The organism is Escherichia sp. E4702, from assembly GCF_963883545.1.
GTDB lineage: Bacteria > Pseudomonadota > Gammaproteobacteria > Enterobacterales > Enterobacteriaceae > Escherichia.
The window spans coordinates 1-56,212 of sequence record NZ_CAWORF010000033.1 but is presented as its reverse complement, the minus strand read 5'-3'; the positions used below and the strand labels follow the sequence as shown (position 1 = coordinate 56,212).

At 50.4% G+C, this 56,212-nt stretch carries 47 protein-coding genes and 4 pseudogenes; 26 read left to right on the top strand and 25 right to left on the bottom strand.

All coding sequences use genetic code 11. The annotated features are described in order from the left end of the window. Positions 1-227: pseudogene (locus AACU94_RS19850) on the top strand (IS110 family transposase); the annotation flags it as partial. A 114-nt stretch (positions 228-341) separates the two neighbouring features. Here the strand turns inward: AACU94_RS19850 and trmL are convergent. From trmL to AACU94_RS19810, 7 genes are all read right to left on the bottom strand, one after another. Continuing rightward, complete coding sequence (gene trmL / locus AACU94_RS19845) at positions 342-815, bottom strand: tRNA (uridine(34)/cytosine(34)/5-carboxymethylaminomethyluridine(34)-2'-O)-methyltransferase TrmL (RefSeq protein WP_000932351.1); 474 nt, start codon at positions 813-815, stop codon at positions 342-344. 102 nt (positions 816-917) lie between these two features. Next, positions 918-2,108 (bottom strand): quinone-dependent L-lactate dehydrogenase, encoded by a 1,191-nt coding sequence (gene lldD, locus AACU94_RS19840; protein WP_135488498.1) that lies wholly within the window; start codon positions 2,106-2,108, stop codon positions 918-920. Then, positions 2,105-2,881 carry a transcriptional regulator LldR gene (lldR, locus tag AACU94_RS19835; RefSeq protein ID WP_130261179.1) on the bottom strand — a complete coding sequence of 259 codons (777 nt, stop codon included), beginning with the start codon at positions 2,879-2,881 and terminating at the stop codon, positions 2,105-2,107. Before lldR ends, lldD begins: the two co-directional genes overlap by 4 nt. Continuing rightward, positions 2,881-4,536 (bottom strand): L-lactate permease, encoded by a 1,656-nt coding sequence (gene lldP, locus AACU94_RS19830; RefSeq protein ID WP_130215198.1) that lies wholly within the window; start codon positions 4,534-4,536, stop codon positions 2,881-2,883. The genes lldR and lldP overlap by 1 nt, the downstream gene beginning before the upstream one ends. A gap of 488 nt (positions 4,537-5,024) precedes the next feature. Next, a complete protein-coding gene (locus AACU94_RS19820; protein WP_135488497.1) occupies positions 5,025-9,683 on the bottom strand; it encodes a YadA-like family protein in 4,659 nt (1,552 codons plus the stop codon). A gap of 43 nt (positions 9,684-9,726) precedes the next feature. Continuing rightward, complete coding sequence (locus AACU94_RS19815) at positions 9,727-10,410, bottom strand: DUF3251 domain-containing protein (protein WP_135488496.1); 684 nt, start codon at positions 10,408-10,410, stop codon at positions 9,727-9,729. A gap of 536 nt (positions 10,411-10,946) precedes the next feature. Next, a complete protein-coding gene (locus AACU94_RS19810; protein WP_000665676.1) occupies positions 10,947-11,309 on the bottom strand; it encodes a YibL family ribosome-associated protein in 363 nt (120 codons plus the stop codon). A gap of 268 nt (positions 11,310-11,577) precedes the next feature. On the opposite strand from AACU94_RS19810, the gene yibT reads away from it, so the two are divergent. After that, positions 11,578-11,787 carry a protein YibT gene (gene yibT / locus AACU94_RS19805; RefSeq protein ID WP_130215337.1) on the top strand — a complete coding sequence of 70 codons (210 nt, stop codon included), beginning with the start codon at positions 11,578-11,580 and terminating at the stop codon, positions 11,785-11,787. Positions 11,788-11,791: 4 nt separating this feature from the next. On the opposite strand, the gene mtlR is transcribed toward yibT, so the two are convergent. The 3 genes from mtlR to mtlA form a co-directional block, all read right to left on the bottom strand. Beyond that, positions 11,792-12,379 carry a mannitol operon repressor MtlR gene (mtlR, locus tag AACU94_RS19800; RefSeq protein WP_130206672.1) on the bottom strand — a complete coding sequence of 196 codons (588 nt, stop codon included), beginning with the start codon at positions 12,377-12,379 and terminating at the stop codon, positions 11,792-11,794. Continuing rightward, positions 12,379-13,524, bottom strand: coding sequence for a mannitol-1-phosphate 5-dehydrogenase (mtlD, locus tag AACU94_RS19795; protein WP_130222402.1), 1,146 nt, complete (start codon positions 13,522-13,524; stop codon positions 12,379-12,381). Before mtlD ends, mtlR begins: the two co-directional genes overlap by 1 nt. Positions 13,525-13,750: 226 nt before the next feature. Further along, positions 13,751-15,664, bottom strand: coding sequence for a PTS mannitol transporter subunit IICBA (gene mtlA / locus AACU94_RS19790; RefSeq protein ID WP_135385261.1), 1,914 nt, complete (start codon positions 15,662-15,664; stop codon positions 13,751-13,753). A gap of 535 nt (positions 15,665-16,199) precedes the next feature. Between mtlA and AACU94_RS19785 the strand changes: the two genes are divergently transcribed. The 10 genes and pseudogenes from AACU94_RS19785 (at position 16,200) to AACU94_RS19740 (ending at position 28,122) form a co-directional block, all read left to right on the top strand. Continuing rightward, positions 16,200-16,562: a DUF3302 domain-containing protein gene (locus tag AACU94_RS19785; RefSeq protein ID WP_130215208.1), complete on the top strand. Its 363-nt coding sequence runs from the start codon at positions 16,200-16,202 to the stop codon at positions 16,560-16,562. 2 nt (positions 16,563-16,564) lie between these two features. Further along, a complete protein-coding gene (locus AACU94_RS19780; protein ID WP_000364939.1) occupies positions 16,565-17,701 on the top strand; it encodes an HlyD family secretion protein in 1,137 nt (378 codons plus the stop codon). A 70-nt stretch (positions 17,702-17,771) separates the two neighbouring features. Beyond that, a complete protein-coding gene (locus AACU94_RS19775; protein ID WP_135488495.1) occupies positions 17,772-18,380 on the top strand; it encodes a glutathione S-transferase in 609 nt (202 codons plus the stop codon). Between the two features lie 97 nt (positions 18,381-18,477). Then, positions 18,478-19,869, top strand: coding sequence for an L-seryl-tRNA(Sec) selenium transferase (gene selA / locus AACU94_RS19770; protein WP_135488494.1), 1,392 nt, complete (start codon positions 18,478-18,480; stop codon positions 19,867-19,869). Then, on the top strand, positions 19,866-21,710 hold the full coding sequence (gene selB / locus AACU94_RS19765; protein ID WP_135488493.1) for a selenocysteine-specific translation elongation factor: 1,845 nt from the start codon (positions 19,866-19,868) through the stop codon (positions 21,708-21,710). Before selA ends, selB begins: the two co-directional genes overlap by 4 nt. A gap of 189 nt (positions 21,711-21,899) precedes the next feature. Further along, positions 21,900-23,051 (top strand): annotated as a pseudogene (gene yiaY, locus AACU94_RS19760) (L-threonine dehydrogenase). Positions 23,052-23,170: 119 nt separating this feature from the next. Next, complete coding sequence (locus tag AACU94_RS19755) at positions 23,171-24,466, top strand: Fic family protein (protein WP_130215218.1); 1,296 nt, start codon at positions 23,171-23,173, stop codon at positions 24,464-24,466. Positions 24,467-24,573: 107 nt separating this feature from the next. Continuing rightward, a complete protein-coding gene (gene aldB / locus AACU94_RS19750; protein WP_000183976.1) occupies positions 24,574-26,112 on the top strand; it encodes an aldehyde dehydrogenase AldB in 1,539 nt (512 codons plus the stop codon). Positions 26,113-26,656: 544 nt separating this feature from the next. Next, positions 26,657-26,980 (top strand): DUF3302 domain-containing protein, encoded by a 324-nt coding sequence (locus tag AACU94_RS19745; protein ID WP_130215222.1) that lies wholly within the window; start codon positions 26,657-26,659, stop codon positions 26,978-26,980. 5 nt (positions 26,981-26,985) lie between these two features. Further along, positions 26,986-28,122: pseudogene (locus AACU94_RS19740) on the top strand (HlyD family secretion protein). On the opposite strand, the gene AACU94_RS19735 reads toward AACU94_RS19740, so the two are convergent. Then, positions 28,119-29,093 (bottom strand): LysR family transcriptional regulator, encoded by a 975-nt coding sequence (locus AACU94_RS19735; RefSeq protein WP_130206642.1) that lies wholly within the window; start codon positions 29,091-29,093, stop codon positions 28,119-28,121. The pseudogene AACU94_RS19740 and the gene AACU94_RS19735 sit on opposite strands and share 4 nt — an antisense overlap. A gap of 124 nt (positions 29,094-29,217) precedes the next feature. On the opposite strand from AACU94_RS19735, the gene AACU94_RS19730 reads away from it, so the two are divergent. Then, a complete protein-coding gene (locus AACU94_RS19730; protein ID WP_135488491.1) occupies positions 29,218-29,958 on the top strand; it encodes a MipA/OmpV family protein in 741 nt (246 codons plus the stop codon). A 94-nt stretch (positions 29,959-30,052) separates the two neighbouring features. On the opposite strand, the gene rhaM is transcribed toward AACU94_RS19730, so the two are convergent. The 5 genes from rhaM to rhaB form a co-directional block, all read right to left on the bottom strand. Further along, positions 30,053-30,367, bottom strand: a complete 315-nt coding sequence (gene rhaM, locus AACU94_RS19725; RefSeq protein ID WP_130215228.1) for an L-rhamnose mutarotase — start codon at positions 30,365-30,367, stop codon at positions 30,053-30,055. Beyond that, positions 30,364-31,512 (bottom strand): lactaldehyde reductase, encoded by a 1,149-nt coding sequence (gene fucO / locus AACU94_RS19720; protein ID WP_130215230.1) that lies wholly within the window; start codon positions 31,510-31,512, stop codon positions 30,364-30,366. The genes rhaM and fucO overlap by 4 nt, the downstream gene beginning before the upstream one ends. Positions 31,513-31,583: 71 nt before the next feature. Continuing rightward, complete coding sequence (gene rhaD, locus AACU94_RS19715) at positions 31,584-32,408, bottom strand: rhamnulose-1-phosphate aldolase (RefSeq protein ID WP_130215232.1); 825 nt, start codon at positions 32,406-32,408, stop codon at positions 31,584-31,586. Positions 32,409-32,582: 174 nt separating this feature from the next. Beyond that, on the bottom strand, positions 32,583-33,842 hold the full coding sequence (rhaA, locus tag AACU94_RS19710) for an L-rhamnose isomerase (RefSeq protein ID WP_130215234.1): 1,260 nt from the start codon (positions 33,840-33,842) through the stop codon (positions 32,583-32,585). Further along, positions 33,839-35,308, bottom strand: coding sequence for a rhamnulokinase (rhaB, locus tag AACU94_RS19705; protein WP_130222390.1), 1,470 nt, complete (start codon positions 35,306-35,308; stop codon positions 33,839-33,841). Before rhaB ends, rhaA begins: the two co-directional genes overlap by 4 nt. 287 nt (positions 35,309-35,595) lie before the next feature. Here rhaB and rhaS point away from each other — a divergent pair, with 287 nt between their 5' ends. Both rhaS and rhaR read left to right on the top strand, forming a co-directional pair. Continuing rightward, a complete protein-coding gene (rhaS, locus tag AACU94_RS19700; protein WP_130215240.1) occupies positions 35,596-36,432 on the top strand; it encodes an HTH-type transcriptional activator RhaS in 837 nt (278 codons plus the stop codon). 72 nt (positions 36,433-36,504) lie between these two features. Further along, the gene (rhaR, locus tag AACU94_RS19695) at positions 36,505-37,353 is read left to right on the top strand and encodes an HTH-type transcriptional activator RhaR (protein ID WP_130215242.1); all 849 of its coding nucleotides are present in this window, start codon (positions 36,505-36,507) and stop codon (positions 37,351-37,353) included. Here the strand turns inward: rhaR and rhaT are convergent. Further along, positions 37,350-38,384: an L-rhamnose/proton symporter RhaT gene (gene rhaT / locus AACU94_RS19690; RefSeq protein WP_135488490.1), complete on the bottom strand. Its 1,035-nt coding sequence runs from the start codon at positions 38,382-38,384 to the stop codon at positions 37,350-37,352. The two genes, rhaR and rhaT, sit on opposite strands and share 4 nt — an antisense overlap. 285 nt (positions 38,385-38,669) lie before the next feature. Here rhaT and sodA point away from each other — a divergent pair, with 285 nt between their 5' ends. Both sodA and kdgT read left to right on the top strand, forming a co-directional pair. After that, positions 38,670-39,290, top strand: coding sequence for a superoxide dismutase [Mn] (gene sodA, locus AACU94_RS19685; RefSeq protein ID WP_130215246.1), 621 nt, complete (start codon positions 38,670-38,672; stop codon positions 39,288-39,290). Between the two features lie 259 nt (positions 39,291-39,549). Continuing rightward, positions 39,550-40,533 (top strand): 2-keto-3-deoxygluconate transporter, encoded by a 984-nt coding sequence (gene kdgT, locus AACU94_RS19680; RefSeq protein ID WP_130215248.1) that lies wholly within the window; start codon positions 39,550-39,552, stop codon positions 40,531-40,533. A gap of 55 nt (positions 40,534-40,588) precedes the next feature. Here the strand turns inward: kdgT and AACU94_RS19675 are convergent, their stop codons facing one another. Then, complete coding sequence (locus AACU94_RS19675) at positions 40,589-41,479, bottom strand: dihydrodipicolinate synthase family protein (protein WP_135488489.1); 891 nt, start codon at positions 41,477-41,479, stop codon at positions 40,589-40,591. Positions 41,480-41,631: 152 nt separating this feature from the next. Here AACU94_RS19675 and yiiM point away from each other — a divergent pair, with 152 nt between their 5' ends. Then, positions 41,632-42,306, top strand: coding sequence for a 6-hydroxyaminopurine reductase (gene yiiM, locus AACU94_RS19670; RefSeq protein WP_135488488.1), 675 nt, complete (start codon positions 41,632-41,634; stop codon positions 42,304-42,306). Between the two features lie 213 nt (positions 42,307-42,519). Here yiiM and cpxA read toward each other — a convergent pair whose 3' ends face one another. Further along, complete coding sequence (gene cpxA, locus AACU94_RS19665; RefSeq protein WP_000580416.1) at positions 42,520-43,893, bottom strand: envelope stress sensor histidine kinase CpxA; 1,374 nt, start codon at positions 43,891-43,893, stop codon at positions 42,520-42,522. Continuing rightward, positions 43,890-44,588, bottom strand: a complete 699-nt coding sequence (gene cpxR, locus AACU94_RS19660; RefSeq protein ID WP_135488487.1) for an envelope stress response regulator transcription factor CpxR — start codon at positions 44,586-44,588, stop codon at positions 43,890-43,892. The genes cpxA and cpxR overlap by 4 nt, the downstream gene beginning before the upstream one ends. Positions 44,589-44,736: 148 nt before the next feature. Between cpxR and cpxP the strand changes: the two genes are divergently transcribed. Next, on the top strand, positions 44,737-45,237 hold the full coding sequence (gene cpxP, locus AACU94_RS19655) for a cell-envelope stress modulator CpxP (protein WP_130206850.1): 501 nt from the start codon (positions 44,737-44,739) through the stop codon (positions 45,235-45,237). Positions 45,238-45,423: 186 nt separating this feature from the next. Here the strand turns inward: cpxP and AACU94_RS19650 are convergent, their stop codons facing one another. Further along, complete coding sequence (locus AACU94_RS19650) at positions 45,424-46,404, bottom strand: phage integrase (protein ID WP_000985246.1); 981 nt, start codon at positions 46,402-46,404, stop codon at positions 45,424-45,426. A 69-nt stretch (positions 46,405-46,473) separates the two neighbouring features. Beyond that, positions 46,474-46,767 carry a helix-turn-helix domain-containing protein gene (locus tag AACU94_RS19645; protein ID WP_000777029.1) on the bottom strand — a complete coding sequence of 98 codons (294 nt, stop codon included), beginning with the start codon at positions 46,765-46,767 and terminating at the stop codon, positions 46,474-46,476. Positions 46,768-46,903: 136 nt separating this feature from the next. Here AACU94_RS19645 and AACU94_RS19640 point away from each other — a divergent pair, with 136 nt between their 5' ends. The 7 genes from AACU94_RS19640 to AACU94_RS19610 all read left to right on the top strand — a co-directional run bounded on the left by AACU94_RS19640 (position 46,904) and on the right by AACU94_RS19610 (position 51,210). Continuing rightward, positions 46,904-47,176, top strand: a complete 273-nt coding sequence (locus AACU94_RS19640) for a Cox family DNA-binding protein (RefSeq protein WP_135488486.1) — start codon at positions 46,904-46,906, stop codon at positions 47,174-47,176. A gap of 169 nt (positions 47,177-47,345) precedes the next feature. Then, a complete protein-coding gene (locus AACU94_RS19635) occupies positions 47,346-47,846 on the top strand; it encodes a hypothetical protein (protein ID WP_000217670.1) in 501 nt (166 codons plus the stop codon). 63 nt (positions 47,847-47,909) lie between these two features. Beyond that, complete coding sequence (locus tag AACU94_RS19630; RefSeq protein WP_000557703.1) at positions 47,910-48,134, top strand: DUF2732 family protein; 225 nt, start codon at positions 47,910-47,912, stop codon at positions 48,132-48,134. Continuing rightward, positions 48,134-48,433 carry a DUF5405 family protein gene (locus AACU94_RS19625; RefSeq protein ID WP_001277891.1) on the top strand — a complete coding sequence of 100 codons (300 nt, stop codon included), beginning with the start codon at positions 48,134-48,136 and terminating at the stop codon, positions 48,431-48,433. The genes AACU94_RS19630 and AACU94_RS19625 overlap by 1 nt, the downstream gene beginning before the upstream one ends. A 2-nt stretch (positions 48,434-48,435) precedes the next feature. Further along, the gene (locus AACU94_RS19620) at positions 48,436-48,660 is read left to right on the top strand and encodes a TraR/DksA C4-type zinc finger protein (protein WP_001113264.1); all 225 of its coding nucleotides are present in this window, start codon (positions 48,436-48,438) and stop codon (positions 48,658-48,660) included. Next, positions 48,657-48,932: a DUF5405 family protein gene (locus AACU94_RS19615; protein ID WP_135488485.1), complete on the top strand. Its 276-nt coding sequence runs from the start codon at positions 48,657-48,659 to the stop codon at positions 48,930-48,932. The genes AACU94_RS19620 and AACU94_RS19615 overlap by 4 nt, the downstream gene beginning before the upstream one ends. Continuing rightward, positions 48,922-51,210 carry a replication endonuclease gene (locus tag AACU94_RS19610; RefSeq protein WP_135488484.1) on the top strand — a complete coding sequence of 763 codons (2,289 nt, stop codon included), beginning with the start codon at positions 48,922-48,924 and terminating at the stop codon, positions 51,208-51,210. The genes AACU94_RS19615 and AACU94_RS19610 overlap by 11 nt, the downstream gene beginning before the upstream one ends. Positions 51,211-51,437: 227 nt before the next feature. On the opposite strand, the pseudogene AACU94_RS19605 reads toward AACU94_RS19610, so the two are convergent. From AACU94_RS19605 to AACU94_RS19595, 3 genes and pseudogenes are all read right to left on the bottom strand, one after another. Then, positions 51,438-53,647, bottom strand: a pseudogene (locus AACU94_RS19605) (AAA family ATPase). Between the two features lie 475 nt (positions 53,648-54,122). Continuing rightward, positions 54,123-55,157: a phage portal protein gene (locus tag AACU94_RS19600; protein WP_135488483.1), complete on the bottom strand. Its 1,035-nt coding sequence runs from the start codon at positions 55,155-55,157 to the stop codon at positions 54,123-54,125. Beyond that, a partial coding sequence (locus AACU94_RS19595) for a phage terminase large subunit family protein (RefSeq protein WP_205713083.1) occupies positions 55,157-56,212 on the bottom strand: 1,056 nt, incomplete at its 5' end. The genes AACU94_RS19600 and AACU94_RS19595, both read right to left, overlap by 1 nt.

The window sequence follows — 56,212 nt, the reverse complement described above, 5'->3', positions numbered from 1 at the left end:
GTAAAGCCGGACATGTGTCGCTTCGCAGGGCGTTGTATATGCCTGCAATGGTAGCCACCAGTAAGACTGAGTGGGGACGGGCGTTCCGCGACCGTCTGGCGGCTAATGGCAAGAAAGGAAAGGTGATTCTCGGCGCGATGATGCGCAAGCTGGCACAGGTGGCGTATGGAGTGCTGAAGTCAGGCGTGCCGTTCGATGCGTCACGGCATAATCCGGTAGCGGCGTAAAAATCGCGGAAGGGATGAAAAAAACAGCGCCTGACGGCGCTGTGTCTGGCATGCCTGCAATCCGGGAGACTGGACCAGGAAAAAACTTGCAGGCCGTAACAGTATCTACAGTAACTAATCTCTCAATACCGCTCCCGGATACCCCAGCTGCCGCCAGGCTTCATACACCACTACCGACACCGCATTGGACAGGTTCATGCTGCGGCTGTCCGGCACCATTGGAATACGAATTTTTTGTTCAGCGGGCAGGGCATCAAGAATGCTCGCTGGCAGGCCGCGTGTTTCCGGGCCGAACATCAGATAGTCGCCATCCTGATAGCTTACGGCGCTATGTGCGGGCGTACCTTTTGTAGTGAGAGCAAACAGGCGCTGGGGATTTTCTGCTTCGAGGAACGCGCTGTAGTCATGATGACGCGTAACGGCGGTAAATTCGTGGTAGTCCAGCCCTGCGCGGCGTAGGCGCTTATCGTCCCAGGCAAATCCCATTGGTTCGATGATATGCAGACGAAAGCCGGTGTTAGCGCAAAGACGGATGATGTTGCCAGTATTTGGCGGAATTTCTGGTTCGTAAAGTACGATGTTTAGCATACTGCCCCCTTAGTGCGGGGGCAGGATAGCAGAAAATTGGTGAGCCGTGCGGCCTTTTCCCCTCACCCCGGCCCTCTCCCCAGAGGGGCGAGGGGGATACGACTATGCCGCATTCCCTTTCGCCATCGGAGCCAGCGCCGCAGGCAACTCTTTACCCAGCCTCTGCACCAACGAATCTTGCGTAATTTCGCTGATCGATTTCGCGCCCGTCAGCGTCATCGCCACTTTCATCTCTTTTTCGATCAGATTCAGCAGGTTAGCCACGCCCGCCTGGCCCGCCGTTGCCAGCGCATACAGGAAAGCACGACCCAGCAGTACGGTGTCGGCACCGAGCGCAATCATACGCACAACGTCTAGCCCGTTACGAATGCCGCTATCTGCCAGAATGGCGATATCACCTTTCACTGCATCTGCTATGGCAGGCAGCGCGCGGGCAGAAGAGAGCACGCCATCTAACTGACGACCGCCGTGGTTAGAAACCACAATCCCGTCAGCGCCAAAACGTACCGCATCACGCGCATCTTCTGGGTCGAGGATCCCTTTGATCACCATCGGGCCATCCCAGAAATCGCGGATCCACTCAAGGTCTTTCCAGGAGATGGACGGATCGAAGTTATTCCCCAGCCAGCCGATGTAATCTTCCAGCCCGGTCGGTTTGCCAAGGTAAGCCGAGATATTACCCAAATCATGCGGACGACCATTCAGGCCCACATCCCACGCCCATTGTGGATGAGTCACCGCCTGCAAGTAGCGGCGCATTGCGGCGTTCGGGCCGCTCATACCCGAATGCGCATCACGGTAGCGTGCGCCCGGCGTTGGCATATCCACGGTGAAAACCAGCGTCGAACACCCCGCGGCTTTTGCTCGCTCCAGTGCGTTACGCATAAAACCGCGATCGCGCAGTACGTAAAGCTGGAACCACATTGGGCGCTTGATGGCGGGTGCGACTTCCTCAATCGGGCAAACGGAAACCGTCGAGAGGGTAAACGGAATGCCATGCGCATCCGCCGCTTTTGCGGCCTGAACTTCGCCGCGTCGCGCATACATGCCGCACAAGCCCACTGGAGCCAGCGCTACTGGCATCGACAATTTCTCATTAAACAGCGTCGTTTCCAGACTTAAGTCGGACATGTTTTTCAGAATACGCTGGCGCAGCGCCACTTCTGATAAATCTTCCATGTTACGACGCAGGGTATATTCAGAATATGCGCCGCCATCCATATAGTGGAACAGGAACGGCGGCAGAATGCGTTGTGCTGCGGCGCGATAATCGCTGGCTGCAGAAATAATCATGCGTTTTTCTCCCTCGAATGCTCATTATGCTCACCGGGCAGGCGGGTAATACGTGCACGGCGCGCCTGATCTTCATCGAATCTTTTCATGGTGCTGTGGACAAAACTGAGATGCGCCATCATCGCTTTACGCGCACCGTCGGCATCCCCGGCAAAAATGGCGTCAATGACCGCCTGATGCTGCTCGGTCAGTTGTGAAAAAACGGGCGGCACGAGATACATCCGTTGACGGCTTTGCATCACCGAGGATTGCAGAACATCAAAGAAACCACGCATGGTTTGTAGCAGCACGATGTTATGCGAGGCTTCGGCAATCGCCAGATGAAAACGAACGTCCGCTTGCGAAGCGAGGTCCGGGTCTTCGCTGAGCGTTGCTTCAAAACAAAGCTGAATCTTTTCTTTGTCGCCAGGCGTGGCACGCATTGCTGCATGCCATGCGGTGCTGGCTTCAATGGCGTAGCGGGCTTCCAGAATATCGAAACTGTAATCCGGATCATCGGCCATCAGCGTTTTCAGCGGCTGGACGATGTTTTGCTCCGACCACGCGTCATGACGCCAGCGCACAAATGTGCCACCACCGCGACGACTAAGAAGTACGCCTTCGCTCACCAGTTTTGCCAGCGCTTCGCGCAGTGAATTACGCGACACGCCGAGTTGCATCGCCAGTTGGCGTTCAGCGGGCAACTTCATGCCCGCCTCCAGCTGTTTTTCATCAATCAGCGCCCGCACACGGGAGGCAACTTCGTCTGACAGGCGTCTGGGTGTAGCAATCATTAAGGAATCATCCACGTTAAGACGTAAGCCTGAAGCGTGGTGATCACGCCCACCATACAGGTGAATATCAGGCTGTGTTTGACGGTAAAGCGGAACAGGTCTGACTCTTTGCCAACCAGGCCTACCGCCGCACAGGCGATAGCGATGGATTGCGGGGAGATCATCTTCCCGGTAACACCGCCGGTGGTATTGGCGGCAACCAGCAACAGGTCAGAGACGCCAATTTGTTGTGCGGCCGTGGCTTGCAGAGCGGCAAACAGAGCGTTAGATGACGTATCCGACCCGGTCAGGAATACCCCCAGCCAGCCGAGGAATGGCGAGAAGAAGGTGAATGCATGACCGGTGTGCGCCAGTGCCAGCGCCAGTGTTGACGACAGCCCGGAATAGTTCGAAATAAAGGCGAATGCCAGCACCATACCGATGGAGTAGATGGGCAGCGCCAGTTCTTTCAGCGTGCTGCCGAAGGTGCTGAGAGCGTCAGACGGTTTCATCTTCAGCCAGACAACCGAGAGCAGCGCAGCAAACAGAATGGCGGTACCGGTGGCAGAGAACCAGTCAAACTTAAACACGGCGGCGTAGGCTGTAGCCTCGCTGACCACCGGCGGCATACGGGCAACCAGTTTGTCGAGATACGGCACCGGAATGTTGATCACCCATTCATACAGCGCGCCGCCCGAAGCGAACAGTGCTTTAAATGGCGGGATACTCCAAAGTGTTACGGTGGCGGTCAGGAACAGGAACGGTGTCCAGGCACGCAGCACCTGACCCGCCGTGTAACCTGTGTGAGCCAGCGTCATATCAACCTGCGATGCACCCAGATCGCCGAAGCGGAAAACGCGTACCGGTTGCCAGCGTTTGAGGAACAGTGTCAGGCAGAGCAGCGATACCAGCGAAGAGATAATGTCCGGCAGTTCCGGCCCAATGAAGTTGGAGCTGAGATACTGTGCGATGGCAAACGAACCACCTGCAACCACGACCGCAGGCCACGTCTCTTTAATACCGCGCCAGCCGTCCATAATCGCCATGATCCAGAACAGGACGATAATGGTCATAAACGGTAGCTGACGACCCACCATCTGGCCGATCTCAAAGCTGTCGATGCCTGTTACCTGTCCGGCAACCAGAATTGGAATACCCATCGCACCAAATGCCACTGGCGCGGTGTTAACAATCAGGCACAGTCCGGCGGCGTACAGAGGTTTAAAGCCTAGGCCGACCAGCAATGCGGCGGTGATCGCCACCGGTGCGCCGAAGCCCGCAGCCCCTTCGAGAAATGCGCCGAAACAGAAACCGACGATCAGCATTTGCAGACGCTGGTCTGGGGTTATCGAAAGAATCGACGAGCGGATAATGTCAAACTGTCCGGTTTTCACCGAGATCTTATAGACGAACACCGCCGCAATAATGATCCACGCGATTGGCCACAAACCGTAGAAGAAGCCATAAACCACCGAGGCCAGCGCGTTGGCGACCGGCATTTTATAGAACAGCAAAGCCACGGCCAGGGCGATGGCAACCGTCCAGGTGGCGGCGACGTATCCTTTCAGTTTGAGCTTAATCAGCGCAAAGAAGAAAAACAGGATGGGAAGCGATGCTATCAGGCTGGAAAGCCAGATATTCCCGGCGGGATCATAGTTTTGTTGCCAGAGATTCATTGCAGGTCTCCTGGAGTCCACGCACATCGTGTAATGAGTCTGTTGCTCATCTCCTTGTCACACGTTGTGTAAAAGTGGCACTGCCAATTTTGTAGTGTAGGGATAATGACAATTAATGGTTAACCAAATGTTATTAATTGGCAACGGTTATGTGAGTTTTAATTGGGGAACTGTGAACCAGAGGTCAGATAAGCGAAGAATTGGTAGGGCCAATTTTTGTGGGGGGAGATGTCTGGTAAAGAAAAGGGCAATCCTCATCAGAGAATTGCCCTTAGATTGTTGACCCGGAGCGCTTATCCGGCCTACGGATGGCGCGAGAATTTGTAGGCCTGATAAGACGCGCAAGCGTCGCATCAGGCATTTGTCACCATTGCCGGATGCGGCGTGAACGCCTTATCCGGCCTACAGGAATGTGCAGCATCCTCCTGTAGGCCTGATGCGCGTAACGCATCAGGCAATTTGGCGTTTACCCATTCGTTAATGGATGATTACCACTGAATACCGGCACCGAGTGCGGCGGAGTATTCACCCTGGCTATTGGTACTACCTTGTAATTTGTAGACCCAACGACCATTGGCGCTAACCATCGACACACCTAAAGCAACAGCTGATTCACCGTTGTAAGTACCGCCACCAATAGAGGCCATGCTGGCACCCGGCGTGTAAGCCTGCGGCAGACCGGTCATCGCCATTGCAGAAGCGATACCACCACTCAGCTTGCTTTCAGTTTTGGACAGTTTGTTATCCATCTCAACCATGCGCTGATCGGTGTATTGCTTCGTTTCTTGCACGCTTTGCTTCAACTGCGCGTAGTTCACCGCGTCGTTGTTGTTCACGCCAGCGGAAACGTTGCTGATACGAGTCGTACCGCCACTGCCACCACCGAGGGTAATGCTGCTGTAGTCAACAGAACCGTCAGATTTGGTGTCGTAGCGCACGCCACCCGCTTCAGAAGACTTCAACTGCGCAACGTTAACCGCGTCAGTAGCGTTTTTACCTGCGGCAACGTTAGTAATACGGCGTTGATTAGTGGAAGAACCTACGGAAATCGTATTTTCTTCATTTGCCACGGAGCCTGTACCCAGTGCGACGCTGTTATCAGCGGCAGCAATGGAACCGGAACCAATCGCGACACTATCTTGACCCTGCGCGTTGGCATCAACACCTGTCGTGTTGGTCTTGAAGTATTTGGTGCTACCGGTAGTCACGATATCGCCAATACCGTTTTCGATATTGGTGACGCGTGTATCCAGATTCGTGACCTGGGTATTCAGGTTAGTAATGCTCTGGGTGTTTTGCGCCACACGCTCGTCGGTGACTTTCAGCTGCCCAACGTTAACCGCATCGGTATCCGCTGAACCTGCTGCGACGTTGGTAATCTGACGTTGACCGTCTTCACTGCCCACAGAGAATTCGCCCACAGAGTTCTGCGGTGCATCCATGTTGTAACCGGTGTAGCCAGTCTGCGCGCCACGGGTAGTCTGAGAACCATTACCCATTGCAATACTGTTTGCATGGTTTGCGCGTGCGTTACTGCCGATAGCAATACCGTTGATCGCATCTGCCAGAACCAGAGTGTTCAAGCCGATACCAATACCGGCGTTACCATTAACGATGGTTTTCGCACCCATTGCCAGCGAGTCTTCACCGACTGCCAGTGAATCTTCAGCCGTTGAGTTAGCGTGGAAGTATTTGGTCGGCGTGGTAGCGACTGCACCAATGGCATTCTGCAACTGGCGAACCGTAACGGCGTCATGGGCTTCGGAACCATCGGCTACGTTGATGATTTGACGGTACTTGCCATCATCACCAATCGACAATGCGCCGAGTAATTCACCGTCAGTGGTGTCGTAGCCAATCTCTACGCCATTTTCCGTTACGCTGGTGTTACGAGAACCTTTAACAATCACACGTTCGGAAACAGAGCTGCTACCCAGGGCGATACCCGTGTCAACTTCGCTAATGCTGTCCTGACCAATGGCTACGCTGCTGTTACCAGAGGCAAAAGCGTTATAACCCACGGCTACGCTGCTGTCACGAGAGGCAACAGCGTTATAACCCACTGCTGTAGCGCCAACACCCTGCGCGCTGGCGTCGTTGAACGCTAAGCCGTCGTCGTTGGTACGCACATAGTTAATACCTGCACCATTCTCTGCGATGTACGTCGTGTCGGTGTTACCAGCAAGCTGATTGATGATTTGGCTATTCTGCTCGATCAGCAGGTTAGCGGCATTCAGTTGGGAACCGTTGACGGCGTCGGTGCTACCCGCTTCAATCAGACCATCAGCCACATTGGTGATTTTGCTGGCGTTGCCTTTATGGTTGGCGCTGTAGGCACCCGCAGCGTCATCCCACAGCAGGGCATTATCATCGAGCGCATCCAGAGCTTCACCGACGTTGTTGTAACTTCCACCCGCGATTGTATAAGTTGGCGCAGCGATAGAACCGTCAGCGTTAACTTTTGCGTTACCCCCCAGGGCATCAGCAATGTACTTATTGGTGTCGTAGAGTTGCGAACCGTTAATGGCATCGCTGCTGTTATTAGAAACTACACCATCTGCGACGTCAGTAATGACGCTGGCGGTGCCACCGTGTTTGGCGCTGAATTTATTGGCGGTAGTATCCCAGAGCAGAGCATCACCGAGCGAAGCGCTAAATGACGTGTTAATGGCTTCCAGTGCAGCACCGACGTTAGTGTAGGCCTTACCACCAATAGTGTAGGTTGGTCCGGTTAATTCGCCCGTATCGCTGATATCGGCACCACCGCCAAGATAGGTCGTAAAGGAATCAGCTAAACTATAAAGTTGTGAGCCATTAATGGCATCGGTGCTGGTGGAAGATACGGTACCTGCCAGTAAGTTGGTGATTTTGCTGTCAGTACCGTTAGGGCCGTGTTTGGCGCTGAAGGAAGAACTATCCCACTGCAGCGCGTCGTCTTCAAGTGCATCAATGCTCAGGGTGTGGCTATCCACTGTGCCGTCGATACCTTCGACAGTGCTGGTCAGGGCGCTGACGTTGTTATTGGTGGTATTCAGTTGTGAACCGTTAACCGCGTCAGTGCTGGTTGATGATACTGCTCCATTAGCGACGTTGGTAATAATGCTCGGAGAGTTGTCTTTTCCATGTCCTGCACTGAATGCGCCAGCATTGGAATCCCAGAGCAGAGAGTCTTGCTTCAGGTCATACAACTGAGAGCCGTTCACGGCATCAGAACTATTACCATCAATCACACCATCAGCGACGTTGGTAATAATGCTCGGAGAGTTGTCTTTTCCATGTCCTGCACTGAATGCGCCAGCATTGGATTTAGCGGTTGCATCCCAGAACAGAGCATCGTCCTCAAGCGCCTCCAGAGCGCCGCCAACGTTGTGGTAGTCCTGACCACCAATGTTATAGGTTGGTGCAGCAAATACACCCGTATCACTCATTGTTGCGCCGCCGCCCAAATAGGACGTAATGGTTTTCGCAGTGCTTTGGAGTTGTGTACCATTAATGGCGTCGGTGCTGGTTGAGGATATCGTTCCAGCATCGAGGTTGGTAATTTTGCTGACCGTACTTGGATCACCATGAGCCGCACTGAATGCGCCAGCATTGGAATCCCAGAGCAGAGAGTCTTGCTTCAGGTCATACAACTGCGAGCCGTTCACGGCCTCAAAGCTGTCTTCACTAATCAGACCATCAGCGACGTCAGTAATGACGCTTTGTGCCAGGGAGTTTTTCTTTGAGCCATCGGTATTAAAGGTGGTATGGCTGGCGCTGTATTTCTTGTTTTTTTCGTCCCAGTGTAACGTGTTATTATCGATGCCCTGGAGAGCCTCTCCCACGTTATTGTACTGGCCGCTTTGTAGATAATATGTGGGGGCTTTAAGCGTCCCGTCAGAGTTTATAACATTATTAGGATCAGCATGAAATCCTCCGAGTCTGTCAGAAACAGACTTACTGATGGCATAAAGTTGTGATCCGTTAATGGCATCGGTGCTGTCTTTATTGATGTCACCTTTACCCATATTGACTATTTTGCGCTCTGAACCGAGGCTACCTACAGATACAGTATTGTCTGCATCAGCTATGGAATTTGCACCAATGGCGACTGCGTTATCACCATTTGCGCTGGCGCCAACACCGAAAGCAAGGCTGCTTTTGCCCCCCGCGTTACTGTCGTTGCCCAGTGCAATGGCGTTCTCACCCGCTGAAGTGCTGCCACTGCCCAGTGCAATTGAACCAACTTTGGTTGCTCTGCTGTTTTGACCTATAGCGATGGAGTTGGTTTCTCCAGCACTGGCATTGTCTCCCAGCGCCAGGCTGGATTTCCCTGTCGCATCCGCGTTAAAGCCAACCGCCGTCGCATTTTCACCAGCTTCGCTGTCTGCACCAATTGCAATAGCGTTCGCTGCACTGGCAAGTGATAGTCTGCCTAATGCCAGGCTGTCTGTGCCTTTAGCTTCACTCTCACGACCTGCGGCAATCGCATCAACGCCTTCTGCACTGGCGTCTGCACCTATGGCGACACTATATTGTGCAGAACTGGAACTTTTGTAACCTAATGCAAGGCTTTTTTCGCCTGTCGCGGTGCTGTTAGTGCCGAATGCCGCCGCATAATGCTTACCGGATTCATTGTTGGCGAGATCGGCGGCCACACCGGCTACGCTGCCATGACCAAATGCCAATGACTCATCTCCGAATGCTTTTGCTGTGACCCCTACTGCCATAGAGTGGCCGCCACTTGCTTTGGCCGACGCCCCTATAGCTGTACTTCTGTCGCCACTGGCATTCGCCTTCACCCCCAACGCTGTTGACGCATCGCCGTCAGCAGAACTTCTGGCACCTATTGACGTACTATATTTACCCAAAGCGCTGGCAAGATTCCCTATAGCAGTCGATGCACCGTCGAGACCTGTGTGCTGGCTTGCTGTTGAGCCTTCCCCGATAGCCACCCATCCATTACCACTATTATGACCTGTTGGTACAACAGGAGTACCAGTTGCATTATCTGCATATGCAAATGGCGACAACAACCCACCCGCAACCACAGCAGAAATTAACAGCTTACTGCGCCCGGATTTCTTGCCACGGCTTTTTGCCGTTTCGCTGGCAACGCTGTAACTGCCCGTTGCCGGATTCCAGATAACTTTAAATATTTTGTTCATTATTGATGCTCTCTATTCCTTGATATAAGCGCAGAAGCTGCATTTATTTTTTGCTTTTTCGCTGCTGAGATGCAGCAGAGTGAAGGTCGTCGAACTGAAGATTTGCCATATTGATGGCGAGTTTCAGGTATTTCAAATTATTGGGTGATACGCCTTTCAACGTCAGGTTAATGTCTTGCCATTGACCTGGTAATAATTTCAGTGAGGAGTTCATTGAGGTGCTGAAAAGCAATTGTTGCCATTTGGCTAAGTCTTTAGTATCGGCAGGTTTTTCATTTCCCCACGTGGCATGGAAACCAATATTAGATACGGGAACGCTTAATAAGTTGACCAGTGAAATACGAATGACGCTGCCATTTTCCACGGCATCAATAGACAATATTCGTCCTGCTAAACCGACTGAGCCGTTATTTAAAATGAAGTATTGTGTTTGTGCTGGGTTAAATTCAGTGAAGACGAATTCATCCTGCTTGTCCTTGACTGATTTCACGACGCTGGCAAGCGTTTGGGTACTGGTTATGATGCTATTTTGTTGTTTTTCAAAAAGTTCAATTTTACTTTTATATTGTTCTTGCTGCTTTTTTAGCGCGTCTATTTGACTTTGTTGCAACGCTTGCTGTTTGGCAAACTGGTCGATTGAGTTTACTTTTTCAATATAGTCACACCCCGTTAATGCGCAGAGTGATGATATTGTTAACATGCTTAATAGTGCTTTTTTTATGCTCATAGGATGAATTCCTTTTCATAATCCTGATGCGTTGATGACTACGATATAATTATTTTTTATATGAATGATTTAATGTTTTACATTCACAATAAAAATATATGAGAGAATTTTTGAGTTAATGGGCATTGAGAATGTGTTATTAAATGTCAAATTGTTTAGGTTTGTCGATGATAATGAGTAAATCGTGCGAATTTTAATGATCGGTGTCAATCAATGTCAAATGGTTAACGGAGTAAAAGTGAGGAGGGTAAGACGTTAATATTTGTATGGTGGATGTTTTGGGAAAATAAATGTGATGATGGTTGGAAAATATAAATAATTAAGCATTAATACACGAATAATCATATTTAATATTTATATATAGTGCTTTTATTACGCAGAATATTTTCAGAATTTAGCCTGTGACAATGAGGCAAGCGAGCGGGCAACATTGAACATGCAATGTTAAGAATGTTAACGATATTCGGTATCTGAAACCAGCTCCTGCATGTGTCAGCAGGAGCGAGTAAAAATAGAGGAAGCGGTGATTACATTGATCAGAAGGCAGTCTTTGAGAACCCTGTCATCTCTTCCAGGCCCATTTCACGGCCCAGTGCGGTCATTGGGTGCACAACCACCAGTCCGCGAACACTCTTCTTCAGCTTGCCCATATCAGCTTGTTCTTTTTTGGTAATCGCGCGCTGGAACGGCATCTTCATCAGCTTTTGTGCTTCTTTACTGAGTTTCTGGCTATGAACTTCGCGCAGACGCGCAATTTCAGCTTCCAGCGTGGCTTTCTCTTTTTCCAGCTCGGCATATTTGTCTGCGGCTTCAACCAGCGACAGGTCAGCCTGCTGGTGGCGGATGGCGTCCAGACGATCGCTGAGACGTTTGATTTCGTTTTTTTCGACTTCTTTCATGTGATGGCTTCTGATAAAGATAAATTTATAGTCCCTAGTATGCGCGACGGGGTGCTTTGTTCACAACTGATGGTGTTGTAATAGTTTTGTTGGGCAACAAATCTTGTGTTCGTAAATTTCATAATTTATTGATTAATAAGAGTATTCTTTGTTGTTGGGGGAGGGCGTTGTGGATTTCGCACGTTTTCCTTAATGTCATTCAGTTCGGGATCTAAACTAAAATTGGCGGCCGCGCATTCCCGGCGCGGGGTAATACGGAGATATTATGATGGGCAAAATAGGTGAAAACGTTCCGCTTTTTATCGATAAAGCCGTAGATTTCATGGCATCAAGTCAGGCGTTTCGGGAGTATCTGAATAAACTTCCCCCTCGTAACGCGATTCCGTCCGATATACCTGAGGAAAGCGTGCCGTTATATCTCCAGCGTCTGGAATATTATCGCCGACTTTATCAGCCGAAGCAGGTTGAGAAGCAGTAATCGCTTACTTTTGAAAGGCTTTTTTTAAGCTGATTTTGGAAATCAGCTCTGTCAGTGAAAGGACCATTGTTGAACGCACAGCTTGTTGGTAACGCTGAATTTGCATCGCATACAAACTGGAATCCGTTGGTTCAAATTGTGGCGGCGGTGGGATCGCCGCCACGCAGTGCAGCTCGCCAAATGGCCCAATAATTTCATCATCGGTAAAGGCGTATTCGTTACCGTCGTGATTCAGCTCTTCACGTAGCGCCATCAAGAGTTCCGCATCTTCATATTCGTTGCGGCTAATCACGCCAAGCCCATAAATCAGCTTTAAGCGCACGGAAAGGTCGCCCAGCGGACCATCGCCGTCGAGTAACGGTTCTACAGCATACTTCACCGCGTAATCGTCTTTGCGGAATACCTGAAGCACCAGAAGATTCACCGCCTCGGTCAGGAGATCAACGGCGGTGATCAAAAAGCTTCGCACGGTTTTGCCAGCATTCAGACGCTCAAGCACACGGTTTTCAAAGGCCTGGGTTTGTTCCATTGTTGCCTGCATATCTGACAATCTGTTGTTCAGGCGCAGGGTTTTCTGCGCCTGGTCTACCATTATTTTGCGTTATAAGCCGTGACTGCTTCAGCGACTACCTCGCTGTTAGCATCAAGCCCGGAAATTTGCGCCAGCGCTTCCTGCGGGCCTTTCTCGGTAATCAGCGCCGCCAGTTCCTGCGCCTGCGGATCATCTTCACTACGGAAGTGCATTGCAGCGGCGATACCTTCAATCAGGTTTTTGTGCGGCAAACCATACTCCAGCGTACCCAACAGCGGTTTTACCAGGCGGTCACCAGCGCTCAGTTTACGCAGCGGCTGACGCCCTACGCGCTCCACATCATCCTTCAGATACGGGTTTTCAAAACGACCGAGGATTTTCTGGATGTACGCTGCATGTTTGTCAGCATCAAAGCCATAGCGCTTGATCAGTACCGCACCGCTTTCTTCCATCGCACCTTTTACCACTGCACGGATTTTCTCGTCGAGAATCGCATCACGAATGGTCTGATGGCCCGCCAGTTTTCCGAGGTACGCGGTTATAGCATGACCGGTGTTCAGGGTGAAGAGTTTACGTTCGACAAATGCCATCAGGTTGTCTGTTAATTCCATACCTGGGATGTCCGGCAGTGTGCCTTTGAACTGGGTTTTATCAACAATCCATTCGCTGAAGGTTTCTACCGTGACTTCCAGCGGATCGTTAGTTGCAGAAGCGGAAGGCGGTACGATGCGGTCAACGGCGGAATCGACAAAGCCAACATGCTCTTCTACCCACGCTTTGGCGTCTTCCGGCAGGGCGTTCATCACATGGCCTTTCAGCTGCGTGGTGCCGCGTACCATGTTTTCACAGGCGATGATGTTCAGCGGGGATTCATTACCTTGTTCTTTACGTTTCACCAGCCCTTTGGCGATGGCAGGAGCTATACGTTCCAGCACGACCGGGCCAACGGCGGTAGTGACCAAATCAACCTGAGCAATCAGATCAACGACATCATCACCAATGCTGCTGACGGCATTTACACCGGAAACGGTATCCACCTGCTCGGTTTCGCCGACCACATGAACCTGATAGCTATGACGGGCATTCAGGGCATCAAGCACCACCTGATTTACATCGGCAAACGTCAGTTGGATACCCGCGTCCGCCAGCAGTTTACCGATAAAGCCACGACCGATATTACCTGCGCCAAAATGTAATGCTTTCATAGTATTAACCTTCATCAATGTTTTTACCCGAGAGGCTGGGGTGAGGCATTTCCCTCACCCAAACCCTCTCCATGTGGAGAGGGGCAGCGCCGGATGCGGCGTAAACGCCTTATCCGGCCTACAATCGTGCAAACTCAACAAACTGCGCTTTGTTTTGTAGGCCTGATAAGCGAAGCGCATCAGGCAATCAGCCCCACCGTCTCCATGTGGAGAGGGTGGGCCTGGATTACTTACGACCTGCCAGCAGTTCCAGCACTTCATCCACGCTGGTGGTGTGTGCCAGACGCTCGATGACGGACTCATCATCCAGTGCGTTGGTCAGGCTGGTGATAACCTGAATGTGCTCGTTGTTACGGGCTGCAATACCAATCACCAGACGGGCAATGTCATCTTCTTCTTCACCGAAGCGCACGCCTTCCGGGTACTGGCAGAACACCACGCCCGTTTTCAGCACGCGATCTTTCGCTTCAACCGTACCGTGCGGCACGGCGATAGACTCACCCAGATAAGTCGGGGTCAGTTTTTCACGATCCAGCATCGCCTGTACGTATTCCGGCTCAACATAACCGCCTTTCACCAGTTGTTCGCCAGCAAAACGAATCGCTTCTTCTTTGGTTGCCGCTTTGCGACCGAGGAAGATGTTCTCTGCACCGAGCTTAAACAAGTTGGCGCTGGAATCGTCAAAGCTGTCTTTCAGGCTGTCTTTTACTTTCTCTTCGTTTTCAGTATGACGCTGGGCAGCAACCAGACGTTCAGTCAGGCTGGTGTACAGGCCGCTGTCGAGGAAGTTAGTCAGCGAAATATGCTGTGCCTGCGGAACCTGGCGCATAGCGCGTTCGGTCAGATCACGGTGAGTGATGACCAGGTCCACATCCGGCGGCAGGTTGTTGATCGCGCTGTTGGTAACTGAAATCTGCGACAGACCTGCATCCTGAATTTTCTTACGCAGCACACCTGCGCCCATCGCACTGGAACCCATACCGGCATCACAGGCAACGATGATTTTACGTACGTGGCTCAGGTCGTTAGTCACATCGCCAGCAGACAGCGGAGACGCGCCTTTAGACTCAGCTTTCATTTCCTGAACGCGACGTGCTGCAGCTTCAATATCATCTTCTTCTTTTACTTTGCTGGTTTTCAGCAAAATAGCAGAGACAACGAAGGACACTGCCATCGCCGCACACACACCTGCGATGTTAGCGAAGTAAGCACCTTTTGGCGTCATCGCCAGTACCGCGAGGATAGAACCCGGAGATGCCGGAGAAACCAGACCACCGCCCAGAATAGTCAGCGTGAACACGCCAGTCATACCGCCGAGGATAACGGCCAGAATCAGACGCGGATTCATCAACACATACGGGAAGTAAATTTCGTGGATACCACCCAGGAAGTGGATGATTGCCGCACCGCCCGCAGACTGTTTAGCGCTACCACGACCAAAGAACATGTACGCCAGCAGCACGCCCATACCCGGACCCGGGTTAGCTTCAATCAGGAAGAAGATGGATTTACCCATCTCATGGGACTGCTGAATACCCAGCGGCGAGAAGATACCGTGGTTAATGGCGTTGTTGAGGAACAGGATTTTCGCTGGCTCAACAAAGATGGACGCCAGCGGCAGCATGTCATGGACAACCATGAAGTTAACGCCCGCAGCCAGCATTTTGGACAGGGCTTCAACCAGCGGACCAATCCCCATGAATGCCAGAATAGCGAGGATCATCCCCATGATACCGGCAGAGAAGTTGTTCACCAGCATCTCAAAACCGGATTTGATTTTACCGTCTACCCAGCGGTCGAAATGCTTAATGCACCAGCCACCCAGCGGACCTGCAATCATAGAACCGAGGAACATCGGCATATCTGCGCCGACGATAACGCCCATGGTGGTGATGGCACCGACTACGCCGCCACGTTCGCCGCCTACCAGCTTACCACCGGTATAACCGATCAGCAGCGGCAGGAGATAGGTGATCATCGGCCCGACCAGCTTCGCCAGCGTTTCGTTCGGTAACCACCCTGTTGGAATAAATAACGCGGTGATGATACCCCACGCGATAAACGCGCCGATATTCGGCATCACCATGTTGCTGAGGAAACGACCAAAGCTTTGCACTTTGATCTTAATATCGGATGACATAAAAACACCCCTTCTTATGTTTGCTGTCGCGCAGGCTGGAAGCCCGAGGTTTTTTGTTAATGTGGCGGCAGAGGTAGCCGGACCTTGTAGATACTGCGAAATCTGGCACTGAATCGGTTAACTGTCCAGTTGATGGTCTTTTGTGTGATGTCAGTCACATAAATATAGGGGGTAGAGAGGTAATTGACGTGATGTTCATCACAAAACGCTTGTGTAAAAAAGCAACAAGACGGCGATTTTCGCTAAAAATGGCATTTAAATGTGAGTAATGTCACATTTTTATTTTGACGGTTTGTTGAATCTTTGTGATCTGAATCACAAGATATTTTCTCACGGCGTTCACCTGATGTGATCTACAGCATGTTATGCCTTAGTCATAAAATCGTTATGTAACTAAGCAACTCATCGCTTCTTAAAATTATTCTTCGGTGTGATGGCGAGAATCGCAAACCCGGATTATTGTCAAATAATCAGCCCGACGCGTATCTGGCTGCCAGCCCATAACAACTCTGATAAGCGTGAATTCGAGGCAGCTATGTTTCTAAACTATTTCGCGTTGGGAGTGCTGATCTTCGTCTTTCTGGTGATTTTTTATGGAATCATCGCGATACATGACATCCCTTATCTGATTGCCAAAAAGCGCAACCATCCCCATGCCGACGCTATTCATACGGCGGGCTGGGTGAGCCTGTTTACTCTGCACGTTATCTGGCCGTTCCTGTGGATCTGGGCGACGCTCTACCAGCCAGAGCGCGGCTGGGGCATGCAGTCGCATACTACGCCGCAAGAGAGGGCGCCTGACCCGGACATCGCTGCGCTTTCTGACCGTATCTCCCGGCTGGAACATCAACTCGCCGCCGAGAAAAAACCTGACTACTCCACGTTTCCGGAGATCTAATCATGGATCTGTTGATTGTCTTAACTTACGTGGCGCTGGCGTGGGCAGTATTTAAAATCTTCCGCATTCCGGTGAATCAGTGGACGCTGGCGACGGCGGCGCTCGGCGGTGTGTTTTTGGTGAGTGGTCTGATTTTGTTGATGAACTACAACCATCCTTACACTTTTACGGCGCAAAAGGCAGTGATAGCTATCCCCATTACGCCACAGGTGACGGGGATCGTGACTGAAGTCACCGATAAAAATAATCAGCTTATTCAGAAGGGCGAGGTGCTTTTTAAGCTCGACCCGGTACGTTACCAGGCGCGAGTAGACAGACTTCAGGCTGATCTGATGACGGCGACGCATAACATCAAAACGCTGCGGGCGCAGCTCACTGAAGCGCAGGCTAACACCACTCAGGTTTCAGCGGAGCGCGATCGGCTGTTTAAAAATTATCAACGCTACCTGAAAGGCAGCCAGGCGGCAGTGAATCCGTTCTCGGAACGTGACATCGACGATGCGCGGCAGAATTTTCTCGCGCAGGATGCGTTAGTGAAAGGCTCGGTGGCGGAGCAGGCGCAGATCCAGAGCCAGCTCGACAGCATGGTCAACGGTGAGCAATCGCAGATTGTGAGCTTAAGAGCGCAACTTACTGAAGCAAAATATAACCTTGAGCAGACCGTCATTCGCGCGCCAAGCAATGGCTACGTTACTCAGGTACTGATCCGCCCAGGTACATACGCAGCTGCCTTGCCGCTGCGTCCGGTTATGGTTTTCATCCCTGAGCAAAAACGGCAAATTGTCGCCCAATTTCGGCAAAACTCGCTGTTACGTCTGAAACCCGGCGATGATGCGGAAGTAGTGTTTAACGCGCTACCTGGGCAGGTGTTCCACGGCAAACTGACCAGTATTTTACCTGTCGTGCCAGGCGGTTCGTATCAGGCGCAGGGGGTACTGCAATCATTAACGGTCGTGCCCGGCACGGACGGTGTGCTGGGAACCATTGAACTGGACCCTAACGATGATATCGATGCCTTACCCGACGGCATCTACGCCCAGGTGGCAGTTTACTCCGACCATTTCAGCCATGTTTCGGTGATGCGGAAGGTACTGCTAAGAATGACCAGTTGGATGCATTATCTTTATTTGGATCATTGAGACTTATATCACCTGTGTTTTGCGTGAGCCTGGGCCATACTGATATTTTTCCTCGCACAAAGGACTCGGCATGAAACTCGTCGGTAGCTACACCAGCCCGTTTGTACGCAAACTTTCTATTCTGTTGTTAGAAAAGGGCATAACTTTCGAATTTATTAATGAACTGCCCTATAAGGCGGACAATGGCGTGGCGCAATTTAACCCGTTAGGGAAAGTGCCGGTGCTGGTGACCGAAGATGGCGAATGCTGGTTTGATTCGCCGATCATCGCTGAATATATTGAATTAATGAATGTCGCTCCGGCGATGTTGCCACGCGACCCTTTGGAATCGTTGCGAGTGCGCAAAATTGAGGCGCTGGCCGACGGCATTATGGATGCCGGGCTGGTATCGGTGCGCGAACGGGCGCGTCCGGCGGCGCAGCAGTCTGAAGATGAATTGTTACGCCAGCGGGAGAAAATCAACCGCAGCCTGGATGTGCTGGAAGGATATCTGGTCGATGGCACGCTCAAAACTGATACAGTCAATCTGGCGACTATCGCCATTGCCTGTGCCGTCGGGTATCTCAATTTCCGCCGCGTTGCGCCGGGCTGGTGTGTGGACCGCCCACACTTAGTCAAACTGGTCGAGAATCTCTTTAGCCGCGAAAGCTTCGCTCGCACCGAACCGCCAAAGGCTTGATGCGCGATATGTCCTCCTGACCCATCTCACGTTACAATCCGTGGTTATGTTAAACGCCCTTCTCCGTGCGAGAGGGCCTTGATGAGCCTGGTTTCCTATGACAACCGAAACGCGTTCCCTCTATAGTCAACTTCCAGCTATCGATCGCTTATTGCGTGATAGCTCTTTCCTTTCTTTGCGTGATACTTATGGTCATACCCGTGTCGTGGAGTTGCTACGTCAAATGCTCGACGAAGCGCGGGAAATGATTCGTGACAGCCAGTCGCTGCCTGCATGGTGTGAAAACTGGGCGCAAGAGGTTGATGCTCGTCTGGCGAAAGAGGCGCAGAGCGCGCTGCGTCCGGTGATCAACCTGACGGGAACCGTGCTGCATACGAACCTTGGGCGGGCATTGCAGGCGGAAGCGGCGGTTGAGGCTGTTACGCAAGTTATGCGTTCGCCGGTGACGCTGGAATATGATCTGGATGACGCCGGACGCGGACATCGCGATCGTGCGCTGGCGCAGTTGTTATGTCGCATCACCGGCGCAGAAGATGCCTGTATCGTCAATAATAATGCGGCGGCGGTGTTATTGATGTTGGCAGCAACTGCCAGTGGTAAAGAAGTGGTGGTTTCTCGCGGCGAACTGGTGGAGATTGGCGGCGCGTTTCGTATTCCTGACGTCATGCGCCAGGCGGGCTGCACCCTACACGAAGTGGGGACCACCAACCGCACGCACGCGAATGATTATCGTCAGGCAGTGAATGAAAATACCGCGCTGCTGATGAAGGTGCATACCAGTAATTACAGCATTCAAGGCTTCACCAAAGCGATAGACGAAGCGGAACTGGTGGCGCTCGGCAAAGAACTGGATGTTCCCGTGGTGACTGATTTAGGCAGTGGTTCGCTGGTGGATCTCAGTCAGTATGGTTTGCCAAAAGAGCCGATGCCGCAGGAGTTGATTGCGGCGGGCGTCAGTCTGGTGAGCTTCTCCGGCGACAAGCTGTTAGGCGGGCCGCAGGCAGGGATTATCGTTGGTAAAAAAGAGATGATCGCGCGTTTGCAGAGTCACCCGCTGAAACGTGCATTACGTGCAGATAAAATGACTCTCGCGGCGCTGGAAGCCACGTTGCGTCTTTATTTACACCCTGAAGCACTGAGTGAAAAATTACCGACCCTGCGTCTGCTTACTCGCAGCGCAGAGGTCATTCAAATCCAGGCGCAACGGTTACAGGCACCCCTTGCCGCTCACTATGGCGCGGAGTTTGCGGTACAGGTTATGCCATGCCTTTCGCAGATTGGCAGTGGTTCGCTGCCGGTGGATCGTCTGCCGAGCGCGGCATTGACGTTTACGCCTCATGACGGACGCGGTAGCCACCTTGAGTCATTAGCTGCTCGCTGGCGTGAATTGCCGATTCCGGTGATTGGGCGCATTTACGACGGGCGTCTGTGGCTGGACCTACGCTGCCTTGAAGATGAGCAACGGTTTTTGGAGATGTTGTTGAAATGATTATTGCGACTGCCGGACACGTTGACCACGGCAAAACGACGTTATTACAGGCGATTACGGGCGTAAATGCTGACCGTCTGCCGGAAGAAAAGAAGCGTGGGATGACCATCGATCTCGGCTATGCCTACTGGCCGCAGCCGGATGGTCGCGTGCCTGGTTTTATCGACGTTCCCGGTCATGAAAAGTTTCTTTCCAACATGCTGGCGGGCGTTGGTGGTATCGATCACGCGCTGTTGGTGGTGGCGTGCGATGACGGCGTGATGGCACAGACCCGTGAACATCTGGCGATTTTGCAGCTGACCGGTAACCCGATGCTGACAGTGGCACTGACCAAAGCCGATCGCGTGGACGAAGCGCGTGTTGATGAGGTTGAACGCCAGGTAAAGGAGGTGCTGCGGGAATACGGTTTTGCTGAGGCAAAATTGTTTATCACCGCAGCGACCGAAGGACGGGGAATTGATGCCCTGCGTGAACATCTGCTTCAGTTGCCGGAACGCGAACACGCCAGCCAACATAGTTTCCGCCTCGCTATCGACCGCGCATTTACCGTAAAAGGTGCCGGGCTGGTGGTCACTGGTACGGCGTTAAGCGGGGAAGTGAAGGTAGGCGATTCACTATGGCTGACGGGTGTAAATAAACCGATGCGCGTGCGTGCGCTGCATGCGCAAAACCAGCCAACAGAAACCGCCCATGCCGGGCAGCGTATCGCGCTTAACATCGCGGGTGATGCGGAAAAAGAACAGATTAACCGTGGCGACTGGCTGCTTGCCGATGTGCCGCCAGAGCCGTTCACACGGGTGATTGTCGAGCTTCAAACTCATACACCGCTGACCCAGTGGCAGCCGCTGCATATCCACCACGCCGCCAGCCACGTTACGGGACGCGTTTCGCTGCTGGAAGATAACCTTGCCGAACTGGTGTTCGACACGCCGCTGTGGCTGGCGGATAACGATCGCCTGGTGCTGCGCGATATCTCTGCCCGCAACACGTTGGCGGGGGCGCGCGTGGTGATGCTTAACCCGCCGCGTCGGGGTAAACGTAAGCCGGAATATCTGCAATGGCTGGCGTCACTGGCACGCACACAAAGTGATGCCGACGCACTGACCGTTCATCTGGAGCGCGGTGCGGTTAACCTTGCGGATTTCGCCTGGGCGCGCCAGCTCAACGGCGAAGGGATGCGCGAACTGCTGCAACAGCCTGGCTATATTCAGGCTGGTTATAGCTTGTTGAATGCGCCGGTTGCCGCCCGCTGGCAGCGGAAAATTCTCGACACATTAGCGACTTATCATGAGCAACATCGCGATGAACCTGGTCCTGGGCGCGAACGTCTGCGACGTATGGCGTTGCCAATGGAAGATGAAGCGCTGGTACTGTTGCTGATTGAAAAGATGCGCGAAAGCGGCGACATCCACAGCCATCACGGCTGGTTGCATCTGCCAGATCACAAAGCGGGCTTCAGCGAAGAGCAGCAGGCCATCTGGCAAAAAGCAGAGCCGCTGTTTGGTGACGAGCCGTGGTGGGTGCGTGACCTGGCAAAAGAGACGGGAACCGACGAGCAGGCAATGCGTCTGACGCTACGCCAGGCGGCCCAACAGGGGATAATTACCGCGATCGTCAAAGATCGTTATTACCGTAACGATCGGATTGTCGAGTTTGCCAATATGATCCGCGATCTCGATCAGGAATGTGGTTCAACCTGCGCGGCGGATTTCCGCGATCGCTTAGGGGTTGGGCGAAAACTGGCGATTCAAATCCTGGAATATTTTGACCGCATTGGCTTTACGCGGCGTCGCGGAAATGATCATTTATTGCGCGACGCATTATTATTTCCGCATAAATAAGATAATGATTAATTCATATTAAATACGAATTACTTTAAAAGTCTTATAAATTTTGAAAAAGCGCATTAGAACATGAGTCTAATGTGCTTTTTTTAATATACGATTCTAAAAAGAATAATATCGATCAACTTTTTAAATATAAATCCTCTGTAAGCTGCCCGCCCTTTTATCCTCGTTCTGGAGTTTGTTATGGCAGCTTCTACATTTTTTATTCCTTCTGTTAATGTCATTGGCGAAGATTCTTTAAAAGATGCGCTGAATATGATGGCGGAATATGGTTTTCGCCGTATATTAATTGTTACTGACAGTATGCTAGCGAAATTAGGTATGGCGGGAGAGGTACAAAAAGCCTTATATGACCGCAATATTTTTAGCATTATTTATTAGGGTACCCAACCTAATCCGACCACGAAGAATGTCGCAGAAGGTTTGAAAATGTTGAAGGAAAATAACTGCGACAGCGTGATCTCCTTAGGCGGCGGTTCTCCTCACGACTGCGCAAAAGGTATTGCACTGGTAGCCGCTAACGGTGGGGATATCCGTGATTATGAAGGCGTAGACCGCTCTGCAAAACCACAGTTGCCGATGATTGCCATTAATACCACGGCGGGTACAGCATCTGAAATGACCCGTTTTTGCATCATCACCGACGAAGTGAGACATATCAAAATGGCGATTGTGGATAAACACGTTACCCCGCTGTTTTCGGTTAATGATTCCTCGCTGATGATCGGTATGCCTAAGTCACTGACCGCGGCTACCGGGATGGATGCTCTCACTCATGCCATCGAAGCGTATGTGTCTATTGCGGCAACGCCAATTACGGATGCCTGCGCGCTGAAAGCAATGACCATGATTGCGGAAAATCTACCGTTAGCCGTCGAAGATGGCAGCAACGCTAAAGCGCGTGAAGCAATGGCTTATGCCCAGTTCCTCGCAGGGATGGCATTCAATAACGCTTCTCTGGGTTATGTTCATGCGATGGCGCATCAGTTAGGTGGCTTTTACGATCTGCCGCACGGCGTTTGTAATGCCATTCTGCTGCCGCACGTGCAGTTATATAACAGCAAAGTTGTTGCATCACGTTTGCGTGACTGCGCCGCGGCGATGGGCGTTAACGTCACAGGTAAAAATGATGCTGAAGGGGCAGAAGCCTGTATTAACGCGATTCGCGACCTGGCGAAGAAAGTGGATATCCCGGCAGGTCTGCGTGACCTGAACGTTAAAGAAGAAGATTTCCCGGAGCTGGCAAGCAATGCCCTGAAAGACGCTTGTGGCTTTACTAACCCGATTCAGGCAACTGAAGAAGAAATTGTGGCGATTTATCGCGCTGCAATGTAATCCCCATTCTCCTGCGGCTGGCGTGTTGTCAGTCGCTATCTCAAAATTTGCGATTTTTGAGATAGTTTCTTTAGTCTGCTATACACTATCTCAATATTGCGCTTTTTTGAGATAAGCAAATGGCTATCAAATCACCTCCCAGACTGATTCCTTTATCACACTTATCGGGTGAGGAACTCCAGGCCCACTTACGCTTTAACCGTGTTACCGATGAAAAAGGACGTTATCTGCCTTTTGATGAGTTGCAGTACCGCATCAAAAAAGGGGAAAACATTGAAGTGGCGTGGACGCTTACCCGGCTGGCGCGCAACGCGGCGATCCAGCGAATCAATTATTGCAATGAAGCGGGTGAGCAGGCCGGATTCAACATTACGCCAGTGATTGCAGAAGCGTGCGAGCTTGTCGACAAACATGCCACCGCGCTGGCGCTGAAAGATCAGACTGAACGGTTACGCGGGGCGGGCGCCGAGTTAAGCCAGTTACGCCTGGAAGAGCCGATCACCAGTTCCCAACTGGAAGGTGCGAATACCACGACGCTGGTGGCGAGAAAAATGCTGGAAACAGGGCGGGCGCCGCGCACTGAAGACGAGCATATGATTGCGGGAAATGCCCGGCTGATGGCGGAAATTCCGCAATTACTGACAGAACAGCTTACACCTGCGCTTATACGTCAGTTACATGCTATTGGTATGGGAGGAATAAATGACGCGAAATATCGTCCGGGTGAATTTCGTGAAACAGATGATGTCGTGATCGCCGATTATGACGGCAATATTGTGCATCAACCGCCCGCTGCGGCATTGTTGCCGGAACGACTGGAAAAAGTTTGCCAGTGGTTAAACAGCCATGAAGGGTATATTCACCCGCTGGTCCGCGCCTGCATTCTGCATTTTATGCTGGCCCATGAGCATCCGTTTCGCGATGGCAACGGGCGCACCAGTCGGGCGCTGTTTTACTGGTATATGCTGAAATCGGGCTACGATGTCTTTAAATATATTTCCATCAGCCGTTTGCTTCATGTTGCACCAGTCAAATATGCCGCCAGCTACCAGTACACTGAATCAGATGGTATGGATCTGACTTATTTCCTTGAATATCAGGCGGGTGTCATTAAACGTGCTGTGCAAAACTGGCAGCAGCATATTGATGAAATTATGCAACGAAGCGCAAAACTTGACCGCCTATTGTTCAGTTCTGGTGTGCTTAGGCGACTGAATCCGCGTCAGGTGACGCTTCTGAATGTGATGCTCGCCAATCCGGGGAAAGAGTACACAGTTTCTGAAACCAGCGCGAGTCTGGGCGTCTCTGATAATACAGCGCGAACTGATTTACGGACGATTGTTAAAGAAGGATTTGCGCAAGAGAAGAAAATTAATGACCAGCAAGTAGTGTACGTCGCACATTACCCGCTGTAGTCCTTGCCAGTAAATTCGTGATAGCCGTCGTAAAGCTGTTACCGACTGGCGAAGATTTCGCCAGTCACGTCTACCCTTGTTATACCTCACACCGCAAGGAGACGATCATGACCAACAATCCCCCTTCAGCACAGATTAAGCCCGGCGAGTATGGTTTCCCCCTCAAGTTAAAAGCCCGCTATGACAACTTTATTGGCGGCGAGTGGGTCGCGCCCGCCGATGGCGAGTATTACCAGAACCTGACGCCGGTAACCGGGCAGTTGTTGTGCGAAGTGGCGTCTTCGGGCAAACGAGATATCGATCTGGCGCTGGATGCTGCGCATAAAGTGAAAGATAAATGGGCGCATACCTCGGTGCAGGATCGCGCAGCGATTCTGTTCAAGATTGCCGATCGGATGGAGCAGAACCTCGAGCTGTTAGCGACGGCTGAAACCTGGGATAACGGCAAACCCATTCGCGAAACCAGTGCTGCCGATGTGCCGCTGGCGATTGACCATTTCCGCTATTTCGCCTCGTGTATTCGGGCGCAGGAAGGCGGGATCAGTGAAGTTGATAGCGAAACCGTGGCTTATCACTTCCACGAACCGTTAGGTGTGGTGGGGCAGATTATCCCGTGGAACTTCCCGCTGCTGATGGCGAGCTGGAAAATGGCTCCCGCGCTGGCGGCGGGCAACTGCGTGGTGCTGAAACCCGCACGACTTACCCCGCTTTCTGTACTGCTGCTAATGGAAATCGTCGGTGATTTACTGCCGCCGGGCGTGGTGAACGTGGTCAACGGTGCGGGCGGCGAAATTGGCGAATATCTGGCGACCTCGAAACGCATCGCCAAAGTGGCATTTACTGGCTCAACGGAAGTGGGTCAGCAGATTATGCAGTACGCCACGCAAAACATTATTCCAGTAACCCTGGAGCTGGGCGGCAAATCGCCAAATATCTTCTTTGCTGACGTGATGGATGAAGAAGATGCCTTTTTCGATAAGGCGCTGGAAGGCTTTGCATTGTTTGCTTTTAACCAGGGCGAAGTCTGTACCTGCCCAAGCCGTGCTTTAGTGCAAGAGTCTATCTACGAACGCTTCATGGAACGCGCCATCCGCCGTGTTGAAAGTATTCGTAGCGGTAACCCGCTCGACAGTGTGACGCAAATGGGCGCGCAGGTTTCTCACGGGCAACTGGAAACCATCCTCAATTACATTGATATCGGTAAAAAAGAGGGCGCAGATGTGCTCACCGGCGGGCGGCGCAAGTTGCTGGAAGGCGAGCTGAAAGACGGTTATTACCTTGAACCGACTATCCTGTTTGGTCAGAACAATATGCGTGTTTTCCAGGAAGAAATATTTGGCCCGGTGCTGGCGGTAACCACCTTCAAAACGATGGATGAGGCGCTGGAGCTGGCGAACGACACGCAATATGGCCTGGGCGCAGGCGTCTGGAGTCGCAACGGCAATCTGGCCTATAAGATGGGGCGCGGCATTCAGGCCGGACGCGTGTGGACCAACTGTTATCATGCCTACCCGGCACACGCAGCGTTTGGCGGCTACAAACAGTCGGGCATCGGACGCGAAACCCATAAGATGATGCTGGAGCATTATCAGCAAACCAAGTGTCTGCTGGTGAGCTACTCGGATAAACCGTTGGGGCTGTTCTGATGTAAGAAGCTGATCGCATCGGGTATTCATTGCCTGATGCGACGCTTACGCGTCTTATCATGCCTACGGGGACCTGACCGTAGGCCGGATAAGGCGTACACGCCGCATCCGGCATAAACAAAGCGCACGTTGTTACAATTTACGTTTTAAACCTACGTGCGCAATAACCCAGACTACGCCAACAGAAGTGCGTTTCTGGGGCGTGTTTTGCCAGGAGTTTAATCTCGCGTTTCGATGGTGAGCGGGCGAACCAGGCCGTAAATCACCATTGGTGTTCCGAGACCAATCAATAATAAACGGTAGATAATTGAAGGTTTAATACACTTAATCTGTACTGTGGATGTTTTACTGGAGTTATTCATTAGCTTGGCCAATAGTTCCATTATTTCAATATGATAAACCTCGGCCTGTTGAAAAACCAGACAGCACATTTCAGAAAGTATATAAAAAATAATATGTCGTTATATAAATAAGAAAATTGCACTGCATCATGGCATTTCATAATATGCGTTAATTGTTCTTTTTTATATTCTCTGAGGAAAATATGTTCCTGGATTATTTTGCACTGGGAGTGCTTATTTTTGTATTTCTGGTGATCTTCTATGGGATTATTATTTTACATGATATTCCCTACCTGATAGCGAAAAAACGTAATCATCCTCATGCCGATGCCATTCATGTTGCTGGTTGGGTGAGTCTTTTTACGCTGCACGTTATCTGGCCCTTTTTGTGGATTTGGGCCACGCTTTACCGCCCGGAGCGGGGATGGGGAATGCAAAACCATGATTCATCCGTTGTGCAACTGCAACAGCGTATTGCCGGGCTGGAGAAACAGCTCGCCGATATGAAAGCTCCTTCTACCGAGTAATATTTATGGATTTACTGATTATTTTGACCTATGTGGCTTTCGCATGGGCAATGTTTAAAATTTTTAAAATCCCCGTGAATAAATGGACCATCCCTACTGCGGCACTGGGCGGCATATTTATTGTCAGCGGCTTAATTCTATTAATGAACTATAACCATCCATACACCTTTAAAGCGCAAAAAGCGGTTATTTCCATTCCTGTTGTCCCGCAGGTGACAGGCGTGGTGATTGAAGTGACGGATAAGAAAAATACGCTGATTAAAAAAGGCGAAGTGCTGTTCCGACTGGACCCGACGCGTTATCAGGCGCGGGTGGATCGGCTGATGGCGGATATCGTCACCGCAGAACATAAGCAACGGGCATTGGGCGCAGAGTTAGATGAGATGGCGGCGAATACCCAGCAGGCAAAGGTCACGCGGGATAAATTCGCTAAAGAGTATCAGCGTTACGCACGCGGCAGCTAGGCGAAAGTAAACCCGTTTTCAGAACGGGATATCGATGTGGCGCGGCAAAATTATCTGGCGCAGGAAGCTCAGTGAAGTCATCGGCGGCGGAACAAAAGCAGATCCAGAGCCAACTGGATAGCCTGGTGTTGGGGGGAACATTCACAAATCGCCAGCCTGAAAGCGCAGCTTGCGGAAGCAAAATATAACCTTGAGCAGACGATAGTGCGTGCGCCGAGCGATGGTTACGTGACCCAGGTATTGATTCGTCCAGGAACGTATGCCGCGTCGCTGCCGCTGCGTCCGGTAATGGTGTTTATACCCGATCAGAAACGACAAATTGTGGCGCAGTTCCGCCAGAACTCCTTGCTGCGCCTGGCCCCCGGCGATGATGCGGAAGTGGTGTTTAATGCCCTGCCAGGTAAGGTCTTCAGCGGTAAGCTGGCAGCCATCAGTCCAGCTGTTCCCGGCGGGGCTTATCAGTCGACCGGCACCTTACAGTCGTTAAACACAGCGCCGGGTTCAGATGGCGTTATCGCGACTATTGAGCTGGATGAGCATACTGATTTGAGCGCTTTACCAGACGGTATTTATGCCCAGGTGGCGGTCTACTCTGATCATTTCAGCCATGTTTCGGTTATGCGCAAAGTGCTGTTACGCATGACCAGCTGGGTGCATTACCTTTATCTCGACCATTAATCTTTGTTTTCCGCCGCTTGTTCAGGTCGCAGTTGCTGCGACTGAGCAAGCTGGTGGCGAATTTCACGTAGCATTTCATCCAGCACATACTGGACCCGCCAGGGCTGGTATTCCCGTTTACGGAAGATAGCCACCAGATCCAGCCACCATTCATACGGTTGCTGAAAGCAGGGGATCAGCGTGCCGTCTTGCAGGTCGCTCTGCACACTTTTGTCTGGCGCAAACACAATCCCCAGGTGATTTCGCGCCAGCTCCAGCGCCGACTGAGTATTGTCACAGACGTAATTTCCCTTAACACGATAATCACGTACTTCTTTACTTCCGGCGACGTTGAAGCGCCAGATATTCGCGTCATCGATCATCATCGAGTCGATCAAAATACAGGAGTGATGTTCAAGTTCGTCTGGTCGGCTAATGGGGTGTTTCTCAAGATAAGTTTGGCTGGCATAGGCGGTTACTGCATATTGCGTAATAAAACTGGCAACCAGCGATTCATCTTTTGGTGGCGCGTAGCTGATTAAAACATCACAATCATCGGGAAATTCGACACCTTCATAAAAGGCGTTGCGCTCAAGATTGCAGGTTTTTAGCGATAAGGTGATTTCACCGATATCTTTAATTTTGTCGATAACGTGTTTGGATAAATAGGTAATAATGCCAGTTGGTGCGTAGATGGTAACCCGACCACGTTTCTCATGCTTATAATCTGCAATAAAATTATTAAGCTGCTCGTTTCTGTCGAGCATATCATTAATGTACGGTAATAGCGCGGTGCCAAAAGGCGTCAGCATCAATTGCCGTGTGGTTCTGTCAAAGACTTTTAAGCCCACTTTTGATTCAAAATCAGCAAGATATTTACTGACATTGGCCTGCGCGATGCCAAGCACGGTAGCCGCATGGCTGATATTTTCACTGGCAGCGATTACCGAGATAATTTTTAACTCCCGGTACTTGAGTTGTAATTTTGTCATCGCAACAGTCCAATTTATATATAATTTTATATATTACTATATAAATATGAATCTTGCACCGGAGAAATTGTAAGCATTACTATGCCGACTCTTTTTTATCTTAATTTAAAATGGAATGTCGGACATGTTAATTAACCGCAATATTGTGGCGTTATTTTTTATGCCTTTTATGGCAAGTGCAACTGCCACAGAATTATCTGTTGGTGCTGGCGCAGTTTATAATGAATCGCCTTATCGCGGTTATAATGAAAATACCAAAGCAATTCCGCTGATCAGTTATGAGGGCGATTCTTTTTATGTCCGCCAGACCACGTTAGGTTTTATTCTGTCGCAAAGTGAAAAAAATGAACTTAGCCTGACCGCATCCTGGATGCCGCTGGAATTTGATCCTGCCGATAATGACGACCATGCTATGCAACAACTCGATAAGCGTGACAGTACGGCAATGGCGGGAGTTGCCTGGTATCACCATGAGCGTTGGGGGACCGTGAAAGCTTCTGCGGCGGCTGATGTTCTGGATAACAGTAACGGTTGGGTAGGTGAGTTATCGTTATTCCACAAAATGCAGATAGGTCGCCTGTCGCTGACACCTGCTCTTGGCGTTCTCTATTATGACGAGAATTTCAGTGACTATTACTATGGCATTTCAGAGAGCGAGTCTCGTCGCAGCGGTCTGGCGAGTTATACCGCGCAAGATGCCTGGGTGCCATATGTCAGCCTGACGGCAAAATACCCCATCGGAGAACACGTCGTATTAATGGCGAGTGCCGGATACAGTGAGCTGCCAGAAGAGATTACTAACAGCCCAATGATTGACCGTAATGAAAGTTTTACTTTTGTCACCGGCGTGAGCTGGCGTTTTTAATTGACCCGGGAGATGTTGGATAAATTGCGTCAGCGAAATCTATATTAATCAATTGTCATCGCGGTGTCGGAGGGGGATCCGGCACCGCAGTGGATTATGCCATGTAAAAGACGTCTTTCAGCTCGCTACTGACCGGGCTGTTATCCGGATTAGCGGGCATCACGTCCTGCATATGCTTCCACCAACGTTGGCAGACTTCAGTGCTGGCAACCGCATTCCACCGTTCTTCAGATTCAATCTCTACCGTGGCAAACAGCAAATTACGCGTGCTGTCGAGATAGATGGCGTAGTTATGCGCGCCGTGGGATTTCAATACAGCTTCCAGTTCCGGCCAGATCGGGTTATGCCGACGCTGATACTCTTCGTGAGCGTCCGGGTTGACTTGCATAACAAAGGCTTTGCGGATCATAACGCCTCCAGATAAAGCTCACGCACTTCGTCGCGGCTGGCGGTACGTGGGTTACATGGTGCGCATGGGTCGGCCAGGGCTTTATCTAACCAGCCTTCGATATCCTTTTTGCTGATGCCAAGTTGACTAAATCCCGCAGGTATACCCACGCGATGGCTCAAGACTCGAATGGCATTAATTGCTTCCAGACTTGCCGCTTCATCACTCATCCCGCGCGTATCGACCCCCATCGCCTGGGCGATACGGGCAAAGCGTGCGATGGCATTCGGGCGGTTAAAGTTTTCGATTACTGGCAACAAGATGGCATTACACACCCCGTGTGGCAGGTTGTGGGTAGCACCGGGCTGATGCGCCAGTGCGTGAACCAGCCCCAGTCCCGCGCTGTTAAAAGCCATTCCCGCCAGATATTGCCCGAAAGCCATCTGTTCGCGAGCTTCCAGATTATGACCATCTTCTACCGCCTTCGGCAGCCACAGAGAAATCAGGCGGATAGCTTCCAGCGCGTTGGCATCAGTTAGCGGATGGGCGCCAACGGAAACATAGGCTTCTATGGCATGGGTTAGTGCGTCCATACCGGTGGCAGCGGTAACGGAGGCCGGGATCTCCAGCATTACACTGGCATCATCCACGGCGATATCAGGAATAATATTCGGATCGATGATGACTTCTTTCACTTGCCGCGCAGTGTCGATGATCACCGCATTGCTGGTCATCTCAGCAGCGGTTCCGGCAGTAGTATTGATCGCCACCAGCGGCACGCCTGGGTTTCTTACTTTGCCAATGCCAGAGTAAGCAGTAGAAGGGCCTGGATTAGCGGTAAGGATTTTTACGGCTTTTGCGGTATCAATCGGGCTACCGCCACCGAAAGCAATAATGTAATCACATGCGGCGTCCTGAAATGCAGCGTAGCCTTTTTGCACCAGTTCTTCGGTGGGGTTTGGAAAGACCTTATCAAATAGGTGGTAAGACATTTCGTGTTGATCCAGCGCGGTGAACAGACTGTTCAGCAATCCCAACTTAACCAGTTGCCCATCGGTAACGATCAGTGCTTTTCCCCACTGCTTATTCGCAACCAGGTTTACCATATCGCCAATTGCCCCAGCGCCATGCAGGCTGATTTTCGGTAATGCCAACATAAAACTCATGATTATTCTCCTTAAGAGCAAATCCTTCTGTTCGGCGGCATAACCCGCGCCGCCAGATGCGAAACGGGGTGTTAAAGCGCCAGTGCGCTTGCCAACGGAGTGACGCCGAAACGCTTGCCGAGGGCTATCAACTCTTCACGGCTGATGGTCTGTTTCATGCCGCCCATCGAATACACTTTCACCAATACTTCCGCCGATTTTTCTGCGGTATCGATCAGGCCAAACGCTTCGTCCAGCGTCGGACCGCAGCCGAAGACGCCGTGGAATGGCCACAAAACCAGTGAATGTTTTTGCATTTCCTGCGCGGTCGCCTGGCCAATTTCGTCCGTGCCGGGCACCATCCACGGCAAAATGCCAACGCCATCCGGGAATACCACCAGGCACTCGGTGCTGCCTTCCCACAGTTGGCGAGTGAAGACCGCCGTGTCGTTTTCCAGTACATAGGTGAGGGCGATCAGGTTGGTGGCATGGCAGTGCATGATCACCCGATCTTTACCGTTGGTGGCTTTAATGCGTTCGCAATGGGAGAGAAAGTGTGCCGGAAGTTCAGAAGTTGGGACGGCTTCGTGGGTTAGCCCCCAGAGAATATGGTAGCCCGCACCGTCGCTGTCGATTTTTACGACGCCTAAATTGGCGGCTGGATCGAGCTGGACGTTACGAAAGAATTTGCCGGAGCCGGTGACGATAAACGGCGTATTTGCCAGTAAAGGCATTGGTTGGCTTAATGGAATATAGCGCGGTTGTGGATGGAAGTTGTCATGATAAGGCGCGATATCGGCGTCATCCAGGCGCAGCGTCAGGTTGCCGCCGTTGCGCTCGTCCCAGCCTTTCAGCCAGGCGTCGGTGGTGGCTTTGATCATTCCCTGGACAAACCAGGACTGGGTAATGTTTTGCATGTTCTGTGTTCCTGTAAATTCGGTGTTGTCGGATGCACGACCTGTAAGCCGGATAAGGCACTCGTGCCGCATCTGGCAATCAATGCCTGATGCGACGCTGTCGCGTCTTATCAGACCTACAACTGTTGCTGACCCGTAAGCCGGATAAGGCACTTGTGCCGCATCCGGCAGTGTTTACCCGCGCTGGCTTAAAATTGCGTTCTCATAATCACGCACGCTTTCCAGCCATTCGCTACCCGCTGGCGTATCGTGACGCTGACAGTACATTTCCCACACCGCCTGCCACGGCAACGATTTCTGCTCTTCCAGCAACGCCAGTCGTGCGGTGTAATCACCCGCCGCTTCCAGCTTGCGCAGTTCGGCTGTCGGTTCTAATAACGCACGCAGCAGGGCTTTTTTCATATTGCGCGTGCCAATGACCCACGCGGCAATGCGGTTGATGGAGGCATCAAAGAAGTCGAGGCCGATATGCACGCGGTCAAACAGGTCATGACGAACAATCTCACTGGCGATCGCCTGGGTTTCATCATCCAGCAGTACCACGTGATCGCTGTCCCAGCGCACCGGACGGCTGACGTGCAGCAGCAACTGCGGCACATACAGCATGGCGGCGGAAATCTTGTCGGAAATGACTTCTGTCGGGTGGAAGTGTCCGGCATCCAGGCACAGCGCAGTCTGGCGACTGGTGGCATATCCCATGTAAAACTCATTGGAGCCAACCGTGTAGCTCTCCGCGCCAATACCAAACAATTTGCTCTCTACGGCGTCGATATGGTGCGCAGGGTTCAGCTTTTCGCTGATCACTTCATCCAGTGCTGCCAGCAAACGTTGGCGCGGGGCGAGACGGTCAACGGTGATATCTTTCATGCCATCCGGTATCCAGATGTTCATCACCGATGGCGTGCCAAGTTGCTCGCCAAAATAGGCCGAAACGCGACGGCTGGCTTTGCAGTGGTCAATCCAGAACTGGCGAATGCGGTCGTCGGGATGCGAGAGCGTAAAGCCATCGGCACTTAGCGGATGCGAAAAACAGGAGGGGTTAAAATCCAGACCGAGGTGATTGGCTTTCGCCCATTGCACCCAGTTTTTGAAGTGCTCTGGTTTGATTTGGTCGCGCGAGACTGGCGTGTCTGATTCCAGATAGATGGCATGTAAATTAAGCCGTTTTGGGCCAGGAATCAGTCGCATAGCTTGTTCCAGATCGGCACGCAGCTCGCTGGCATTACGCGCTTTCCCCGGATAATTACCTGTGGCCTGAATCCCGCCGGTCAGTGAACCTTCCGGGTTTTCGAAACCGGAAACATCATCGCCCTGCCAGCAGTGCATTGAAACGGGTAAGCGATCAAGTTGGCGCAGCGCCTCCTCGACATCAATCCCTACCGCCGCGAAACGCTGTTTCGCCAGTTCCCAGGCCTGTTCCAGTTGAGTGGTCATGCGCAAAGCTCCTTTGTCTGTCGTGTTGAGTGAATCCGCGCCACATAGTGGGCAATTTCACTGTCAGGATTAGGGGTAAAGGTGGTCAGATTCGCGGTGGCGCTTACTACCTGACGGAAATCATCCACATTGTTGAGTTCATCCAGCGTCATTAACTGGATGCCGATATTGCCGAGCGTCGAGGCTTCAATTGGCCCGGCAATCACTCGAATACCGCAGGCATCGGCGCATAACTGGTTGAGCAGCGCGTTCTGGCTGCCGCCGCCGACAATATGCAGTTGCGAGAAATCTTCACCGCGTAGCTGCGCCAGTTCGTGCAGTACATCGGCATACAGCAGCGCCAGACTGTCGAAAATACAGCGCGCCAGTTCAGCATCACTTTCTGGGATCGGTTGCGCCGTTTCCTGACACGCAGCCTGAATTTCGCTGCACATCGCCTCAGGATTAATAAAGCGATCGTCATTGGGATTGATGATGAAGCGACAGGCCGGAAGTGCCTGTGTCGCGGCGATAAGCGTCGGGAGATCGTTGATTTTCCGCTCCTGAAGCACCCGCTGAAGAAGCCATAAACCCATGATATTTTTCAGCACCCGATAGCGGCCTTCCGCACCACCTTCATTGGTGATGTTGGCTGCCAGCGCCGCATCATTGGTGAATGGCGTCTGGTTTTCGAAGCCCATCAATGACCAGGTGCCGGAGGAGAGATAAGCGGCGCGGGAACCGTTTAACGGCGAGGCGATAACCGCGCTGGCGGTATCATGGCTGGCAACGGCGACCACCGGAATTTCATTACCCTGTGGGCAAATCCAGTGACCAATGACATTACCCGGATGCGTCGGACGACCAAACCAGGCTTTGTTGGCGCCGCTCCACGCCAGCAGGGACTCATCCCAGTCATCGCTATTGATATTGACCAGTTGCGTGGTCGTGGCGTTGGTGTACTCCCAGTTCATCTTGCCGGTCAGACGATAACTAAAGTAATCCGGCATCAGCAGAGCGTGAGCAATGTGCGGGATAAGTTCAGGTTGTTGCTCCGTCAGCGCACGCAGCTGATAGATCGTATTGAAGGGCAAAAACTGGATGCCGCTACGCTGATAAATATCGCGTTTGCCGAGTTGCTGCTGTGCCAATGTCATCAGTCCGTTAGTACGGCTATCACGATAGGCAATCGGTAAACCGACGCGCTGACCGTGTTGATCCAGCAGCACATAGTCCACGCCCCAGGTATCAATACCGATGCTATCGATATGAATCCCTTCTTCACACACCTTGTTTAACCCAAGGCGAATGGCGTTTTCCAGACTATCGACATCCCAGGTGGCATAGCCGCTCTGGTAATACAGCCCATTGGTAAAACGATGGATTTCACGCAGCGTCAGGCTGCGACATTCACGGTGGTAACGCGCCAGCATTACGCGCCCACTGGATGCGCCAAGATCAACGGCAACGCAGTAGCGAAAGGTCATAATGAGATCCTTCTAAGTTTCATTACGCCCAGTCTAAGAAGCGCCCGACTTCGCTACCTTCTCGTTACTGACAGGAAAATACACCACTGGCAACCAGGGAAAGATGAACGTGATGGCGTTCACAATTTTCAGAATTGTGGTGGTGTGATGTTTGCCGCATTTTCTGAAAAATCACGCTTTATCTTGAAAAATCGACATTTTTTACGTGTTTTGCTGTCGAAAGTTTAAGGTAAGAACCAAACCGCTTGATTACTATTCCGCCATGTTGACGGCATCAGGAGGCTTATATGGACGTATTACATTGCGTGGATTTTTTTCCGTCTGGTAACGTGTCTGTGGCAATAGAACCCCGGCTTCCACAGGTGGATTTTCCTGAACATCACCATGATTTCCATGAGATTGTGATTGTCGAACATGGCACGGGTATCCACATTTTCAATGGGCAGCCTTATACCATCTCCGGTGGAACAATCTGTTTCGTGCGCGATCATGATCGGCATTTATATGAACATACGGACAATCTGTATTTGACCAATGTGCTGTATCGCTCCCCGGATAGATTTCAGTTTCTCGCCGGGCTGCATCAGCTTCTACCGCAAGAGCAAGACGGGCAATATCCGTCCCATTGGCGCGTGAGCCACAGCATATTGCAGCAGGTACGGCAGCTGGTTTCGCAACTGGAACAGCAGGACAGAACGAATGATTTACCCTCGAAAGCCAGCGGTGAGATTTTGTTTATGCAATTACTGCTCTTGCTGCGTAAAAACAGTTTGCAGGAGAGCATGGAAAGTCGCGAATCGCGCCTGAACTTGTTGTTGGCCTGGCTGGAAGAGCATTTTGCCGACGAGGTGAATTGGGAAATGATGGCGGATCAATTTTCTCTGTCACTACGCACGTTGCATCGTCAGCTAAAACAGCAAACCGGTTTGACGCCCCAGCGTTACCTTAACCGTTTACGGTTGGTGAAGGCGCGTCATCTTTTACGTCATAGCGAGGAAAGCGTGACCGAAATCGCATATCGCTGCGGATTCAGCGACAGTAACCACTTTTCGACGCTGTTTCGCCGCGAGTTTAACTGGTCACCACGCGATATTCGCCAGCGGCGGGATGGTTTTCTGCAATAACGCGAATCTTCTCAACATATTTCCACGCCAGTTTATGAATAATCAAACGCGTCTTCTGGCTGAGGTGGCACGGTGGTTCATCAGTTTGTCCTTCGTAAAAAAGATTTTTTTGCCAGCGAACAGCAGGCGGTCGCTGTTGCTGATCGTTATCCGCAGGATGTCTTTGCCGAGCATACACATGATTTTTGTGAACTGGTGATCGTCTGGCGCGGTAACGGTTTGCACGTGCTCAACGATCGTCCTCATCGTATTACCCGCGGCGATCTCTTTTATATCCACGCAGACGATAAACACTCCTACGCTTCCGTTAACGATCTGGTTTTGCAGAACATTATTTATTGCCCGGAGCGGCTGACGCTTAATCTCGACTGGCAGGGGGCGATTCCAGGGTTTAACGCCAGCGCAGGACAACCACACTGGCGTTTAGGTAGTGCGGGCATGGCGCAGGTGCGGCAGGTTATCGGGCAGCTTGAGCACGAGAGCAGTCAGCCCGCGCCGTTTGCCAACGAAATGGCGGAGTTACTGTTCGGGCAGTTGGTGATGCTTTTGAAGCGCCATCGTTACACCAGTGATTCGTTACCGCCAACATCCAGCGAAACGTTGCTGGATAAGCTGATTACCCGGCTGGCGGCCAGCCTGAAAAGTCCTTTTGCGCTGGATAAATTCTGTGATGAGGCGGCGTGTAGTGAACGCGTCTTGCGCCAGCAATTTCGCCAGCAGACCGGGATGACCATCAATCAATATCTGCGGCAGGTCAGAGTGTGCCATGCGCAATATCTTCTCCAGCATAGCCGCCTGTTAATCAGTGATATTTCGACAGAGTGTGGCTTTGAAGATAGCAACTATTTTTCGGTGGTGTTTACCCGTGAAACCGGGATGACGCCCAGCCAGTGGCGTCATCGCAATTCCCGGAAAGATTAACTCGCCATGCCCATACCGACGATGTTGGCGGCAATAATAATCACCACACAACCGAGGCTCAACACGGTAACCGGACGGCGTCCCGCATTGTTCCACTCTTTCAGCACCAGCCCGACAATACCGCCGCACAATACATAGAAACTCATATGCAGCATCCAACTGATGTAGTCATACTGCGCCGGAATGCGGGCGTGTCCCCAGGCATAGAAAAAGAATTGCAGATACCACATCAAACCGCCCAACGCCGAGAGCAATACGTTGTGGATGATCAGCGGTTTCGCCAGCGAGAAGTCGGCTTTTAGCGACAAACTTTTCACTTTTGCCAGACGAATAAAACAGAAACCGAGGTTGATGATCGCACCGCCACCCATGATGACAACATAGCTTGGCAGTGCGACATACAGCGGATCAACGCCCAGCGCGGCAGTCGCTTCATGCATCGGTTTTGCGGCGTTCATCGCAAAAGACATCCCGGCAGAGAAAATGCCGCACATTACTGCCAGCACCAACCCTTTTTTCAGGTTGAACTCTTCGGCTTTAATGCCCATTTTGCGCTCTTTCAACTGCCCGGCGCGAGTCACAATTCCCACGCCAATCAGCGCCACCAGTACGCCGAGTAACGTCATTCGCCCACCGTCGGTGTTAATCAGCACATCGAAATTGCCGTTGATAATTGGCGTCATCAGCGTACCGACGATCAACGTAATGCCAATGGCGATACCAATCCCCATCGACATGCCGAGATAACGCATGGTCAGGCCGTAGTTGATATTACCAATCCCCCACATAGCGCCGAACAGAAAAACAGGCAGCAGGGTAGAGAGGCTGAACGAGCTGTAATATGCCAAGAAATCAGGTAGTAGCATGGCGCTGATGGCCCACGGCAGAATAATCCACGAAACAATCCCACCGACTGACCACATGGTTTCCCATGACCACTTTTTTACTTTTTTGAACGGAGCGTAAAAACAGGCTGCACTGGCCGCGCCGATCAAATGCCAAAATATCCCCATCGTAATCGCGTTACTCATCTTCTTATCCTCATCATTTTTTCGTCGCGTCACATCTCCGACGAGATGAGTGTAAAAATCGTGCTGTCGATTAACCTTTCGCCTGTTGCCGCCGTTGCCGATTTACTGGCAATCACGGCATTAAGTGGGTGATTTGGTTCACATCTCGGACATTTCCCTGCAAAACCATTCCCCTATGAAAAGTACGGCATTGATAATCATTTTCAATATCATTTAATTAACTATAATGAACCAACTGCTTACGCGGCATTAACAATCGGCCGCCCGACAATACTGGAGATGAATATGAGCTATACCCTGCCATCCCTGCCGTATGCTTACGATGCCCTGGAACCGCACTTCGATAAGCAGACCATGGAAATCCACCACACCAAACACCATCAGACCTACGTCAACAACGCCAACGCGGCGCTGGAAAGCCTGCCAGAATTCGCTAACCTGCCGGTTGAAGAGCTGATCACCAAACTGGACCAGCTGCCAGCAGACAAAAAAACCGTTCTGCGCAACAACGCTGGCGGTCACGCTAACCACAGTCTGTTCTGGAAAGGTCTGAAAAAAGGCACCACCCTGCAGGGCGATCTGAAAGCGGCTATCGAACGTGATTTCGGTTCCGTTGAAAACTTCAAAGCAGAATTTGAAAAAGCGGCAGCTTCCCGCTTTGGTTCCGGCTGGGCATGGCTGGTGCTGAAAGGCGATAAACTGGCGGTGGTTTCTACTGCTAACCAGGACTCCCCGCTGATGGGCGAAGCCATTTCTGGCGCTTCCGGCTTCCCGATTGTGGGCCTGGATGTGTGGGAACACGCTTACTACCTGAAATTCCAGAACCGTCGTCCGGACTACATCAAAGAGTTCTGGAACGTGGTGAACTGGGATGAAGCTGCGGCACGTTTCGCGGCGAAAAAATAATCGCATCTTGTCTGCTGTAATGAGGCGTTGACGCCTCGTGTCAGCATAAAAAACAAACCATCGTGCATAACGGTGGTTTTTTTGTGATCAATTTCAAAAGAAAAACAATGATCCTATAAAATTAAAACGATGTTTCAATTGGTGTGGTGTTGATCACTTTTATTGCCATGATGAATGTCTATCTTCGTTTCCATCAACACTGATGCTCCGTTAAGGAACTTCGCATCAGCCTATAAAAATATGCCAACAGGTGATGGAAATGCAGATAAAACGCACGATAGAGAAAATCCCGGGGGGGATGATGCTCATCCCGCTGTTCCTTGGTGCACTGTGTCATACCTTCTCGCCGGGGGCGGGTAAATATTTTGGATCATTCACCAACGGGATGATTACTGGCACGGTGCCTATTCTGGCGGTGTGGTTTTTCTGCATGGGGGCGTCTATCAAATTAAGCGCGACGGGAACAGTGTTGCGTAAATCCGGTACGCTGGTGGTAACCAAAATTGCCGTTGCGTGGGTGGTTGCAGCCATTGCTTCGCGCATTATTCCTGAGCACGGTGTCGAAGTTGGATTTTTTGCCGGGCTTTCAACGCTGGCGCTGGTGGCGGCAATGGACATGACCAACGGCGGTCTGTATGCCTCTATCATGCAACAGTACGGCACCAAAGAAGAGGCCGGGGCATTTGTGTTGATGTCGCTGGAATCTGGTCCGCTAATGACGATGATTATTCTGGGAACCGCCGGGATTGCTTCGTTTGAACCGCATGTTTTCGTTGGCGCAGTATTGCCGTTCCTGGTGGGCTTCGCGCTGGGGAACCTTGATCCTGAATTGCGCGAGTTTTTTAGCAAAGCGGTGCAGACGCTGATTCCGTTCTTTGCCTTCGCGCTGGGCAATACCATTGATTTAACCGTGATTGCCCAGACAGGTTTGTTGGGGATCCTGTTGGGTGTGGCGGTGATTATCGTGACCGGTATTCCGTTGATTATTGCCGATAAATTGATTGGCGGTGGCGATGGCACTGCCGGAATTGCCGCCTCCAGTTCTGCCGGGGCCGCAGTGGCAACGCCGGTACTGATTGCGGAAATGATCCCGGCCTTTAAACCGATGGCGCCTGCGGCAACTTCGTTGGTGGCGACGGCGGTAATTGTGACTTCGATTCTGGTGCCAATTCTTACCTCTGTCTGGTCACGTAAAGCCAAAGCCAGAGCGGCGAAGATCGAAATTCTGGGTACGGTGAAATAATCTCTCTTATTCCATATCATCGCCGGATGAATTGACGTTCATCCGGCGTTTTACCTTAAATAACAAATACCTCATCAATCGTCCGACATTCGCTTTCTGTTAACTCCCCACCGGCATTGCGCGACACACCTGTGCAGTAACCAAACTTACGTGATACCACCGTCTTGATGGTGGTGACAAAATCTTCACCGATGGCGTAGATGGACATATAGGTGCCGATCTGTTGCTGAATATCTTGTAAAGCTGCCAGGTCGCCGCGTTTGAAGGCTTCGCGGGCTCCGACAAACAGCTCTGGCATAACGTTATTTAAGCCAGAGATTATCCCCGCGCCGCCAGCCAGCAAATTAGGAATGTAATACTCGTCATACCCCGAAAGCACCGCAAAATCAGGACGCACAGCCTGAGTTGCCTGAATCATGCTGCGGGTGTGTGACTGGCAATCGACAGTATCTTTAATTCCGGCAAACTCAGGAAACTCACTCGCCAGTGTGGCGACCAGGTCAGGGGTTAAATCACAACCGGTTCGCGCCGGGAAGTTATATGCGAACCATTTGCCCTGTAATTCGCGACCCAGATGGCGGAAATAGCTTAATAATTGCTTCGCCGTCTGGCCGTAGTAATAAGGCGGGAGGATCATCACCGCATCGTACCCAACGCGATACGCTTCTTGCGCCATAGCCAGTACATCATGTGTGCATGTGGACGAGACGTTGGCCACCATTTTTAGCGTGCTCATGGCTCGTGCTTCACGAATAAGCATGAGCCTCTCTTCCAGGGTGAAGGAGGCAAACTCACCAATACTTCCCATTAGCAATATCACATCGATGTTAGCGTTAGTGAGTCGCTGCAGATGCTGCTTCAGTCCGTTAAGGTCTACATTCCCGTCTTTATCCATCGGCGTGATGGAAGGACACCAGACGCCAGAAAACTGTAATTTATCAGCCACGCGGTAAACTCCTCATAATGAAATGGTGTTTCAAAAACATCTCATTGATAACATGTCTACAGTTTTGTCATGTGAACCGTGCTCTCATTTTGCGCGCCTGACATAAAATAAATATGGTCTAATGGGGAAATTTCTCGGTGGAGAGGGAACAGATGCGATATCCGGTTGATGTATACGTAGGCAAAATTCAGGATTATCCGGAAAGCCGTCCAAGTGCAATTGCGAAAATGCAGGTCGATGGTGAGTTGATGCTGACAGAACTGGGGCTGGAAGGCGACGAACAGGCAGAGAAAAAGATTCACGGTGGGCCGGACAGGGCGCTGTGTCATTATCCTCGCGAGCATTATCTCTACTGGGCGCGGGAATTTCCGGAACAGGCAGAGTTGTTTGTTGCACCTGCGTTTGGTGAAAACCTCTCAACCGACGGTCTGACGGAAAGCAATGTTTATATTGGCGATATTTTCCGCTGGGGAGAGGCGTTGATTCAGGTCACCCAGCCGCGCTCTCCGTGCTACAAACTCAATTACCATTTTGATATCAGTGATATAGCTCAGTTGATGCAAAACACGGGTAAAGTCGGCTGGCTGTATAGCGTGATTGCGCCGGGGCAGGTATCTGCTGATGCTCCGCTGGAGTTGGTTTCCCGCGTTAGCGATGTGACCGTGCAAGAGGCTGCCGCCATCGCATGGCATATGCCGTTTGATGATGAGCAGTATCACCGTTTGCTTTCCGCAGCCGGGCTATCGAAAAGCTGGACGCGGACGATGCAGAAACGCCGACTTAGCGGCAAGATTGAAGATAATTCACGGCGGTTGTGGGGGAAATAACCCCCGGAGAGTAGGCCTGATAAGACGTGACTAGCGTCGCATCAGGCATTCTGCTCAAATGCCGGGTGCGGCGTAAGCGCTTTATCCGGCCACAAATGTTGCCCTTTGCGCAGTAAAGAGTAGGCCTGATAAGACGCGACCAGCGTCGCATCAGGCATCATGCTCAAACGCCGGATGCGGCGTAAACGCCTTATCCGGCCTACAAAGCGGAGTTTAACTCCGCTTATACAGCGGCAGCCAAATCACCAGACGTAAACCGCCAAGCGGGCTGTCTTCCGCTTTTACCCAACCACGATGCTGCTGGATGGCGGTTTCGACAATCGCCAGCCCCAAACCTGTACCGCCAGATTCACGATCGCGCGCTTCATCTGTACGATAGAACGGGCGGAAAATCTGTTCGCGATCTTCCGGGCTAACGCCAGGACCATCGTCGTCCACCGTAATGGTGATACCGTCTTTATCTACCGCAAAGCCCACTTCAATCTTCGTATGGGAATAACGCAGAGCATTACGAACAATGTTTTCCAGCGCACTTTCCAGGGCGTTCGGGTTGCCGTACAGCGGCCACGGCCCTGGCGGGAAGTTAACCGTAAACGACTTGCCCATCTGTTCCGCTTCGAACGCCGCGTTATCCAGCACTTCACTCCACAACTGGTTGGCTTTGATGGTTTCGCTCACCAGCGCGTTTTTCTGCTGATTACGTGACATCACCAACAGGTCGTTGATCATGCTGTCCAGACGCTGGGCTTCGGTTTCAATACGCTCCAGTTCCTTGCTTTCACCACTACGACGACGCAGTAACGCCGTACCCAGTTGCAGACGCGTCAGCGGCGTGCGCAGCTCGTGAGAGATATCAGAAAGCAGGCGCTGCTGGGAGGTCATCATGCGCTCCAGTGCGGTCACCATCTGGTTAAAACTGGCACCTGCGGCAAGAAATTCTTGTGGCCCCGCTTCCAGTTCCGGATGCTGGCGTAAGTTCCCCTGGGCAACTTCATCGGCAGCGTTTTTCAGCTTACGTGCCGGTTTTGCCAGACTCCAGGCCAACCATAACAGCAGTGGTGTACTGACCAACATAGTGACAATCAGCAGCAATAGCGGGCGGTCAAACAGTAAGTTTATGAAATCGGATTGAGAACTGCTGGCCGGACGAATCAGATAAAGCTGGTAATTATCTTCGCCATCACGCACGGAGAACGGACCGACCAGTTCCACGCGGCCATACTTTTTCTTCTGCGGATGATCGGCGTTATCGGCCTGACCAATAAAGTTGCGAATGATCTGCATTTCGCTGCGTTCAGCGCCGATCACGCGGCCTTCAGTGGTCACCAGTAATAAACGCTGGCCTGGTGGTGCCCACTTATCAATGGCCCGGAAAAGGCGACGCCACCACATTAAATCGTTGGGTGGATCGTTCGCCAGTTCCGCTTCGACATGCTGCTCAATCATCAGCCCCTGACGCTGTTCGCTATCCAGAAGTTCGGTCATCTGGCGTGAATCGAGCTTGGGTAACATCAAAACCAGCATCAACACCAGCGCCAGCGTCAGCCAGAAGATGGCGAAGATGCGCGCGGTTAAGCTGCCTATCATGAAGCGGAAACCATCAGATAGCCGCGACCACGCAATGTTTTAAACCACGGATGACCGTCTTTACGATCCGGCAGCTTACGACGCAGGTTGGAAATATGCATATCGATAGCACGGTCGAAAGGCGTCAGGCGTTTGCCCAGTACTTCCTGGCTTAAATGCTCGCGAGAAACCACCTGACCCAGATGCTGCGCCAGTAGGTAGAGCAGGGTAAATTCAGTACCGGTTAACTCCAGTGTTTGCCCGTCGAAGCTGGCTTCCTGACGGCCTGGATTCAGCACTAAGGCGTCAACTTCCAGCGTCGGCGAACCATTATCGCTGTTCTGCTGTTGCTCGCTCCAGTGCGAACGGCGCAGGATCGCGCGAATACGTGCAACCAGTTCACGATCGTTAAACGGTTTCGGGAGATAGTCATCTGCACCCAGCTCAAGGCCGAGGACGCGATCAAGTTCACTGCCGCGAGCCGTCAACATAATGACTGGCGTCTGGTGTGTCTGGCGAAGTGCTTTCAGCGTATCGATACCATTTTTCTTCGGCATCATCACATCAAGCAAAAGTAAATCAATGCTGTCGTCCAGAAGAACAAGCGCTTGTTCCCCGTCGTGGGCAACAATCACGTTGAAGCCTTCCATCTCGAGCAGCTCCTTTAACAGGGATGTCAGCTCTCGGTCATCATCAACTAACAGGATTTTATTCATTGTTTAAATACCTCCGAGGCAGAAATTACGTCATCAGACGTCGCTAATCCATGACTTTACGTTGTTTTACACCCCCTGACGCATGTTTGCAGCCTGAATCGTAAACTCTCTATCGTTGAATCGCGACAGAAAGATTTGGGAGCAAATGATGCGCATAGTTACCGCTGCCGTCATGGCCTCAACGCTGGCAGTCAGTTCATTAAGCCACGCTGCTGAAGTCGGTTCAGGCGATAACTGGCATCCGGGAGAAGAACTTACGCAGCGCAGTACGCAGAGCCATATGTTCGACGGCATAAGTTTAACCGAACATCAGCGTCAGCAGATGCGAGATCTTATGCAACAGGCCCGGCACGAACAGCCACCTGTTAATGTTAGCGAACTGGAGACAATGCATCGCCTTGTCACCGCAGAAAATTTTGATGAAAACGCTGTGCGCGCACAGGCAGAAAAAATGGCGAACGAGCAAATAGCTCGTCAGGTTGAGATGGCAAAAGTCCGCAACCAAATGTATCGCCTGTTAACGCCGGAGCAGCAAGCGGTTTTAAACAAGAAACATCAACAACGAATGGAACAGTTGCGCGACGTGACGCAATGGCAAAAAAGTTCATCGTTGAAGCTATTGAGTAGTAGCAACTCACGTTCCCAGTAGTAAACCCTGTTTTCCTTGCCATAGACACCATCCCTGTCTTCCCCCACATGATGTGGGGGTTTTTTTTATCAATTACTTACATGCAATCAAAAGTAAAAACAGGCACTTATCGAAAGCTGTAAGGGTTTGGAGTGGTTTCAAAATTTCTTGAGTGTGGACACTATGTGGACACTCAGAAGGGGAAATTTATAACGTCACTCCGCCTTTTAGTGGATTCAGAGCGACGGCATTTTGCAGGTAGTCAGGCGCAAGGTGCGCATAGGCCATCGTCTGCTGAATGCTCGCATGTCCCAGAATCTGTTGCAGTGCGATTATATTGCCCCCATTCATCATGAAATGGCTTGCGAATGTATGCCGCAGGATGTGGGTTGCCTGATTGGGTGGTATATCAGGTTTCACTCTGCGTAAAATCCCGCAAAATTTCTCATAATCAACTTTGAATAATTTGGCGCTGGCCTCCTCTTTAACTTTTTTCTCCAGTTCCTCAGAAATCGGCACGGTTCGCTTTTTACCGTTTTTGGTTTTCAGGAAGGTAACCCTGCAATTTGTAATCTGTGCTGGTTTTAGCGTGGCAACTTCCGTCCATCTTCCTCCAGTGCTCAGACATAAAAGCGCGACAAGTAAGTCATCACCAGCCAAAACATTTAACAGTTTTTCGATTTCTGCTTTTTCCAGGAACGTCATTTCAGGGTTGGCCTCCGCCAGTGGCGGCAGTCCGTGAATTGGGTGTTGCCCGGAAAATTCATCCAATTGAATTAATTTTGTGAACATGCCGGATAATCGGTACATGTCACGGTTTATCGTTGCGGCACTGATACCATCACGTAGTCGCATGGAACGATAATCCATCAAAGCCCTTTTGCTCATCCGGCTCACTGGTATATCACCTATGCCGCTGATGGTTTTGAGTAGATGATTAAACTCTTTTGTTCCATGCTCGTGGTTTTGCCCGTGATATTTCCACCAGATGTCCAGCAACTCACTCAAAGTTCGGCGGTCTGCTCGCTGGCCTCCCCATTCTTTCTGACTGGCATTGGCGATTGTGTATCGCTCAAATGCTAGTGCTTCAGCTTTTCTTTCGAATTTCCTGCGGATGCGTTTTCCGTCGCGACCGCGAGGTCTAATGTCCACTTCATAGCGACCATCATCGAGCTTCTTAATTGCCATAAGAAAGCCCTCCGGCGCTGTATTCACCATCTTGGTAGCAAATGGTGAAAATGTAATCTTTATATAGAGTTAGCCAATCCTTTTCGCGGAGTGGTTGGACTCTGTTGACTCTGGCCCAATGTGCGCGAGAGCCGGTGCGATTTGTCCTGCGTCCGGCGCGGTTTTATCTGTCATAAGCCATAGAGCATATTTTTGGAATGTGGGATGCATAGTGATTTTTAGCAAAGCTGTGCCACCGGGTTCAAAGTTTCCTCCTTCATATTTTTTAAGTGTGCTTAGCGGTAACTCTATGATTTCACAGAATTTTGATTGGCTTAGCCCTTCCGCCTCACGCAAGGCCTTAATCTTTTCGCTTAATTTCATTTGACATGGTGCCTATATAGGGACTAAATTCCCTCAAAACTGGAACCTATATAGGTTCCATTGATTTGAGAATAAACCAGCGTCTAAACGGTTTTGAGTGGTTTAGAAAGGGCTGGATCCTATGAGGGTACCATATATGGACGCTGAAAATTATGTGATTCAGTATCCGCTTGATGCGGTTCATATGGATAAATTTGCTGATTTATTAGGGAAGCCAAAGACAGCCGTCAGTGAAATGGTGAAGGCAAATAAATTACCAATTATTGAATTGCGTGATCCTTGCAAACCGAAGGCTCGTGCCGGTGAAAAATGGGTTTTCATTCCTGAGTTTAATCGCGCTGTACGTGAGGCGTTTTATAACCGACCGGTTGAACAGCGTGATGCATGGCTTTTGTGGATGGGGTTGTGATTATGAATGAGCCGCGTTGTATTGCTCAGTTATTGCGTAACGAAAGCCCCAGGGCGATTGACTTCACCATCACCCACGGGAAGGGACGCAAGGGAATCATTATCCGTACCAAAAAACAGAGTCCCTTAAAAAAGGCTCTGACCTTTCTGAAAAGCCGGAGGGTTTGGAAATGACAGTGATGACGCTCAATCTCGTTGAAAAACAGCCAGCAGCTATGCGCCGGATAATTGGTAAGCATCTGGCCGTCCCTCGCTGGCAGGATACATGTGATTATTATAATCAGATGATGGAGCGCGAACGGCTAACAGTTTGCTTTCATGCGCAGTTAAAACAACGTCACGCAACGATGCGTTTTGAAGAAATGAACGACGTCGAACGTGAACGGCTGGTTTGTGCAATTGATGAATTGCGTGGGGCATTCTCAAAACGCCGTCAGGTCGGTGCAAGTGAGTATGCATATATTAGCTTTTTAACTGTCAGTCAGCGCCGTACTTTATTTATGCATGCCGGATTGACTGAAAAAGAATTCAACCAGCCATACTGGCGAATTAATGAAGAGTCATGTTACTGGCGTGATGCTTTATTCCGTGCATTACGTGAATTATTCAGCCTGTTTGAGTATGCACCGACAATTCTGACGTCGGTAAAACCAGAGCAATATCTGCATTAAATAATTAACCAGAGTTTTTAACGCACTTAATCGTGCGGGGCTTCTTTTTGCCTGGAGAAAGTCATGCATACAGTTTCTGAAAATCAGTGCGGTAAATACGCATTACTGCTGCAACAGGCCAGAACCGAAGCACAGGCCGACGCTGCGACGCGCTTTTCTTCTCATCTTGACGCCATGATTCGCCACATCACAAAGGCGGAGTTATCCCGCGTGGAGATAGTCGAGCTGCTCAGTCAGGAGTCGGAAAAATTTCACAATATCGGATTGTCTCGCGGGGAGGTGCTTTGATGTCCTGCTCTCATTCAGTTGTATTACTGAATAACGCCTTAAAAATCGCCGTTATGGAAAATGGTGATTTATCTCTTATTCAACTTTGTCTTGATAAAGAAAAACGCGACATAACTGAATCTGTTATCGCGATTTATCAGAATGAATTAAATCTCCTGTCTGATGTGGTCAATTTACTTGTTAAACGCGCTGTATTCCACAAGCAAATTTCCTCAGTGGATGAACTGACAAAATTAACGACAGAACTCGCCAGTTATTGCGCTGATGTATCCAGGAAACTTAACGATAAAAGGAGTTGATAATGCCGGACAACGTAGATTTTATTCAGGAACAACAGGCTGAATTACTGGAGCGCCAGATTAACGCGGCAAGGGTAAAACATTGCGGTGCTTCTGCGCTGGTTTGCGAAGAGTGTGACGCGCCAATACCTGCTGCCCGTCGTGCGGCTTATCCGTCAGCCACGCGTTGTGTTTCCTGTCAGTCAGTCTTTGAAGCAAAAAACAAACATTACCGGAGAACGGCATGAGTATTCGTATTGACATTGGCGAACGTTATGTCGTTACCAGTGACAGCTTTCAGTTTATTCTCCACGAGAAAAAGAGAGCGGAAAGCGGTAAAAACGCCGGTCAGGAATGGCTGGCGGTGGTTGGTTATTACCCGAAATTAAGCCAGCTCGTTTCCGGCATGATGCATCACGATATTCTGACCGGAAGCGCAAAATCTTTTGCTGATTTAAACGCGCAGGTTGAGCAACTCAGCAAGCGTTGTTCAGAGGCTTTTGGCTCACATGGCCGTTAAAGCCTCCGGGCGTTTTGTCCCTCCGTCAGCATTTGCCGCAGGCACCGGTAAGACGTTTACCGGTGCTTATGCATGGAACGCGCCACGCGAGGCCGTCGGGCGCGAAAGACCCCTTACACGTGACGAGATGCGTCAGGTGCAAGGTGTTTTATCCACGATTAACCGCCTGCCTTACTTTTTGCGTTCGCTGTTTACTTCACGCTATGACTACATCCGGCGCAATAAAAGCCCGGTGCACGGGTTTTATTTCCTCACATCCACTTTTCAGCGTCGTTTATGGCCGCGCATTGAGCGTGTGAATCAGCGCCATGAAATGAACACCGACGCGTCGTTACTGTTTCTGGCAGAGCGTGACCACTATGCGCGCCTGCCGGGAATGAATGACAAGGAGCTGAAAAAGTTTGCTGCCCGTATCTCATCGCAGCTTTTCATGATGTATGAGGAACTCAGCGATGCCTGGGGGGATGCGCATGGCGAAAAAGAATCGCTGTTTACGGATGAGGCGCAGGCTCACCTCTATGGTCATGTTGCTGGCGCTGCACGTGCTTTCAATATTTCCCCTCTCTACTGGAAAAAATACCGTAAAGGACAGATGACCACGAGGCAGGCATATTCTGCAATTGCCCGTCTGTTTAACGATGAGTGGTGGACTCATCAGCTTAAAGGCCAGCGTATGCGCTGGCATGAAGCGTTACTGATAGCTGTCGGGGAGGTCAATAAAGACCGTTCTCCTTATGCCAGTAAACACGCCATTCGTGATGTGCGTGCGCGCCGCCAGGCAAATCTGGAATTTCTTAAATCGTGTGACCTTGAAAACAGGGAAACCGGCGAGCGCATCGACCTTATCAGTAAGGTGATGGGCAGTATTTCTAATCCTGAAATTCGCCGGATGGAGCTGATGAACACCATTGCCGGTATTGAGCGTTACGCCGCCGCAGAGGGTGATGTGGGGATGTTTATCACGCTGACCACGCCGTCAAAGTATCACCCGACACGTCAGGTCGGAAAAGGCGAAAGTAAAACCGTCCAGCTAAATCACGGCTGGAACGATGAGGCATTTAATCCAAAGGATGCGCAGCGTTATCTCTGCCATATCTGGAGCCTGATGCGCACGGCATTCAAGGATAATGATTTACAGGTCTACGGTTTGCGTGTCGTCGAGCCACACCACGACGGAACGCCGCACTGGCATATGATGCTTTTTTGTAATCCACGCCAGCGTAACCAGATTATCGAAATCATGCGTCGCTATGCGCTCAAAGAGGATGGCGACGAAAGAGGAGCCGCGCGAAACCGTTTTCAGGCAAAACACCTTAACCGGGGCGGTGCTGCGGGATATATCGCGAAATACATCTCAAAAAACATCGATGGCTATGCACTGGATGGTCAGCTCGATAACGATACCGGCAGGCCGCTGAAAGATACTGCTGCGGCTGTTACCGCATGGGCGTCAACGTGGCGCATTCCGCAATTTAAAACGGTTGGTCTGCCGACAATGGGGGCTTACCGTGAACTACGCAAATTGCCTCGCGGCGTCAGCATTGCTGATGAGTTTGACGAACGCGTCGAGGCTGCACGCGCCGCCGCAGACAGTGGTGATTTTGCGTTGTATATCAGCGCGCAGGGCGGGGCAAATGTCCCGCGCGATTGTCAGACTGTCAGGGTTGCCCGTAGCACGTCGGATGACGTTAACGAGTACGAGGAAGAAGTCGAGAGAGTGGTCGGCATTTACGCGCCGCATCTCGGCGCGCGTCATATTCATATCACCAGAACGACGGACTGGCGCATTGTGCCGAAAGTTCCGGTCGTTGAGCCTTTGACTTTAAAAAGCGGCATCGCCGCGCCTCGGAGTCCTGTCAATAACTGTGGAAAGCTCACCGGCGGTAATACTTCGTTATCGGCTCCCACACCTTCTGAGCACGCCGCAGCAGTGCTTAATCTGGTTGATGACGGTGTTATTGAATGGAGTGAACCGGAGGTCGTGAGGGCGCTCAGGGGCGCATTAAAACACGACCTGAGAACGCCAAACCGTCAGCAAAGAAACGGAAGCCCGTTAAAACCACATGAAATTGCACCATCGGCCAGACTGACCCGGTCGGAAAGAATGCAAATTACCCGTATCCGCGTTGACCTTGCTCAGAACGGTATCAGGCCGCAGCGATGGGAGCTTGAGGCGCTGGCGCGTGGCGCGACGGTAAAGTTTGACGGACGAAAGTTTATATATCCAATAAGTGGTGAGTGGAAGCAGTTTTTTAGTGGCTTTGATCTTTTTAAGTAATTGTCTTAGAATACCCACGTTACCGCTTGGGAAATCTACCTAGCAATGCTCTTAGTATTAGCTTTATACAAAGGGTATAAAGGCTGCCATTGGCAACAATGGTGCCGGCATGGAGATAATCTCATGTTAAGGTTAGTGAATGTACGACAGTACAACCGCTACCGCTTTGGGCGCTGGGAGACGGTGCGTAAGCACCGTCGTTCTTACCCGAATCGGTAATATGCGGCCTAAGCGGTAACATTTACCTCTTCTTCACCCATCATTGTTAAGTAATGTTTCTCATCACCAGTCATTCTGAATATTTTGTGCAAGAGTTCTAAGTATTTCTCAGGTTCAATATCGCCCATGTCTGTTATATTTATTGCGTCGGAGTGAGAGCCTCTGTTTATATATCTGTAAAAGGCACGGAAATGGCTGTTATTTTCATCATTTGTTAATTCAGTAAGCTTTTCCTCTAATGCGTCAGTTCTATGAACAAATGCAAAGTAATACTCAAGTATATTTCTCATAATATTTGGGATTATTATTTTGTTGATTTTTTTCTCTTTTGCATCTTTTAATACTTGCCAAAGGGATTGGTATTCATTTTGCACACTTTTTTTATCTATAGCACTAATGGTGCTAAATTCATTTTTGTTTATTCTGCCAAGAAAGTAGTCCCGTTTAAAGTTTATTCCTTTTTTAGAGGCGAGTTTTATTAACTCATGGAAGAAATAAAGATTATGGGTGAGGATTATTATTTTTGATGAAATGCCTTTTTCAATTATGTCATGATGGATCATGGATGCTATGTCGAAAACATAGTTTTGAGATAGACTTGATATAGGATCATCTATAACTATGAGTTTATCACGCATATCATTATCATTTTCATTTGTTTTACCCTTGCAACATTCTAAAAAATATAGAAACGTTATTAATGTTTTTTCACCTTCGCTTAATGACCGATATACATCTTGTTTTCTATTGTTTCCATCGCGGGATATTATATACTTATCTTTGAGTTCGGCGTGTTTATCAATGCTAAAACCAGAGATGCCAAGAAATTTAAGTCGTGAGTTTATTGCATCTATTGTTGCATCTACACTTGATGTTTTATTTCTTAGTTCATTGATTTCATTTGTGTTGATCTCTTCTTTTCTTTTTATTTCCTGCATGAAGGATGCAGCGTTTTCATATTTTTCTTGAAAGTTTCTTTCGCAGTCTGATAGTATTTCAAATTCCGCGCTACATAAGTCTCTGATTGCTGCCCACATCTTTTCGCGAATATCTATTTCGCTATTATTAAATCTTTTTACTTTGTCATTGAACTCGTTAATTTTATTGTTGTATTGTTCTATATCTTCTAATAGTTTTTCCTCTATCGACTTTTCAAACTCCAGCACAATGCTTATAGATGGATTTTCTATTTTATTATCCAATAATTTAATGTTTTTTTCTGCAATAGTTTCTAACGCCTTAACATATGAAAGACTTTTATCTTTTTCGTCTTGGTTTATCACCTCACATGATAAAATGTTACTCTTTATTTCTTCATGATGATTTTTAATGGCATTATCATAAGATAGTTTTATTTGTTGTATTTGATCTACTTTTCTTGAGTATGTTTCATCAAAGATAGATTCAATGGCTTTAATAAAATTATCATCTATTGTGTCCCTTTGGCAAAATGGACAAATTTCTCCATTTAAATATTGCTCTTTGCCTTGTTTAATCCAATCAATATTTTGTAGCTCTTTTATTGCTTCAGATAAATAGCTGTTGCTAGAGTCAATAATTGGTGTGGATAATGTTTTTTGAGTTTCTTCAGATAAAACATATCCTTTATAAGGAGTTATCAGAGGTATTTCTTTTCCTTTAAACTCGAGAAGTTTGCTATAAGATTGTATTAATGATTTTATATCAATATCAGTTTGTGGAGTATACTTTTTTAGATGGTAATAGAAAGTGGCTTTGCTTCCTATTTGACCTTTCATTAATTGTTTTAATTCTGAACTTCTTATGTCTTTGGTCTTATTCCATATGGAATTTATGCACTCTTGCTCTTTTTTGTTTTTCGCTTCATGAAGTTTTTCGATAAATTCTTTTTTTTCTTTATGCTGATGTGCTAGTGATTTGTTTAGCTCTTCTTTTTCAGATAGTATTTTTTTCAATTTCTGCATTTTTTTTGACTGAGGGTAAATATACCTTTTTGCTCTTTTGCATTATAAAAATTATCTTCTATATATTTTGAGTTGTAGACTAGAGTTCGATAATTATCGATGGGTTCGCATACACATTCCTTATAGGCGGTGTCTTTAGGATTGTAAAAATAATTTGATATGGTAGATTTTCCACAACCATTTTGTCCATACAATATGTTTATTTTTTTGGATAAATCTAACTCAGTAAAATATTCTTTATGATAGCTTGTTACGTTTTTGAGTTTTAATTTCATTTTATCCCTCTTTTTATTCTTTTTATATTTAGCCTTAAGTGTTCGAGGTTGCCTTCCTCAACGACAGAGATCTAACCTAACTTTTTGATTTATTCAAGAGAATTTAGTGAGTTAGATGTAAAGATGTGGATGCTTAGCTATGTGGTTGGGGGGTTATTTCAGTATGAATTCATTTGATGCATCATTTTGCATGTGCCTGTCAGGCATTTTCTAACTTTGCAGTGTCAGAACTGGCGTACTTTAGGCCATTCATGCAAGTGCATTAAAACCGCCTCACGAAGCGGGCGGGCGAGGCGGGGAAAGCACTGCGCGCTGGCGGTGGTGCTGATTTTATTTTTTCAGCGTCTGAGCACGTCGTGATGGCGTTTAGATTGTTCGCCGGGGCGTTGGTGTGTCTGCGGGCTGTTTTGTGCTGTGGTGAGCGTGTGAGGGCGTGATGGCGGGGTGTAAAAAAGCCGCCCGCAGGCGGCGATGTTCAGCCGTTGTCAGTGTCCAGTGAGTAGTTTTTAAAGCGGATGACCTCCTGACCGAGCCAACCATTTATCTCGCGAATCCTGTCCTGTAACGGGATAAGCTCATTGCGGACAAAGACCTTAGCCACTTTCTCAATATCACCCAGCGACCCGACGTTCTCCGGCTTGCCGCCCATCAACTGAAAGGGGATGCGGTGCGCGTCCAGCAGGTCAGCGGCGCTGGATTTTTTGATATTAAAAAAATCGTCCTTTGTCGCCACTTCACTGAGCGGGATAATTTTGATGCCGTCTGGCTTTCCCTGTGGGGCATAGAGAAACAGATTATTAAAGTTATTGCGGCCTTTCGACCTGGCCATGTTTTCGCGAAGTGAATCAATGTAATCGCGATCCTGCAATGCGTCGGTGATATACATGATATATCCGGCATGAGCGCCGTTTTCGTAATACTTTCGGCGGAACAACGTGGCCGACTCATTCAGCCAGGCAGAGTTAAGGGCGCTGAGATATTCCGGCAGGCCGTACAGCTCCTGATTAATATCCGGCTCCAGCAGGTGAAACACGGAGCCGGGCGCGAAGGCTGTCGGCTCGTTGAAGGACGGCACCCACCAGTAAACATCCTCTTCCACACCACGGCGGGTATATTTTGCCGGTGAGGTTTCCAGTCTGATGACCTTACCGGTGGTGCTGTAACGCTTTTCCAGAAACGCATTACCGAACACCAGAAAATCCAGCACAAAGCGGCTGAAATCCTGCTGGGAAAGCCACGGGTGCGGGATAAACGTTGAAGCCAGAATATTGCGTTTGACGTAAATCGGTGAGCTGTGATGCACGGCAGCACGCAGGCTTTTTGCCAGACCGGTAAAGCTGACCGGTGGCTCATACCATCTGCCGTTACTGATGCACTCGACGTAATCCAGAATGTCACGGCGGTCGAGTACCGGCACCGGCTCACCAAAGGTGAATGCCTCCATTTTCGGGGCGCTGGCGGTCATTGTTTTTGTCGCAGGTTGCGGTGTTTTCCCTTTTTTCTTGCTCATCAGTAAAACTCCAGAATGGTGGATGTCAGCGGAGTGCTGATACCGGCGGTGAGTGGCTCATTTAACAGGGCGTGCATGGTCGCCCAGGCGAGGTCGGCGTGGCTGGCTTCCTCGCTGCGGCTGGCTTCATAGGTGGCGCTGCGTCCGCTGCTGGTCATGGTCTTGCGGATAGCCATGAACGAGCTGGTGATGTCGGTGGCGCTGACGTCATATTCCAGACAGCCACGACGGATAACGTCTTTTGCCTTGAGCACCATTGCGGTTTTCATTTCCGGCGTGTAGCGGATATCGCGCGCGGCGGGATAGAACGAGCGCACGAGCTGGAACACGCCGACACCGAGGCCGGTGGCATCAATACCGATGTATTCGACGTTATATTTTTCGGTGAGTTTGCGGATGGATTCCGCCTGGGTGGCAAAGTCCATGCCTTTCCACTGGTGACGCTCAAGTATTCTGAATTTGCCACCGGCCACCACCGGCGGTGCCAGCACCACGCATCCGGCACTGTCGCCACGGTGTGACGGGTCGTAACCAATCCATACCGGACGGGAGCCGAACGGATTCGCGGCAAACGGCGCATAGTCTTCCCATTCTTCCAGCGTGTCGACCATGCAGCGTTGCAGCTCCTCGAACGGGAACACCGACGCCTTGTCGTCAACAAATTCACACATGAACAGGTTTTTAAAATCGTCGGCGCTGTTTTCGCGTTTGAGCTGCTCAATGTCGAACAGTGTGCAGCCACCTTTCAGGGCGTCCTCAATGGTGACAATCTGCCGCCACTGGCCGTCCGCACAGAGAAGCCCACCGGCAAGGGCGTTATGACTGACGTCGATTTCCACGCGTTCGGCGGCGCTGGCGCGTCCCCGGTTAAACAGTTCACCCGACCAGAACGGGTAGGCGTCGTGCGCCAGCGTGGACGGGGTGGAGAAATAGGTCGAGCGCAGGTGACTCTGTGAGGCCATACCTGATGCCACTTTACGCAGTACCTGAAAATTCGGGATCCAGAAAATCTCATCGACGTACAGGTCGCCGTTATGGCTCTGTGCGGTGTTGGA

Excerpts from the sequence above, each read along its gene's own strand:
- yibT (WP_130215337.1), top strand. The coding sequence starts at position 11,578 with ATGGGCAAAATAGGTGAAAACGTTCCGCTTTTTATCGATAAAGCCGTA.
- AACU94_RS19615 (WP_135488485.1), top strand. The coding sequence starts at position 48,657 with ATGAGTATTCGTATTGACATTGGCGAACGTTATGTCGTTACCAGTGAC.
- AACU94_RS19775 (WP_135488495.1), top strand. The coding sequence starts at position 17,772 with ATGAAACTCGTCGGTAGCTACACCAGCCCGTTTGTACGCAAACTTTCT.
- rhaA (WP_130215234.1), bottom strand. The coding sequence starts at position 33,842 with ATGACCACTCAACTGGAACAGGCCTGGGAACTGGCGAAACAGCGTTTC.
- AACU94_RS19755 (WP_130215218.1), top strand. The coding sequence starts at position 23,171 with ATGGCTATCAAATCACCTCCCAGACTGATTCCTTTATCACACTTATCG.
- mtlR (WP_130206672.1), bottom strand. The coding sequence starts at position 12,379 with ATGGTAGACCAGGCGCAGAAAACCCTGCGCCTGAACAACAGATTGTCA.
- AACU94_RS19610 (WP_135488484.1), top strand. The coding sequence starts at position 48,922 with ATGGCCGTTAAAGCCTCCGGGCGTTTTGTCCCTCCGTCAGCATTTGCC.
- yiiM (WP_135488488.1), top strand. The coding sequence starts at position 41,632 with ATGCGATATCCGGTTGATGTATACGTAGGCAAAATTCAGGATTATCCG.
- lldR (WP_130261179.1), bottom strand. The coding sequence starts at position 2,881 with ATGATTGCTACACCCAGACGCCTGTCAGACGAAGTTGCCTCCCGTGTG.
- kdgT (WP_130215248.1), top strand. The coding sequence starts at position 39,550 with ATGCAGATAAAACGCACGATAGAGAAAATCCCGGGGGGGATGATGCTC.
- cpxP (WP_130206850.1), top strand. The coding sequence starts at position 44,737 with ATGCGCATAGTTACCGCTGCCGTCATGGCCTCAACGCTGGCAGTCAGT.
- mtlD (WP_130222402.1), bottom strand. The coding sequence starts at position 13,524 with ATGAAAGCATTACATTTTGGCGCAGGTAATATCGGTCGTGGCTTTATC.
- cpxA (WP_000580416.1), bottom strand. The coding sequence starts at position 43,893 with ATGATAGGCAGCTTAACCGCGCGCATCTTCGCCATCTTCTGGCTGACG.
- mtlA (WP_135385261.1), bottom strand. The coding sequence starts at position 15,664 with ATGTCATCCGATATTAAGATCAAAGTGCAAAGCTTTGGTCGTTTCCTC.
- AACU94_RS19785 (WP_130215208.1), top strand. The coding sequence starts at position 16,200 with ATGTTTCTAAACTATTTCGCGTTGGGAGTGCTGATCTTCGTCTTTCTG.
- cpxR (WP_135488487.1), bottom strand. The coding sequence starts at position 44,588 with ATGAATAAAATCCTGTTAGTTGATGATGACCGAGAGCTGACATCCCTG.
- sodA (WP_130215246.1), top strand. The coding sequence starts at position 38,670 with ATGAGCTATACCCTGCCATCCCTGCCGTATGCTTACGATGCCCTGGAA.
- lldP (WP_130215198.1), bottom strand. The coding sequence starts at position 4,536 with ATGAATCTCTGGCAACAAAACTATGATCCCGCCGGGAATATCTGGCTT.
- AACU94_RS19640 (WP_135488486.1), top strand. The coding sequence starts at position 46,904 with ATGGACGCTGAAAATTATGTGATTCAGTATCCGCTTGATGCGGTTCAT.
- AACU94_RS19820 (WP_135488497.1), bottom strand. The coding sequence starts at position 9,683 with ATGAACAAAATATTTAAAGTTATCTGGAATCCGGCAACGGGCAGTTAC.
- AACU94_RS19625 (WP_001277891.1), top strand. The coding sequence starts at position 48,134 with ATGTCCTGCTCTCATTCAGTTGTATTACTGAATAACGCCTTAAAAATC.
- AACU94_RS19745 (WP_130215222.1), top strand. The coding sequence starts at position 26,657 with ATGTTCCTGGATTATTTTGCACTGGGAGTGCTTATTTTTGTATTTCTG.
- AACU94_RS19815 (WP_135488496.1), bottom strand. The coding sequence starts at position 10,410 with ATGAGCATAAAAAAAGCACTATTAAGCATGTTAACAATATCATCACTC.
- rhaB (WP_130222390.1), bottom strand. The coding sequence starts at position 35,308 with ATGACCTTTCGCTACTGCGTTGCCGTTGATCTTGGCGCATCCAGTGGG.
- selA (WP_135488494.1), top strand. The coding sequence starts at position 18,478 with ATGACAACCGAAACGCGTTCCCTCTATAGTCAACTTCCAGCTATCGAT.
- rhaS (WP_130215240.1), top strand. The coding sequence starts at position 35,596 with ATGGACGTATTACATTGCGTGGATTTTTTTCCGTCTGGTAACGTGTCT.
- rhaT (WP_135488490.1), bottom strand. The coding sequence starts at position 38,384 with ATGAGTAACGCGATTACGATGGGGATATTTTGGCATTTGATCGGCGCG.
- rhaD (WP_130215232.1), bottom strand. The coding sequence starts at position 32,408 with ATGCAAAACATTACCCAGTCCTGGTTTGTCCAGGGAATGATCAAAGCC.
- AACU94_RS19735 (WP_130206642.1), bottom strand. The coding sequence starts at position 29,093 with ATGACAAAATTACAACTCAAGTACCGGGAGTTAAAAATTATCTCGGTA.
- AACU94_RS19630 (WP_000557703.1), top strand. The coding sequence starts at position 47,910 with ATGCATACAGTTTCTGAAAATCAGTGCGGTAAATACGCATTACTGCTG.
- AACU94_RS19650 (WP_000985246.1), bottom strand. The coding sequence starts at position 46,404 with ATGGCAATTAAGAAGCTCGATGATGGTCGCTATGAAGTGGACATTAGA.
- AACU94_RS19780 (WP_000364939.1), top strand. The coding sequence starts at position 16,565 with ATGGATCTGTTGATTGTCTTAACTTACGTGGCGCTGGCGTGGGCAGTA.
- AACU94_RS19600 (WP_135488483.1), bottom strand. The coding sequence starts at position 55,157 with ATGAGCAAGAAAAAAGGGAAAACACCGCAACCTGCGACAAAAACAATG.
- rhaM (WP_130215228.1), bottom strand. The coding sequence starts at position 30,367 with ATGATCCGCAAAGCCTTTGTTATGCAAGTCAACCCGGACGCTCACGAA.
- selB (WP_135488493.1), top strand. The coding sequence starts at position 19,866 with ATGATTATTGCGACTGCCGGACACGTTGACCACGGCAAAACGACGTTA.
- fucO (WP_130215230.1), bottom strand. The coding sequence starts at position 31,512 with ATGAGTTTTATGTTGGCATTACCGAAAATCAGCCTGCATGGCGCTGGG.
- AACU94_RS19620 (WP_001113264.1), top strand. The coding sequence starts at position 48,436 with ATGCCGGACAACGTAGATTTTATTCAGGAACAACAGGCTGAATTACTG.
- aldB (WP_000183976.1), top strand. The coding sequence starts at position 24,574 with ATGACCAACAATCCCCCTTCAGCACAGATTAAGCCCGGCGAGTATGGT.
- AACU94_RS19635 (WP_000217670.1), top strand. The coding sequence starts at position 47,346 with ATGACAGTGATGACGCTCAATCTCGTTGAAAAACAGCCAGCAGCTATG.
- AACU94_RS19645 (WP_000777029.1), bottom strand. The coding sequence starts at position 46,767 with ATGAAATTAAGCGAAAAGATTAAGGCCTTGCGTGAGGCGGAAGGGCTA.
- trmL (WP_000932351.1), bottom strand. The coding sequence starts at position 815 with ATGCTAAACATCGTACTTTACGAACCAGAAATTCCGCCAAATACTGGC.
- AACU94_RS19810 (WP_000665676.1), bottom strand. The coding sequence starts at position 11,309 with ATGAAAGAAGTCGAAAAAAACGAAATCAAACGTCTCAGCGATCGTCTG.
- AACU94_RS19730 (WP_135488491.1), top strand. The coding sequence starts at position 29,218 with ATGTTAATTAACCGCAATATTGTGGCGTTATTTTTTATGCCTTTTATG.
- lldD (WP_135488498.1), bottom strand. The coding sequence starts at position 2,108 with ATGATTATTTCTGCAGCCAGCGATTATCGCGCCGCAGCACAACGCATT.